Genomic DNA, 42,564 nt, shown 5'->3' with positions numbered 1-42,564 from the left:
ACGCGTTCATTTCATTCAGCCTAGGCCCTGCTTACCTACGTAGGCGGGCCGAATTCTACACGAAGTTTAAAAGCGGCTTTCACAATGGCAAATCCCATCATTCCTTGGATTGGCGGCAAGCGCCGTCTCGCAGACCACATCATCCCGCGTTTCCCGGCGCACGACTGCTACGTGGAGGTGTTCGCGGGTGGCGCAGCGTTGTACTTTCTGCGCCCGCCTGCAAAAGTCGAAGTGGTCAACGACGTCAACGGCGAGCTAATCAACCTGTACCGCGTTGTGCAGCATCACCTGGAGGAGTTCGTGCGTCAGTTTAAATGGGCGCTGACGAGCCGGCAGGTGTTCGAATGGCTGAAGCAGACGGTCCCGGAAACACTCACCGATATCCAGCGTGCTGCGCGGTTCTACTACCTGCAGAAAAGTTGCTTTGGCGGGAAGCTGGAAGGGCAGACATTCGGCACGGCGACGACAACGCCGCCCGGCCTGAATCTTTTGCGTATCGAGGAGGAACTGTCGGCGGCACACCTTCGGCTCGCGAACACGTTCGTCGAGCGACTCGATTGGGCGGCCTGCATTGATCGGTACGATCGACCGCATACGCTGTTTTACTTGGACCCCCCGTATTACGAGACGGAAGGGTACGGCGTCGCGTTTCCTTTTGCGGAGTACGAGAAGATGGCGCAGCGCCTTCGGTCGATTAAGGGGCGTGCGATCGTGAGCCTCAATGACCATCCCGATATTCGACGTGTGTTCGACGGGTTCCACATCGAGACCGTGCCGATTCAGTACACCGTTGGTGGAGGCGGCCGGGCGGCTGAACGGAACGAACTGATCATCTTCAGTTGGGACGACGCGGCGCAGCCCGTGGGGCTGTTCTAATCAGCGTTGCCGGCGCGGGGCATCGTGCCGGCAACGTACTTACAGGTCGGCGAATGCGGGCAGGAGGTCTTGGTCGACGAGTCGAATCTCGATACGGTTCGCTGTCTCGATGTGCTCGGGATTGTCGACCGAGAATGTCGTGTCTGTCACGCTGACGATGATCGTGCCGGTTTGCTTTCCGTCAGCTGGCACGGGGATGAGGGCGTGAGCCTCGGGCACCTGCTGTTGAGTTATTACCCGGGGCAGATACAGCATCCAACCTACCCCCGGTTTGTCATCAAAAACCTGCTTCGAAGCATATTTCCTTGGGGCGACAGTCACGTAGGCTGGCGCATATGCGGCCGCCACTGCAGCGACGATTTGTCCGACCGACTCGAAGTCCCCCAGTCGCGATGACGTTGTGCTTTCTTCGCCAAGCGATAGATCAAAATCGCACGGCATCGAGCCGGTGTCGAACCCAAGGGAGAGAGATGCACCGTCTTTCTTAGCGCTCTGGCCGTTCCATATCCCGATGGTTTTTGCGAGGTTGTCCTCGCCGCGATACTGTTCAGTTAGCACCGCGAGTATGGCAGTCGAGGGCGTTCCAGGAGCCTCATAAACTGAATACAGTCGCGCATCTTCTTCCGAGTTTCCTTGTAGGAACCATTCGGCCAAGCGGGCATCTTTCGCTGCAAGCGATTCGATGACAGGCCAGAGACGAGTCAGTTGGCGAACATAGTCGGAACGCGCGGCGTTCGCTGTTTCTCGATATTGAGCTATGAATTGCATGGCGTTACGGTTGGTAGACGGATTGCACGCGGGCCCGGCGCAGATCCGGTAGTAAATACTCCCGTGCACGCGGGGTCATGAAATACCATATCAACTGAGCCGGTGGGTTGGTGTTGACGGCGACGGACTGCCGAAGAATCTGTCTGCGAGTGTCGGTGAAGCCCGTGAAGAAGAATTTGGGATCGCCGTCCTCGTCTAGGAACTGATCATAATCCCCCTTCGTTTCCTGCAGCAGACACGCTTCGCGTTGGAATCCATCGAAATCGTTGCCTTCCCACGTCCACTCGTCACTCCAGCGACACTCGGCGGTGTCGAATGCGAAGCCAGTAATGCGTGCCTGGTAACGGTACGACGTCCAATTTACGCCGTGATTCATCCGCCGAAGTAGGCCCCCTTCCGGTGGGCACTTCTTGCAGCTTTCCCCGGTTCGCGGAATTGCCCGTACGTCGGGCTTTGCGTCACTTTTGTCCTGCGGCGTGTCACCCGACAGACTCCCCGTTCCCGCCACCGCCGCCCCGCCCAATAAGGCCACGCCAGCGCGCGCCAATAGCGGCCCAAGCTCCACTGCCGCCGCTTCGATTATCGGTACCACCAATCCCGCCATCTCGAGATCCCCCGTTGTATTGCGGATGTTCGATGCGCCATTTGATGACGCGAAGGTAATCGTGAAAACGTTCGTCAGCCGAGCGGCCGGGCCGAGTCAGCCACGCACGCGTGGCCGGCTTTTCGTAAAACTTCGGAGCGTATGCCTCGATCCGAAGAAACGCGGCGACGTTCTCATCGGACTGGATGCCGAGCAGCCGAGCCGCGACGTATGCGTTCCATAGACGTGTCGGCAGTGTGTCGTCGTCGGCGAGCTTCGGATCCGCTTTGACGAGGTCCTGTCCGGTGCGTTCGACATATCCGCGAGCATCGATCTCGGCAAGGCCGGCGATCTGCTCGCTTGTCAGCTCAAGCATGCGGGTGCACTCCCTTCAATTTTCCATTCGCTTCGACGAGCCAGTTGAATGTCGGGACGAAGAACTGCATGCGCTGTGTGAGTTCCATCAACGTCGCCACGTCGGCCATGATGCGGGCGTCGTAGAACCGGAGGAGGGCAGTGCGTCCGTCCGGCAGGCGCACGTCGAGGCGGCGACGCAGCTCGTCCGCGAGCGATTCGAGCGGATAGGCGCTGATGAGCCATGACACACCGGTCGAGCCGCCGGCCATCGCCGAAAGTGTTCGTCGAACGCCTCCGGACGCCCGTTCCCAGTCGAGCAGCCACGGTCCGGCGTCGGCGAGCGATGCGTCCGGTGTGCCATCGAACAGGGCAACCGCGCCTTGCGATCGCTGAGGCGGCGATCCGTCGGCCGCGTCCGCGAACAGCAGACCGTCGACCAAGGCGTGCAGATGCACCTGCATCGTCAACTGCTGTTGACGCTGGAAGAAGAATGATTCGATCGCAACGTCGGGCATGGGCTTATCCGCGCGCAATCATCGTCGCCGCGTTCTCGGCGGCCGACTTCAGGCATTCGAGGCAGAGCGTGGGGGAAGGGGCCAACGCTGCAGCGGCGGCGGTCGCCGCGCCGCCGGTTGTTGCTTCGCCGGCTCCGACGTCGTCGAGCGTCGCAGACGACTGCGATGCAATCAGCGTCGCGCCGCACGCGGTCTTCATGCCCTCGATGGCCGTTTCCCGGCCCGCGATTTGGTGTGGGTAGCGTCGCCCGGTGGCGGGCAGGATCGGGAAGATGCCTTTGCACTGCGGGCAAAGTACCTTGTGCCCGACGCCAGCAATGGGTTTCCCGTCAATGGTCGCGGTCGCGGTGCCCTCCAGCACGCGGCCGCCGTGCGTCGTCGTGTCGCCGACGCAGATCATGGCTCGGGCCATATGTTCTCTCGTAGGTGTGGTTTTCGTATGAATTTACCATTTCCGCGAGAACGGTCGATTGCGGCGGCCCGTGCAATACGTCAAATTGTGTCAACCGGGCTAGAGCATCGTCGCCCGCTGCTTCTCCTCCCTCAGAAGGTGCCGGAGGCGCTGAAGCGGTCCTTGGCCACCAGCAAGATCCCCCTTGTTGTCGATGTTCTTGTCGACATAGTCGAACCAATCCTGCACCCGCTCGATCGACCTTCTCAGCGCCAGAATTTCGAGAATCAGCAATCTGACCTGCGGATCGGTGTAGTCGCGCCAGAGTGCGCGCAACTCCGAATCGGTAGGCGCGTCGAAGTCCGGCATGGTCGGCTTCAGTTTGACCCGGCGGTCTCTTAGCGGGACACGATTCCGGTCGACCTTACCCGCTTCGATGCGGTGCGATTGCGCCGGTAAAATCGGGTTGTAGACGGCCTCGATCCACGACGCCAGCTCGCGTTCGGTCAGCTCGATGGGCGTGCGTTTCCATTCCTCTTCGCCGAGGAATCGATACGCCCAAAAATATGCCCACTGAGGTTTGATCACGGCACGAGTACTGTATAAAAACACAGTGTATCGCGCGATCAGTTGGTACCGTCAACTCCAAGAATTGGGGGGCGGTCTGTGGCACGCGCTGACCGACCATCCTACGTGCATTTCGCGCCTATAGTCTGTGAGGTATCGGTAGCTCAATCGCTGCGCTGGGGTCAATCGAAAGGGGCTTTCTATGTCGCGCCTCGTCAACGAACGCGCTGCGCTACTGGAGGCGGACCGGCATTTGCGTACGGCCGTCTATCTTATTGCGGCGCAGGAAAGGAGAGTTGAGCAGCACAGGGCCGCCGGACTCCAGACCATACAGTCAGAGGAATTGCTCCGCACGATGAACGCGATTCTTCGAACCTTTATTGCACATCGTCAGCAAATTCTCAGTGCGATTGCGTTTGAAGAGGCGCAATGGCCACTTCGTCAACACATGAAAACCAATGGACGGCTATGTGCACCAATTACGTTGCGCCCGGCGAGGATCCCGGCCTGAGTCAGCTTAGGATCGACAGCTTTGTCGATCTTTACCGCTGGCACCCATGGAAGCCCGAGATCTACCAGGACTATGACGCGCCGATCGTCGCGAACGTTGACGGGCAATTCAAGCCGCTGATCGCCGGCTTCGGCTTCTGGCCGCGCGCGCTGCAGAAAGCCAATGTCGAGAAGGCGAAGGAGCAGGGCAATAAGCCGCCGATTATTCGCAGCACGATGAACGTGCGCGACGACAACCTCGGGAAGTCGCCGCTATACGGGCCGACGTGGAAGTCGTGTGGCCGGTGCTTGATTCCGGCGCGGTACGTGGTCGAGCCGTCCTATCCGGATGCACGTCAGGATGCGAGCGGGAAATGGATTCTCGGTCCATGCGTGTGGCAGCGGATCGGTGTCATCGAGCGCCCGACGATGTGCGTTGCCGGCATTTGGCGCACTCTGAAAGATCTGGACGGTAGACCGCGTCACGTGATGTCGATGATTACCGTCAATGCCGATGGCCATTTACTGATGTCGCGCATGCACAGGCCGGACGACGAGAAGCGGTCCGTTGTGATCCTACGCTCGGACGATTGGGAAGAGTGGCTGACGACGCCCAACGTTGAGGCTGCACGCGCGATGCTTCAGCTGTATCCGGCGGACGAGATGCAGGCGGAACCAAAGTAACTTTAAAAGGGTCCTTCCCGTCGAGCAGTGGCATCTATGGTACGGTGGCACGACGGAACTGATGGCGTTCGCGTTGATGAGCTGCCCGGACTCCGAATCACTCGTCAATATCCGAGACGGACACTGATCATTAATATCTCCCACCGCACTCACTTGAACGGTCCAGGCGAGATTTGATCACGCTTGATTCGCAATGACGGTTCACCACTAAATCCGTGTCCTTTGTACCTGGGACTTAAATTCCTGCGTCGCAAAATGCCTCCTTATCTTTTTGCTGTCCGCGAGCCAGCATGAAGCGTGTGAGTCCATCTGCACCAATCGTGATGATCTAGATTTCGAAGCAATTCCGCACGATCGTGCTGGCGGCGACGGTGGTTCATTGCTGCAATCGTCGCGAATGCCAGCACAAAGGTCGCAGCCACAATCCCTACTACCGATCCGTCCATATAAACCTCCATCAGTGAGTGCAATGTGACTGGGCTACCGCCTCCGCTTAAAGCGGAGCTCCAAGCCTCATCGTGCAGTACCGCCCGTACAAATCGTCAAAAAAGCTACGGAACGTTGTCGATGGACTGCCACGGTTCAACGAATTCGCGAAACTGCTTTCAGAATATCGCGCCCCGCAGTCGTAACTTCGATGCGATGACAATCTGACGTGGTGCGTTCGAAGGCGATTAACTGACGCTCCAGTAACGTGAAAATCTCCTCGCGATCAGAACCAATCTGGTCCGGAGCATCCCGCACCATTATCAAAGTGGAAATTTCGTGCGGACTTAGCATGGTGAGCATAGGGTTCTCGCCTCGAAATATAAGGAGCAGGAGATACGTTGCGTTTGGCTGCCAATATGAGCGACGGTCATGGGCAGTTTGATCGCACGATTTCTCATGCAAATGCAATGCCGGTTTGGTGGGAGCATTCTAGCTCCACCGTATTGAATCAGGCATATCGCTTGGTAGGGGAATGCCCTAACTGGAAACGTTAACAACCGCATTTGATTGAATAATCGTGCGAAATGGTATGAAAATCGCATCGCCCTGCATCCCATCATGCGAAATCGTGCAACTATCTTCATAAGAGAAAACCATCCCGCAACTCGCAACACGCGGGATGGTGCGCCGGACGAAATCTCACGTTGCATATGCGTGTCTTTCCCGCAATGAACAGTCTTAGCTTGCCGCCGATAACCACGTCACAATGACCGTTCTACCCCTTTTATGGCACCCGTAGCATTTCTCTTGGGATGCTGGGTCAGGCTTCAAAACTACCCTCCAACGAGCGGTCCTTCGTGCAAGGGGCATGCCAGCATCATGCTTTGGGGCTGGGAGGCTTGGCTGCACGGCGAGCTACTACCTTGAAACGATGAAACTGTTGCAGCCGTGTTACGGACAGACCGATCCCGCCACTGTGTAGGTCGAATCGCCAGCCCCGAAAATGCTGCATGCGCGCGGCCGACCGGAGATGCCAGAGAGGAGCGGATGTGTTTCAGTTTTGATACGAACTGACAGGCACATTTGACGGGTAACCACGAAGTTCGCCGTGCCACCGGTTGCTGCACATTAGCGGTAGCCGCCTCGCGTGCATCTTGGCGCTCGACAACGTTCCGCTCAAATCGTCATAAGGTACCGGGCACCCGACGCTGGGATCATGCGAGGCTTTCGATGTAATCGCCTTCGATCGCTGGCATTCAGTTGATATCGTCGCGCGCGTCAGAAGGCATCCACCGTTGATTCCGCCATGAGAGACGACATGCGTTTAGCCGATTTCATCATTCGGAATATGGAACCGATCCTGGTGCAATGGGAAGCGTTTGCCGCCACGCTGCTGCCCGCGGCGAGAAGCATGGACTCGCGGGGGCTACGCGATCATGCGTGCCAGATCCTGGAGGCCGTGGCCAAGGACATCGCGAGCCCGCAAACGAGGGAAGAGCAACGGGAAAAATCGCTCGGGCATGCGCCTGAACCGGTGAATGCAACGGAGAGTGCCGCGCAGACGCATGCAATCCTGCGCGCCCGCCGAGGCTTCAGCATCAACCAGTTGGCGGCCGAGTATCGAGCGCTGCGTGCTAGCGTGCTGCGCATGTGGATCGACGAGTGCCACCCGGGCGTGCCTGATCTGGACGACATGATGCGCTTCAATGAGGCGATCGATCAGGCGCTCGCGGAATCCGTTGCTGTCTATTCCGAACAGGTCGAACGGGCTCGCAACCTGATGCTGGGGATGCTCGGTCACGACATGCGCACGCCACTGCAGACCATCCAGATGACGGCGAGCTATCTTGTGGCGCTCAATGCGGGGGAGGAAGTATCGGAGGCCGCTGCCCGGCTGATCAGGAGCGGCGGCCGCATACACGCGCTCCTCGCCGATCTCTGTGACCTCAATCGAACCCAGCTCGGGCTCGGCATCAACATTGTTCGCAGCAATGCTGATCTCGCGCACACCGTCGCCAATGTCGTCGACGAATTACGGGCAGTGCATCCGGATCGGGAAATCAACGTCGATCTGAGCGGCGACCTCCGCGGTGACTGGGACGCGCAACGCATACAGCAACTGCTGAGTAACCTTGTGGGCAACGCGCTGAAGTATGGCGCGCACGATGCGCCAGTACGGGTGGCCGCGACATCGGACGGCGCAGAGGTCCTGATCGAGGTATGGAATAGCGGGCCCGCCATGGATCGGCTCACTATCGACCGCATCTTTGATCCGCTTCAGCGCGGGGCCGATCTGCCGGAAGAAACAGGCGACGATGTCGGATTGGGGCTCGGTTTATACATCGCCAACGAGATCGCCAACGCCCATCACGGTCGCATCGACGCACGATCCGACGAGACAGAAACAGTGTTCGCGGTGCGCTTGCCAAGAGGCGTGCGAAGTGAGCTTGCGGGAACTCGTGCCGAGCTGCGGTAAGTCGGCTTAACTGGTGGCGTAGGTTTCCTATTGGCGCCTTGTCAGATAAGGCACCGGTACTGCTGCATCATTCGAGCGACGGTTGCAGGTGCTGCTGCGGGTCGCGTGCTCATGTTACCGGGAAAGTTGCTTTGGTCTTGCTGGCGGCCCAATATCGATCAGCTATATTCAAAGTGCCTCGGGGATAGAAATTAGGTGGGCCTATGAAATATGCAATCAACGAAAGCGCTGGACCAATTTGGGGTGTCGTCGCAGGTTTGATCCTGGCTGCCGTAGGGTTGAGCATCGGTTTCTTTCCCAAGTTCCTCCAGAGCACCGGTACGCTGAGCGATTTCATCGCTTCTGGTGTAGCTATGGTGGGGATTTTCCTCGTTGTCTACGCGATCCACGAGCTACGGCGCCGACCTCACCGCTGAACGTTGACGGTCGCGTCTACGAGAAGGTCGTCGACCATAATTTCGCCAGCAGAACGACCGGCTCTCAATGCATCGAGGCTATCCACAAATGGCTTGCCATGGTCGTCGGCTAAGCGAACTGGCCCGAGGAAGGGTGACGGCTCGTTTGCTGCGCGGATCTGGACGATTGCGACGAAGCCATGTGAGACCTCGTCAGTCGGCACGTCGTATCTGGATGCGTGGAAGTTGTGTTCGCAGCGGACCTCAATCGCATATCCGCGGTAGGTGTACGCGCTATTCATATCCCTCTCGCTGCAGGTTGGGCAACGTTCGACATCATGCACGCGGAAGTATAGCTATGTGCCGTCGAATTGCGACATGAATCTAGGCGACGCGACCAATGTTCAGAACCACGCAAGCTCGCACTGACCGTGCTATTTGCGTGCTACAAATTTGCTACAGCAAGGTTCTGTATCACCCCGGGTCGGCTGTGAAGCGCCGTTCAGGCCCACCCTGTTTAGCCGTACGTTGCAATGCGGTAGCGCCGCCATGCGGCCATGAGCGTTCGGTCGACATCGGTGCATGAATCGTCGACAATCCCCGCTTCGGCATCGTTAGGCCGAGTCGCTTATACAGAACCTCTGTCGATTTCACGGGTCTCCCGAGTTTCCGACCTAGTGAGCCGCGTCGGCAGTCATCACGTGGCCACAAGTTCTACTCGTAGGCAATCTATTAAAGGTGAGTCGTCAAGGGCCCACGCGGGACCTGGAACGCGGGTAAGTTGATGAAACCTCTCGGACACGAACACAAATGAATTTCAAGGCAACGTATACGCTCCAAAAGTTCCGCCTCCGCTCTTCCTCATTGGAGACCTTTGTCATCGACGACGACGTCCCAGTAACGATGATTCTCCGGCGTCCTACCGAAGAAGAGTTGTCTCATGGCTTCGAGCAAGATGTCACCTTCTGCGAGGCGTACGCGCACATTGCTCCTAACGACAAGACGCTAAAAGTCTTCAATGACATTGAGAGCGGCGCCGTGCGAGGAACTCCGGAGGAGTACACCATCGGGTACAAAGACTCCAGTGGTGAAATGGTTTATCTTCCCAAACAGCTTCCCAACTACCTGACTGACTTTATTGCCCGCACGAGTCAGGTTCTGTCGCGCGCCGTCAACCGACTAGTTAATTTGGTTCGCTGGAGAACAGACGCATACGGCTCGCACAGGGTTCTCGCGACGAAAGGGATCGGCGGACTTGAGTGGTCGCGAGACACCAAACATTGGTATCCCGCCCCCACGGGTTTTTCCGTACATTTCGAGCAGGTCCACATAGAGCGCACAGTTGGTGCAGCAGAAAAACAGGAAATCTCCGCTTTACTGCAAGAAAAGGCCGACGCTCCGCTACATCACGAGATGTTCCGAGAAGCTTGGCATCAGCGGCTTGCCAACCCGAGAAGCGCGATCATCATGGGAATGGCGAGCCTTGAGATAGCTGTCAAATATTGCATCGGCAAGCTGGTGCCTAACGCGCAATGGCTTGCTGAGAATGTACCCAGCCCACCGGTAATATTGATTCTAAAAGAGATGTTGCCCACCTTGCCTGCTGTCTGTTCGCTCCCGGTCGGGGCCGTGATGCTGCCAGACCAAATAGAAAGAAAATTAAAGAACGGTGTAAGCATCCGAAACAGTTTGGCGCACGCGGGCAAGTTCACGTTGCAGATCGATTCATTAGAAGAGATCCTGAATAGCGTCAAGGACATTTTGTGGCTTGTCGACTTCCTCTGCGGCCAAGTTTGGGCCTATAACTACATTCGCAAAGGGACGCGTGAGGCAATGGAAGCTAACATCGCTTCTACGGCGTCTCTTCATGCAGACAACACAGGCGGCGAATGAATGCTGGGCTTAGACGCCGAATAAGACTCCGGCTTGTATCCGAATCTGCCGATGCGAACGACCGTTCGCGAGATCGTCGGATGACTGCGTAGGTCGATAACGTCCCGTCCCCAAAGGCATGAGCGTCGGTCTTGGCGTAGGTTTGTACGCCGGGCCTTGTCAGATAAGGTGCAGGTGCTGCTGCATCATTGGAGTGACGGGTGCAGGTGCTGCGGTGGGTTGGGTGCTCATGTGACCGGGAAAAGTTGCTTTGGCTGCCCGAGTTTACCAGCGGTCCGCACGGGACCGCTGAAGTTCGCCGTTCGGCCAGTTGCCCGAGAACACGACCGGCAACTGCTGGCCAGAAGCGGACACTCGACCTCGGTACGTAGATCGCTGACAAGCGTGGCGACTCATTCGCTCAAGTCTCATATCGATGAAAGTGTCCCGAGATTTCGGAATTGTTGTCCGACGGTCCGCGCTTGCGGTCATGATCGAATTCAATATTCAGAGATACTTTGACGAATCTGACGGTCTGGTATTGCTTGGTCTATTTTTGGAGGCGATGTAGCCGACGAATGTATGAGCTCTTTGCAAAAGCGTGGTCTCACGTATATCGAAGATTTTTTTATCTTTGAGGGGGGCGTTCCCGAAAGGTGTTCACTCGAGGTATTCTGAACGCGTCCACAGACGAGACACACCGGGCTTCGGCCAAAAGCGAAAAACCACAAATGCCGGCGACGCTCAATGCGGACAAACGCCCTGACATTGATCGCTTGAGGTTGTTGTGACGGTTGGCGCGCCGCTGCCAGCGCGCTATGATCCATTTATCAAGACGTTTGAGCACTTCTTGCCTGCGTTTTCTCACGGTAGCTTATCCGTCACGTGAAGATGAAGGGATCCCTTTCCCCTTTTCCTCGACTACGGGGCAATAATCCACACAATCTGTTCAACCCACATCGAGAACGGTATGGTTGCGGAACTAATTTCGCTTCGCCCAACGAGCGCGGAAGACGCAGAACTGATTACTGTTTGGCTCCAAGCCCCCGGCACGGCGAGCAAGTTGCTTTGGCCGTTCCGCGTTGACATAGAAGGCACGAAAGATTTCATAAGAGTGTCGCAGAACGATCCCAGCGTTCGATTGTTCGTCATCGAGGCAAGTAAACCCATTGGCTTGACGCTCTTGTATGCGATAGATTTAATAAAATTGGATGCCTTCACTGGAGTGTTAATCGGTTCCCCAGACGACCGCCGTAAGGGTTACGGCAGGGAGTCCCGGCGGATGTTACTGTCATACGGGTTCGAACAACTCGGACTTCACCAAGTATTTGCGAAGATTCGCCCCGAAAATGCAGCGGCGGAAGGACTTCTTCTGTCAATGTCGTATGAGCGAATTGGTCCTCATGAAGATAATGAGGAGTTCATTTTTTTCAGGCTCTCGAGAGAAAAATGGCAAGAGCGCTCACCTCGTGAGCACGCGCACATCGAAACTAACTCTAGATTGTCCTGATGTATTACAAACCGTTCCGTGCCATCGCTTCGCACCGTTAAACAGTAAGCAGGTGCCGCGGGGGACAGAGATGGGGCGAGAAGACCAACCTTCGTTGTGTTGGTGCCCGAGCCACAGACTGTTCGTCCCGAAACTATCGGTGAGTGCAGTCCAGACATTAATTGCATCGCCGGGGAGCCGATGCTGAGAGTCGGTGTGGAATCCCCGGACAGACGGCTGCGTTCGATTCGTATAAAAGCGCTCAAGAAACTGCCGAGGCTGCAATGTTCGAGCTAGGATCTCGTGCCCTGCCGGTGAGACCAGGCGAACCGAGAAATGCGCACGAAATGTGGGAGCGCTTTGCACGTGAGTGATTGTGCCCACATATGGTTGCACTACGTCGTGTAAGTACTCCAAGAGTAGACCATTGATTTCGTGCGCATGACGGTCACACTTCGCTTGGAAACTGGTAACTCTTTCGACATAGTTGCGGAGGTCAACTGTAAGGTGTGAATGTAGATTTTCTAAGTCCGTCGTTTCCCAGAGGTCCTCCATCCAGGCTCGAAAAGGAAACCTAGTCTCTGAAAAAGTAACTGTCAACGCACCTTCCGGGTCAAACACAGTAGCTGCTCCGCGCGTTCCGGGCTCAGTGGCTCTAACTCAACCTCCTCAAGAGCGCTTTCGAGTCCCAAAGATTGAAGTTCCTCAAGATAAACGGGTCCCCTTCTTGCCGGAGGAATGTAAAGCGTATCGATTCCGGAAAGCTTCAAAGTCGCAAGTTCTGCCAGCTTGATCCATTTGATCACTGGCGCGCATATCGAGTATTGCGCTGCCTCATAGACCGCGACCTCGTGCGCACCATCGTAAACACTAAGCAGGTAGTCCACCAACCGCTGTGTGTTACGTCCATCAAACCCGCCGAAGCTATACCCGAGATCGCCGACACAAGCAATTTGCCATACTACGGTGTGCAGCGTCGGATCGAGTGTCCGTCGACGGACAACCAAATCCGTTGCCTCGTAGATCAAACAACCCCTTGACGGATCAAAACCCAAGTCGCAAAACAAGCAATCTAAAGATGAAACGGCTGGCAGCATTTTAGCTTCGTAGCCTTCATGCCGCGCGATTTCGACCGCTCGATGTCCAGGGTTTACGAAAATACCAGGGTGTCCATAGTAGACGGCGCAGACGCTTTCGCCCGCCCGAACACAGTCCATGGTCCTCTCGACCATCTGGCTATACGTCTCCGTTCGTGACTTACCTTCCCCATAAAAAACATATAGCGATTCATGGTTAGGGTTTAGGCTCATGATTAGCCGCTCGGTCGGAGCATCAGCGACGCAATACAGTACTCGAGTCGCGGCGGCGATCCAGCCGGTGCTCTCCCTCGAGATCTGTCCTGCGGTAATACCTGTGCCGACAACTATTAGAGACCCCCTTTTGCTCATTTGTTTTTCCCGCCTTTCAGCATTCCCACGAAGAGCTGACCGTTTTGGGCAACGTATATTTGATTGGGGATTTCAACGGTAGACTGATCCACTGTGATGTGAATCTCAACTACAGGGTCAATTTCAATGAGCGCAGGGTTGAACTGAAGCGTCCTTTCGGGGGTGAACTGGGCTCTGGCCTCAAGCCCATCTTCCAAAGAAACCGCATGCTTCCGCATGTGGGAAGCGATGCCATTTCGAACGTCGGATTTCTCCTCGTCCGACAGCCCATACTCATCCATTACAACTTCTCTGTTTGCGAGAAACCGGATGAGAGTCTCGGGATGAGAGGTGGCCAACAAAAAGTCGGTGAACGCAGTTGACATATGGCGCTCCTAATTGCTGCTAAGAACCCCGGACCCTAGCGGGCGAAAATAACAATTCAAAGCATGCTGCTCCTGAGGCCGCTAGGTGTCAAGTTGCCCTGGTGGGGCACCACTCAATACCGCTAGCTTAGGACTTCCACGACCCTGGCCAAGCGGCTGGCTTTACATCAGAGTCCTTCAGCGGTCCGGAGCAAAGGTCAGACAATGCTTCGTCTTGGCAGGACGTTCGTTAGCCGGGTCAGTGCGCTTCCAAACGTCCGTTTTGGGTTGCGGATTCAACCCGTCGATGCAACACACTTGAGGCTGCATAGCAGCGAGGAGTGTTGCATCGACGGGTTGAATCCGCAGTCGTTAGCGGACGATCCTAAAAAGGGCGAGCATAGGTCTTGGCGTAGGTTTGTGCGTCAGGCCTTGGCAGATCAGACGCAGGTACTGCTGCATCATCGCGATGCGCTTGCAGGCACTGCCGCAGATCGCATATTCATTTTCCGCGGATAAGGTACTTTTGTGCCTGGGCCGGCGATTGTTCCGTCTGGATGAAGAATCTGCTCCTGTAGGACATCTCTGGCCGCCTAGAGGAGGTCCTCGATCTCGATAACCCCGAAGTTTTTGGGGTTCAACAGCTGAGCAGACTTGCTCTTGATGTGAACGTCGCCTTCAACTCGGACCAGCTTAGAGTTGTCGTGTGCTACGACTGCCTGATGATAGTCGTCGCCGGTCAACTCGACCTGCACTTTGCGGTCGACGTTGCCGAGTGTCGAGTCGATGGTGATAGTGCCCGATGTTTCCTCCTTCGGCCGGCTCAGTTTCGTAATGTAACCAGTCAACTGTCGCCCAGGCAGGATGTAATCACCCTTGTAGTATCCGCTCGCCTTTTCCAAGGTGTCAACGTACTTGCCATCGAACATAAATTTTGCTGGCTTGGTCTCGAAGAGCGGAACGGGTGCCATCGTCACGGTAACCTCGAAGGCTCGATTGCGCTTTTCACCGCTGAAGCCGAGCAGAGCATCGCACATATTTGAACTTGCACCTGCGAGGACGGCCTCGTCGAACACGACGAGATCGCCCATTTCTTCATAGGTTGCAGTCGCCTTCTCCAGAGCACTCAAACCGGCTATAAGGTTTGATGTGATTGCTTGTGCAAGGGGATTGGTCGCCATTACATTGTTCCCATCGGCGATCGCCTGCACTGGGGCGATGACATTGACCACATAGCTCCCAATCTCTGTCTGCCCAAGCAAGAGCGTATCAAGGTAATCCTTCGCTTCCTTTGGAGCCCCCCGTGTAAACTGCTTGCGCTTCGCATACAGCGACCGCGCTGCGGCAGACAAGAGATCTTTGGCCTTCGCAATCAGCAGGACGCCGTCGTTGATGGGGATCGTCCCGTCGCTCGTGTCGTCGTGCACCACCCGAATAGTGACTACATTCGCAGATAGCCGCTTGACTTCACTCACGACCTCCGACACTGGGCGATTTTCAAAGGATGCGATCGACGCGAGAGCGTCACGAAACCGTTGTCGATAGTCCTTTACGTAAGACAGCGGAAGGATAACCTCGGCGTCTTCGTTATCTCGCCGATGCCAGATCGTTGCAACGCTTCGAATCTTTCCGTCTTCGAACCATTGGTTGTGTTCAAGATATGCCCTGAGCTGATCGGGGGACACCTCGTGATCCAGGCGGCGAACGGAGCTATTCATAGCCACTCCCCTTCGCTAGCGCGATCCATCATAGCCTTTAGGGTTTCGGTCGTGAGACGTTGAGTCAACGGGATCGAGACCGTCACAGTTTGCGCATTGTCGGTGGGTTCGTAGTCGCGCAGCGAAAGCCAATAGCAGTTTCGGTGAAGCTCAATGTGCTCCTCATTGTGTCCAACCCAGTGCTGCACGTCCTCAGGTACAAGCAGTACCGCAAGGTAGCGCGGGGAGGCAAAGTCAGAGCCGCGCAGGTCGTCGTAATTCTTGCGCGGAAGTGGGAACTTGATCACCTGACCATCGACAACGTCTTGAGAGGTGCACTTGAGCTGGAACTCGATTTGAGGGCTGCGAACGAGGTGTCCGTGGTACCCCTTGCTCTTGAAAGCAACGTCAATGCTGTCGTCGTCAACGGATGAGGAGGTGCGGTTCAGTCCTGCATGTGCGGCGAGTGCGCACACGTAGGCATAGTTGAACTCCTCTTTCTGCTTCTGCGGGTCCATGAGCGCGTGGGTTCATTTTTTCGTTTTCTATAGCCGTAAATTAGCATGGTTTCGTTTTGCGGCCGAAAACGCTGGTGCTCGGGGCTGTCATTTCTTTTGGAGTGCAGCAGCAGAAGAGTCTGATGGCAGATGATGGGCCAGTACCCGAAATCTTGTGAGACGTGGCCTCGGTCGAATCACCGCATCGCTGCCGTGGACGTACTCTTCGGCTCGTCAAGACGAACGGGTACGGACAGCTGTGACCAAGCTGTGTCTGGAAGAAGTGTCGAAAGATCGCAAACTCAATAAAGATCAGCAAAATCCACATAGCCTACAGGCTGACCGGCGCGAGACTAATGATTAAAGATCAATGAGTTACATGTCTTTGTCTGTGATCGATCGTCATCGACATGTCGACGCAATTCCTGTGAACGTAAGACGAAAACAGGCGGTAGTGTAAGGCAGCGCGCGCGACGCGCCGGGCGCGGCATGTCGTCCGGCCGCATGCGACGATGGCGGTGGCGGCCATGTTTTGAACTACGCTGTAGGAACGCGTGGCCCACGCGCCGACGAACACGCGGGACGAATTGCAACATCCGCAACTTCAGCCCGACTCGACCGATTTCGCCTGCTTTTGCTCGATCCGCGTCATCCATCCAACCTCGCACGCCCAGCCGACGGAGCAACCTCGCGATGATCTTCCGGCAACTGTTCGACCCGCAATCGTCGACCTATACGTACCTGCTCGCCGACCCCGCATCGCGCGAAGCGCTGCTGATCGATCCCGTGTTCGAGCAGGTGCGCCGCGACGCGGCGCTGCTCGACGAACTCGGGCTGCGGCTCGTCGCGACCGTCGATACGCACGTGCATGCCGATCACGTGACGGGCGCATGGCTGTTGAAGCAGCGCACCGGCAGCGTAATCGCGATCTCGGCCGCGAGCGGCGCGCAGGGCGCCGACCGCTACCTGAACGACGGCGATCGCTGCGCCTTCGGCTCGCGCTACCTGACCGTGCGCGCGACGCCGGGCCACACGAGCGGCTGCATCAGCCTTGTGCTCGACGACGAATCGATGGCGTTCACCGGCGATTGCCTGCTGATTCGCGGCACCGGCCGCACCGACTTCCAGCAGGGCGACCCGCGCGCGCTGTATCGCGCGGTGCACGGGCGGCTCTTCACGCTGCCGGCGGCCTGCCTGCTGTATCCCGCGCACGACTATCGCGGGCTGACGGTGACGAGCGTCGGCGAGGAACGGCGCTTCAATCCGCGTCTCGGCGGCGATCTCAGCGAAGACGATTTCGCGGGCTACATGTGCAATCTCGGGCTCGCGCATCCGCGCCAGATCGACGTCGCGGTGCCCGCGAACCTGCAGTGCGGCGTCGCCGCGAACGCGCCCGACGCGCAGGCGGTGCCCGACTGGGCGCCGCTCGTCTATACGTTTGCCGGCTTCTGGGAAATCGATCCGCAGTGGCTCGAGGATCATCTGCCGGCGGTGCAGGTCGTCGACGTGCGCGAGCCGGACGAATTTTCGGGCCCGCTCGGCCATCTGCCCGGCGCGACGCCGATTCCGCTCGGCGAACTGGCCGCGCGCACCGGCGAGCTCGCGCGCGACCGGCCGATCGTGACCGTGTGCCGCGCGGGCGGCCGCTCCGCGCAGGCGACCGTGATCCTGCTGAAGGCCGGCTTCGATGCCGTCGCGAACCTCGGCGGCGGGATGCTGCGCTGGCGCGGCGAAGGCCGCGTCGTGAGGGACGGCCGGTCGTAACGGCGCGACACCGCGCCAGCAAAAAAATATGCGGACCGATGTCGAATCGGTCACGTGCCGTACGTCGTCAAGGTATCCGATCACGTCGCGCCGCATGACGCGGCGCCAAAACCCGAGAGACCCCGCGATGAAGCCGACGCTATACGCCCATCCCTTTTCGTCCTACTGCCAGAAGGCGCTGACCGCGCTGTACGAGAACGGCACGCCGTTCGACTATCGCGTGCTCGCGCACGACGATCCGAAGCCGATGCAGGAACTGGCCGCGCTGTGGCCGATGAAGCGGTTCCCGGTGCTGGTCGACGCGGGCCGCACGGTGATCGAGGCGACGATCATCGTCGAGTACCTCGACCTCTACCATCCGGGCCCCGTGCGACTGGTGCCCGACGACCGGCGCGCGGCGCTGGAAGTGCGGATGATGGATCGTTTCTTCGACAACTACGTATCGACGCCGCAGCAGAAGGTGGTGTTCGATGCGTTGCGGCCGGAGCACGAGCGCGATGCGCGGGGCGTCGCCGATGCGCGTGCGATGCTCGAAACGTCGTATGCGTGGCTGGATCGCACGATGGCCGATCGCGAATGGGCGGCCGGCGATCGTTTCGGCCTCGCCGACTGCGGCGCGGCGCCGTTCCTGTTCTACGCGGACTGGACGCACCGGATCGATCCGTCGTTCGCGAACGTGATCGCGTATCGCAAGCGCCTGCTGGCGCGTCCGTCGTTCGCGCGGGCGGTCGACGAAGCGCGGCCGTATCGCGCGTTTTTCCCGCTCGGCGCGCCCGATCGCGATTGACGTGCGCGGCCGCGATCGCTGCCGCGGCGACGACGCAGGCGGCCGCATGCGCGGGGCGCGATGGCGCCGCGCAGGGCCGGCAGCGTGGGCCTGGGCGTCGTGTCGACAGCAGCGGATGCATCGCGGCGGCGCCCGTTACATCGCGGTGCGCTTGACCGACTGCGCGAGCGTCAGCAGTTCGTCGAACTGCGTGATCAACTCGAAGCACAGCAGGAACGCGAGCGTGTAGGCGGGCGAGGGGAAGCGCCGGATCGCGTCCAGCACCTGCGGCGCAAAGCGCGCTCGAATCGAATCGCGCGTCAGCAGCCAGGCGATTGCGATGCCGATCGCGGCACCTGCGATCAGGTCGGTCGGATAGTGATAGCCGAGATACGCGCGCGGCACGCAGATGAACACGGTCGCATACAGCAGCGCGATCACGCCGGCGCGGCGCGCGATGATGAAGATGCCCGTCGCGATCGCCATCCACAGCATCGCGTGATCGCTCGGAAACGAGCTCCACGCCTGCAGCGTGGCAGCACGCAGTTCCTCGGACGGGAAATGCAGGTGCAGGTCGGGGTTGTAGATCGGCCGCACGCGGAACGGCAGGACTTTCGCGAGCAACCGGCCGAACGCGAGCGCGACGATCCCGCTCGCGACCGTCGCGATGACCAGCTCGCGTTGCCGTTCGCGGTGCGGCCCGGGCTGGAACCAGAGCCAGCACAGCACGGGAATGAGCACGAAGCCCTTGAACGTATAGAGGCCGGCAATCACGCGGATCGCATGGTTCATCAGCGGGTCGAGCGTGACGCGGGTGAGGAAGATCTGGATCGTGGTGTCGAAATTATTCATGTTCTGCGACCCCGGCGGACACGCAGCGCAGGACATGCGGCCGGCAGGAATCAGGAAGCGCGCTCCCACCGGAGCGCAATGGTGGGGAAGTATGTCATCGGTAATTTCGAAGAAAATGGGAAAAAATACCGGGAATCCCCTGAGAAAACGCGATTTTGCGGTGGGGCCGGAGTGGAGCGGCCCGCGCGGCCGGGCGCACACGAATCGTCTGACGGTTGCGCGCGATGTCTTCAGCGTCGCCGAAAAATAATCCGTTGAACTACCCAATTCGACGAGTCGTCGCACACCTTGCATCGGATGACCGAATAAGGGCCGTGTCTTGCACGGAGCTGCCGCGCTGCGCCGCGCGGCGCAGCACCGAACGAAAACAAAAAGAAAAGGCGGACAAGCCCTGTGGGCCTGTCCGCCTCGCTTTCGCGATGCCGCGAATCAACGGCGCCACATGCGCACGGCCAGCGCGGCGAGCGACGTCGTCACGGCCAGCACGATCACCGCATTCCAGCCCAGTTGCGCGAGCAGCCAGCTGCCGAGCGCGGCGCCGGCCGCCATCCCGATGAACATGCCGACGAACAGCACGGCGTTGAGGCGGCTGCGCGACGCCGGATCGATCCGGTAGACGATCGACTGGTGCGCGATCAGCGTTGCCTGCACGCCGAGGTCGAAGCCGATCGTCGCGACGGCGAGCAGCGCGAGTTGCGCATGCGGCGTCATCATCGGCGCGGCGGCCATCGCGGCGAACGACACCGTCGCGATCGCGATGCCGATCCGCGTGACGCGTTCGGGACCGTGGTGATCGGCGAGGCGGCCGGCCACCGGGGCGGCCAGTGCGCCGGCGGCGCCTGCGAGACCGAATGCGCCGGCGACCGCGCTGCCGAGGTGGAACGGCGCGCCGTGCAGCATCACCGCGAGCGTCGACCAGAACGCGCTGAACCCGATCGCGAGCAGCCCTTGCGCGAGCGCGGCCCGGCGCAGCGCCGGATGACGGCGCCAAAGTTCGCCGAGCGACCCGATCAGCGCGCGGTACGACAGCTGCGTGGTCGGTTCGAAGCGCGGCAGCCCGCGTGCGGCCACGACGCCGATCGCGGCGACGCTGGCGGCCGCGAGCGCGAACATCGCGCGCCAGCCGGCCGTTTCCGCGACGAAGCCGGCGACGACGCGCGACAGCAGGATGCCGAGCAGCAGCCCCGTCATCACCGTGCCGACGATGCGGCCGCGATGCGCATCGTGCGCCAGCGTCGCGGCGGCCGGCACGACGTCCTGCGCCATCGTCGCGGTCAGGCCGATCGCGAAGCTCGCGGCCAGCATCAGGCCCAGCGACGGCGCGACCGCGGCGAGCAGCAGCGCGACGACCAGCGCGGCGGCTTTCGTCACGATCACGCGGCGCCGGTCGAAGCGGTCGCCGAGCGGCGCGAGCAGCAGGATGCCGAGCGCATAGCCGAGCTGCGTGAGGGTCGGCACGAAGCCGATCGCGCGGGCCGACGCGCCGAGGTCGGAGCCGAGTGCGGCGAGCATCGGCTGCGCATAGTAGAGCGGCGCGACGCCGAGACCGGCCGCCGCGGCGAGCAGCAGCACGAGGCGGCGATCGGGCATCGAGGCGGCGGCCGCATGGGCCGGCGCATGGGCCGCGCGCGGCGCGGCGGTGAGACTGGTCGGGGTGGACATCGCGTGCATCCTTGTGTGGGTAACGGATGGACCGCAGTGTGCCGACCGGCGGCCGGCCACGGTAGTACCGCCTGGCGCAGATTTGTTATACGCTCGGCGAATGACCGAAAAAATCTCCGCTTCGCCCGTTGCTGGCGGGTCTCCGCGTGCCGAGACGGTGCCTGTGGACGGCGCCGGCTATCGTTTCGAGTTGATGGAAACGTTCGTACGCATAGTCGAGTCCGGCAGCCTGTCGGCGGCCGCCGCGCAATTGCAGACGACGCAACCGACCGTCAGTCGCCGGCTGCAGGCGCTCGAGCGCTCGCTCGGCATGCGGCTGCTGCAGCGGACCACGCATGCGATGCGGCTGACCGTCGACGGCGAGCGCTGCTTCATGCGCGCGAAGGAGTTGCTGGCCAACTGGGCGGCGTTCGAGGCCGACTTGCGCGGCGTGCAGGACGAGCCCGACGGGCTGCTGCGGGTCGCGGTGCCGCACGCGTTCGGGCAGGAGCGCTTCGTCGTTGCGGTCGCGCAATTTCTGCGCGATTACCCGCGCGTGTCGGTGGAATGGTTGCTGCAGGACGAGGTGCGCGATTTCGTCGGCAGCGGGATCGACTGCGCGATCCAGGTCGGCGAGCCGACCGATCCGGGCGTCGTCGCGATCCGCCTGACCAAGGTGCCCCGCTTCGTGGTGGCCGCGCCGTCGGTGCTGAACGGCACGGCGGTGCCGGCCGACCCCGACGCGCTCGCCGCGTTGCCATGGCTTGCCTTGCGCACGTACTACCGGACCGAGCTGACGCTGACGCATGCCGCGACCGGCGACACGCGCCGCATCGCGATCCGTTCGCGCTTCACGACCGAGAACCTGTACGCGTTGCGCAGCGCGGCGTTGCTCGGCGTCGGCGCGTGTGTCGGTTCGTCGTGGCTGCTCGCCGACAATCTCGCGCGCGGCGAACTCGTGCATCTCGCGCCGGAGTGGGAGGCCGCGCCGTTACCGGTCTACCTGACGTACCCGCACGCGCAGTTCTATCCGTCGCGGCTCGTGCGTTTCGTCGCGATGATGCGCGAGGCCGTGCCCGCGCTCGTCGAAGGGGCCGATCGGTAGGCGCCGTCAGCCGCGCCGGATGCCTTCGGGCAGCGCACTGATGCGGCGCACTTCGGGCGAGTCGAGCCACGCGCGGGACGTCGCGCAGTCGACGAACATGTCGGTCGCATCGTCGCCCCAGAACAGGTCGCCGTCGAGTTCGAAGGTCGGCACGCCGAATACGCCGTGCGCGATCGCCTGATCGGTGTTCGCGCGCAGCGCGTCCTTCACCGCTTGCGCTTCGACGGCCGTCACGCCTTGTGGAAAGCCGACCGCGTCGCACAGCGCGGCGAAGCCTTCCGGCGTCGACACGTCCTGGCCGTCGCGCCAGATGTACCGGAAGATCCGCCGGATCGTATCGGGCGTGCTGCCCATCGCGATCGCGAGACGCAGCGGCCGGATCGGGTTGAACGGGTGCGCGGGCGGCATCCGGAACGGGATGCCGAGCTTGTCCGCGCGATATTGCGCATGGCGGTAGGTGAACACACGCTTCGCCGCGATCTCGGCCGGCGCCTTCTGGCCCCAGTGCGTGAGCAGCGCGCCGAGCACGATCGGCTTCGGTTCGAACGCGGCGGCGGGCGGCAGTTGGTCGAACCGTTCCTGCTGCAGATACGCGAACGGCGACACGAAATCGAAATACCAGGTGGCGGTGCGCGCGGCGGTCATCGCAGGGGTCTCCTTGTTTGGTCCGGATCATCGCGTGCGGGGTCGGGGGAGGCCGGCGGAGCGGCGACCGATGCACGCGGTGGCGACCCAGTGTCGCATGCGGCCGCCTTTTGCGCTGCCGGCGCCGCGGGCACCGCATGGCGCCTAGGGTTGCGCGGTATTGTCCGCCGACCCCGCTGACCCGTCCGACCCGTCCGCCCCCGCCGCGAATCGCGCGAGGCTGTCGCGCACGGCCGGCGCGTCGTAGCGCGCGCCCGCGCCACCGAGCGCGACGGTCGCCTTCTGCGCGAGCGGCAACAGCAGCATGTTCGAGAGCAATTTCCCGGTCGACAAGGGTTCGTATTCGTACGTGAACGGCTGGAACGCGTTCAAGCGACTGACCGCGCACGCGAGTCCGAACGAGCGCGATGCGCTGTTTCGCGGGACGGTCACGCGCGTCTATCGGCTCGCGTGACTGGCGCTGCGGCGCGCGTGCGGCGGCCGGCTCAGCCCTTCTCGACCAGCGCCGCGAGTTTCGCGAGCGCCATCCGCCAGCCCGTCTCGTTGTCGGCGGCCGGCACGCCGGGCGGCAAGCCGTCGTGCACCGCATCGACGCGCGTGCCGCCTTCCTCGTCGCACAGCGTGATCGTGATCGTCATCGCGCCGCGCAGCATTGGATCGTCGGTTTCGAACACGTCGATCTCGACGATTTGCTCGTCGGGCACGAGCGTCACGAAGCGGCCGTGATAGGTGTCGGTATGCGCGGTGGTCTTGCCGGTACCGTCCGACGCTTCGTCGTAGCTCAGCGACACGCGCAGCGCGCCGCCTTCGCGCGTGTCGTAAGCGTGCACGCGGCACGTCATGCCGTCCGGCACTTTCCATTGTTCGACGGCATGCGGGTCGAGCAGCGCGCGATAGACGCGCCCGCGCGGCGCGTTCAGGTGCCGGCTGACCCGGGTCGAATGCGTGTGCGTGTGCAGCATAGGGCCTCCTGCGCAGCGCGCGACGGTGCCTGCCGGCTGCCGGCGGGTCGTCGCGCTTCCTTCAGGAATCCTAGGCGCGCGCGGGGCCGCATGCAATGGCCGCGGCCGCGCACGCATGCGCGGTCAGCGCAGCGCGGCCGCGAATTCGTCGAGCTGCGTGATGCAGGTGTTCCAGCCCTCGAAGAAGCCGAGCGCCTCGTGGCGCTCGCGCGTCGCCGCGTCCGGATGCATTACGCGCGCCTCGTAGCGGCAGCCGGCGGTGTCGTCGGTCATCGTGATGATGGCCGTGAAGTCCAGCCACGGTACTTGCGGCCGCCAGCCGCCGGTGAGCATCGACGTGAACGCGATCCGCGCTTCCGGCACGATTTCCAGGAAACAGCCCGGGTTGTCGCTCGTGCCGCCGTCAGGGCCGCGCATGAACGTATGGAAGGCGCCGCCCGGGCGCAGGTCGAACGCGCGCACTTCGGTGGTCCACGGTTTCGGGCACCACCATTCCTTCAACAGGTCGGGATCGGTCCACGCGCGCCAGAGCGCGTGGCGCGGCGCGCGCAGCATGCGCGTGATGACGAGATCATGGGCTTCGACGGGGTCGACGTGGCTGGCTGACATGCGCTTGCTCCTCTTGATGATGGCGTTCGACGAATTCCACGAGACGGTCGGAGCGCGCTTCCCACAGCGCGCGCTGCGCGGCGAGCCACTGCTCGGCTTCCGCGAGCCGGCTGCCGACCAACTCACAGGTGCGCGAGCGGCCGGCCTTCCGGGTCAGGATGAGGCCGCTGCGCTCGAGCACCGCGACGTGCTTCATGAACGACGGCAGCGCCATGTCGAACGGCGCGGCCAGTTCCGACACGGTCCGCTCGCCGCCGCCGAGCGCGCTGACGATCGCGCAGCGCGTCGGATCGGCGAGGGCGTGGAATACGTCGTCGATACCGGGTTGAAAGTTAGCCATGCGGCTAAGTATAGGCAATGCAGCGGGAATTTTCATCGCGTAGGATGATGGGGCGGCAACACGTGCCGACAGGGCGGGGGCGCCGCGTTGTCGGAAGTTGGCCTCCGTTGCCACCTGTTGCCCGCCGTTGCGCCGGCATCGACCGCACGCCGGCATTCCATTCCACCTTGGCGCACGCCGACCGAACGCGTGCCCAGCCTGAACTACCGGAGAGGGTATGACAGAACCCGTGAGCGTCCGCCGCGTCGACGCGAGCGAAGCGCGTGCGTGCATCGACGCGCTGGCCGACGTGCTGATCGATTGCGTCGAAGGCGGCGCGTCCGTCAGCTTCATGCTGCCGATCGCGCGCTCGACGGCCGTCGCGTTCTGGACGCGCGTCGCCGACGGTGTCGCGAGCGGCGAGCGCATTTTGCTCGTCGCCGAGGACGCGGCCGGCCGGATCGTCGGCACCGTGCAGATCGTGACCGAACAGCCGGAGAACCAGCCGCATCGCGCCGATATCGCGAAGATGCTCGTGTCCCGCCAGGCACGCCGGCAGGGGATCGCCGCGCGGCTGATGGCGGCGGCCGACGCAGCGGCGCGCGATGCCGGCAAGACCGTGCTCGTGCTCGACACCGTGACGGGAGGCGATGCCGAGCGCCTGTACGAGCGCGCCGGCTGGCAGCGCGTCGGCGTCGTGCCGAACTATGCGCTGATGCCCGACGGCACGTTGTGCGCGACCACGTACTTTCACAAGCAGCTCGTGTAACGGTTCGAGACGAGGCAAGCGCGGCGTGCGATCCGGCGGTGCCGTCCCAGACTGGCGACCAGCTCTGGGGCTCGTGCGCGCGCCGAACAGCGGCAGCAGTTCGGGAGCGTGCAGCAACACGAGCACGGTCTTGCTGTCCTTCGTGACAGCATGAAAGCCGCGCTGCGGGCATCGCCGCTCCGATATAGTTGCGCTGCAAATCGCCCCGGAACGCCAACGGAATCGCCGCCTCGATGAAACGCTCCCATGTCGCCTTCGCCCTCGCGGGCCTGCTCGTCGCGGTGCCGATCGCGGCCTACGCGCTCGTCAAGCCGCTGCGCGTCGTCGCGCCCGCGCTGCTCCCGGGCGTGTCATGCCCGAGCGCGGACATCTGCATCGACGACACCGCGAAGCTCGACGCCGCGCAGCAGCTCTATCGCGACGGCTACGCGCGCGCGGCGGCGGCGGTGGGCCGGTTCGGGGCGGCGCCGCGCGTCGTGTTCTGCTCGACGCGCGCGTGCGCGGACCAGTTCGGTCTCGGCGAACGCGCGGCACTGACGCTCGGGGATTTCGGCGTGGTCATCGCGCCGCGCGGCTGGCAGACCTACTTTCTCGCACACGAACTGATCCATCACCGCCAGGCCGAAGTACTCGGCAACCTCGCGGTCGCGACCAAACCGCGCTGGCTGATCGAAGGGATGGCGTATGCGCTCAGCGACGATCCGCGCCATCCGCTGAAGGAGCCGTTCGAGTCGTGGCGCACGCAGTTCGCGGCGTGGCATGCCGCGTTGGGCCAGCAGCCGCTGTGGGATGCCGCGAAGGGGGTGGAATAACGGTCGTACTCGATCGGTAACTGTCTCCGCCGCTCCGCCGCTACGCTGGCGCGGCCGGATCGTCGGACTGCCCGACGAGCGTGCGCCGCCCTGCATCGAGAATCTCGTCGGCCAGCGCCGGATCGGTGCCGGCCACCGCTCGCGACAACACGAGCGCGCCGATCATCTGGCTGAAGATGGCGATGGCGTCGCCGCGTGCATCCGGTGTTGCCGGGTTTTCCGCGGCTACCGTCCGTTCCAGCCGCTCGAGATACCCGGCCACGCCGTGCGCGTAGCAGGCGCGTGCCGCATCAGTGAGGCGCGGCGCGTCGCCCGCGAAGCCGGACAGCGGGCAGCCGGCTTCGACGTTGTCGCGGTGCTTGCTCGACAGGTAAGCCGTCACCTGCTTCGCGACGCTGCCGGTGTTCGGCGAATCCGCGCGATCCTGCATGGCCTTCTCCACCACCGCGGCCACCAGCGCGTCCTTCGACTTGAAGTGGTTGTAGAAACCGCCCTGCGTGAAGCCGGCTTCCTTCATCAACTCGGTCAACCCCACCGCGTCGACACCGCGCACCCGGAACAGCCGCTCGGCCGCCGCGATGATCGCGTTGCGGTTTTCGGCCGCCTGTTGTCTCGACACGCCCATCAATCCCTCCCTCATTCCGGCAATGTCGCCGATTGAAAAACACAATGGCGATCACCATTGACGCGCCAAAAACGCGCTGACACAATGCGTCGCAAGACGATGGTGATCGACATTGACATCAAGTGTAGCCGACTTCGCGAGCGGAACGAAACGAAGCGACAGGCGCCGCGCGGATGAGCGTCGGCCCACGTCTGGGGTGCGAAGGAGCGCGGGCGGCGGCATGGCCGGCGTTCCGGCACTGGCGGAGCAACGGTTCGGGTACGCGATGGCAGCGTGTTTTTCACCGGATCCCGCGCGCGCGGCGAACCGGCGCGAACGGGATCGACTATCCGGAAGGAACGATCATGAAGATCGAAGGTGCAGTCGTTTTCATCACGGGCGCGAACCGCGGGCTTGGCCTCGAATTCGCGAAACAGGCGCTCCAGCGCGGGGCGCGGAAGGTCTATGCGGGTGCGCGCGATCCGGCCAGCGTGACGCTGCCGGGTGTGGTGCCCGTGAAGCTCGACGTGACCGATCCGGCGGCGGTGGCCGCGGCTGCCGACGCGGCGCGCGACGTCACGCTGCTGATCAACAATGCGGGCATCGCGCGGCTCGGCAGCCTGACCGACGACGGCGCGGTCGACGCGCTGCGCGATCACTTGGAAACCAACGTGTTCGGCGTGCTGTCTATGGCGCGGGCATTCGCCGGCACGCTCGCCGGCCACGGCGGCGGCGCGATCCTGAACGTGCTGTCCGTCGCGAGCTGGGTGAACCGGCCGATCCTGTCGGGCTACGGCGTGTCGAAGTCGGCCGCATGGGCGCTGACCAACGGGCTGCGGCATTCGCTGCGCGAGCAGCACACGCAGGTGGTCGGGCTGCATGCCGGCTTCATCGATACGGATCTGACGCGCGGCCTCGACGTGCCCAAGGCGACGCCGGCCGACGTCGTGCGCCAGGCGTACGACGCGATCGAAGCGGGTGCGGAGGAGGTGTCGACCGACGACTTCACGCGGCAGGTGAAGGCCACGTTGTCGGCCGGTGTGTATCTGGAGGAGGCGGCGCCGGTCTGACGCCGCCTTTGGAAGCCGGGGCCGCCGCCCGCGCATGCGCGCGGCGGGCCCGATAACGTCAGACCGTCGTATCGATGATGCCCGGGATCTTCACGTCCGGGTTCACGTCCGCGTCGTAGTCGACGCCGGCGATCTCGAAGCCGAACAGGCGCAGGAACTCGGTCTTGTAGCCTGTGAAATCGGTCATTTCGTACAGGTTCTCGTTCGTGACCTTGTCCCACATCGCGACGACCTTGTCCTGCACTTGCGGATCGAGCTCCTTGTAGTCCGCGCGCAGACGGCCTTCTTCGTCGATGTGCGGCGTCGTGCCGTACAGGCTGTCCTTCAGGAGCCCGTACACCTGCTCGATGCAGCCTTCGTGCGTGCCCTGTTCCTTCATCACCTTGAACAGCAGCGACAGGTAGAGCGGCATCATCGGGATCGCCGAGCTGGCCTGCGTGACGACGGCCTTCAGCACCGACACGCGCGCGTCGCCGCCGTGCGCGGCCAATTTGTCGCGGATCGACAGCACCTTCTTGTCGAGATCCTTCTTCGCTTCGCCGATCGAGCCGTTCCAGTAGATGTCGTGCGTGATCTGCTCGCCGAGATACGTGAACGCGGTGGTTTTCGCGCCGTCGGCCAGCACGCCGGCTTCATCGAGCGCGTCGATCCACATCTGCCAGTCCTCGCCGCCCATCACCGCGACGGTGCCGTCGATCTCTTCCTGCGTCGCCGGCTCGAGCGATACCTCGCGGATCACTTCCTTGTCGGTGTCGAGGCCGCGGAACGTGACCGACTTGCCGACCGGCTTCAGCGTCGAGCTGATCGTTTCGCCCGTCTTCGGATGCGTGCGGCGCGGCGCCGCGAGGCTGTAGACGACCAGGTCGACCTTGCCGAGATCCTGCTTGATGGTGTCGATCGTGACCTGCTTGACCTTGTCGGAGAATGCGTCGCCGTTGATGCTGCGCGCATAGCGCCCCTTTTCGGCGGCGAATTTCTCGAACGCGGCGGTGTTGTACCAGCCGGCGGTGCCCGGCTTCGTCTCGCTGCCGGCGCGCTCGAAGAACACGCCGAGCGTGTCCGCGTCCGAGCCGAATGCGGCCGAGATCCGGGCCGCGAGGCCGTAGCCGGTCGACGCGCCGATCACGAGCACCTTCTTCGGGCCGTTGGCGATCGGGCCGTGCGAAGTCACGTAGTCGATCTGTTCCTTGACGTTGGCTTCGCAGCCGACCGGATGAGTCGTCACGCAGATGAAGCCACGCACGCGCGGTTTGATGATCATGAAAACCTCTGTCTAATCGGAAAGGCGGGGACGGCCTGAAATCGGAAAATCCCGCGCATTGTAATGGAAGCGGGCGAGCGCGGCGGCAAAGGCGCGCCGCGACGGCGGGTGTAGCCACTGAGGGCCCGGCCGGGGCACGTGCAGTTCGCGTCGCTGCCAGTTATTTCTCTCTTGACAGAAATAACTGAAAAAACTAAATTCCCGGACATGGAACTCACACCGATTGCCGAACGATTCATCCTCCACTGGGGCGAAATGGGCTCGCGGTGGGGCGTCAACCGCACCGTATCGCAGATTCACGCGCTGCTGTACCTGGCCGGGCGGCCGGTCGCGGCCGACGAGATCGCCGAGACGCTCAATGTCGCGCGCTCCAACGTCAGCACGAGCCTGAAGGAACTTCAGGCGTGGCGGCTCGCGAAGGTCGTGCACGTGCTGGGCGATCGGCGCGACCACTTCGAGACGTCGACCGACATCTGGGAACTGTTCAAGCTAATCGTGGAAGGGCGGCGGCAGCGCGAGATCGAACCGACGCTCACGGTGCTGCGCGACTGCCTGACGAGCCCCGAGATCGCCGACGAGAGCCGCGAGACCGAACAACGCATCCGCGACACGCTGCAGTTCGTCGAGACGCTCACGACCTGGTCCGACGAAATGCTGCGGCTCAAGCCCGACACGCTGATGAAGGCGCTCGGCATCGGCGCGAAGATCAGCCAGACGGTCAGGCGCAAGTCGTCGAAGTAAGCGGCATCGGACGTGCGGGCACGCAGCCCGCTTTTTTTGGCAACGTTATTTCTGTCTATACAGAAATAACTGTAAGGAGAGGATGAAAATGAAGCAGGCATCGCGGTCGATCCACCGGCATGCCGCACCGCGGAGGGCGACATGAACATCCTCGTGTGCGGCGCGAACGGCTTCATCGGGCGCACGCTGAGCGCGCGGCTCGAAGCCGGCGGCCATCGCGTGCTGCGCGGCGTGCGTCATGCGCTGGGTCCGCACGATGTGGCGATCGACTTCGCGAAGGATGTCGATCCCGATGCGTGGCTCGCGCGGCTGGACGGCGTCGACGTGGTGATCAACGCCGTCGGGATCCTCACCGACCGGCGCGGTGCGACGCTCGATTCCGTGCATCGTGCGGCGCCATGCGCGCTGTTCACCGCATGCTGCCGCGCCGGTGTGCGACGTGTGATCCAGATCTCGGCGCTGGGCGTCGAGCGCGGCGACACGCCGTATTTCTCGAGCAAGCTGGCGGCAGACGCCTTCCTGCAGACGCTGCCGCTCGATTACCGGATCGTGCGTCCGGCGCTCGTCTACGGCACGGCCGGCACGTCGGCGCGGTTCTTCCGAATGCTCGCGAGCCTGCCCGTGCACGCATTGCCGGCGGGCGGCCGTCAGCGGCTGCGCCCGGTGCACATCGACGATCTTGCCGAACTCGTCGCGCGGCTCGGCGACTCACCGTCGGCGGCAGGCAACGCGGTCGTCGACGCGGTCGGCGGCGATGAAGTCGAGTATCGCGAGATGCTGAGCGTCTATCGCGCCGCGCTGGGTTTCCCGCCGGCGCTGCGCGTCGTCCTGCCGGGCCCGATGGTCGGCGCGGCGGCCGCGCTGCTCGGCACGCTGCCGGGCGCGATGCTGACCCGCGACACATGGACGATGCTGCGCGGCGGCAACACCGGCGACCCCTCAGCGCTCGCGGCCGTACTCGGCCGGCCGCCGCGCGGGCTGCGGCATTTCATCGGCGCGGCCGGCGACGCGAACGCGAACGCAGACGCAGACGCAGTCGCACTGCGCCGCGACGCGCTCGCGATGTGGCGGCGGCCGCTGCTGCTCGGTGCGCTCGCGATCGTGTGGCTCTGGACGGCCATCGTCAGCGCGTTCATCCATCCGCGGGCTGACAGCCTCGCGATGCTCGCCCGCGCGCACCTGACCGGGCTGCCCGCGCTGATCGCGCTTTACGGGGCCTGCGCGCTGGATTTCGCGTTCGGCGTGGCGACCGTCGTGGCGCCGTCGCGCCGTCTGTGGGCCGCTCAAGCCGCACTGATCGTCGCGTATTCGGCCGTCATCGCGGTCACGATGCCCGGCCTGCTCGCCGAGCCGTTCGGCCCGGTGCTGAAGAACGTGCCGATTCTCGCGATCCTGTTGATCCTGTTTTCAGAAGAAGAACACGCATGAATACCTATCTCGTGATCAAGACGCTGCATATCCTGTCCTCCGTGCTGATGGTCGGCACGGGCTTCGGCACCGCGTTCTACCTGTTCTTCGCGAACCGCACGCGTTCGGTGCCGGCGATCGCCGCCGTCTCGCGCCTCGTGGTGCGCGCGGACTGGTGGTTCACGACGCCGGCCGTGCTGTTCCAGCCGGCGTCGGGGCTGTGGCTCGCGCATACGGCCGGCTGGCCGTGGACGACGCCGTGGCTCGTCGCGTCGATCGTGCTGTATGCGATCGCGGGCGCGTGCTGGCTGCCGGTCGTGTGGCTGCAGCTCGAGCTGGCCGCGATCGCGAAGCTCGCGCATGCGAACGGCGACGCCGCGCTCCCCGAGCGCTACTGGCGCTATGCGAAGCGCTGGGAACTGCTCGGTTATCCGGCGTTCTTCGCGATGCTGACCGTCTATTTCCTGATGGTGCTCAAGCCGATGTGAGCGGGGCCGGCGGCGCGGCAAGCAGCGATTTCGGCCGCCGCTCTGGCGATTCCCGTGCGCTCGTGTATAAATTCGACGGAAGCGCGTTCCGGCCGCTTCGAGTACCCGAGCGCACCGAACGCTTCGCCTTCGACCTGACAAGGAGCCCGCATGCTGCACATCCTCGGCAAGATCCCGTCCATCAACGTCCGCAAGGTGCTGTGGGTGTGCACCGAACTCAACATCCCGTTCGAACAGGAAGACTGGGGTGCGGGCTTTCGTACGACCAACGACCCGACCTATCTCGCGCTGAATCCGAACGGCCTCGTGCCGGTGATCAAGGACGACGACTTCGTGCTGTGGGAGTCGAACACGATCATCCGGTATCTCGCGAACCGCTATGGCGGCGACGCGCTCTATCCGGCCGAGCCGCAGGCACGTGCGCGGGTCGACCAGTGGATTGACTGGCAGGCGTCCGACCTGAACCGTTCATGGGTCGGCGCGTTCCTCGGCCTCGTGCGCAAGTCGCCCGATCACCAGGACCCGGCGGCGATCGCACAGTCGATCGCGGGCTGGACCAACCACATGAAGGTGCTGGAAACGCAGCTCGCAGCGACCGGCGCGTTCGTGGCCGGCGATCACTTCACGCTCGCAGACATTCCGATCGGCCTGTCGGTGAACCGCTGGTTCGGCACGCCGTTCGAGCGTCCGGACTTCCCGGCGGTGAAGCGCTACATCGAGCGTCTCGCGCCGCGCGAAGGGTTCAGGCAGTATGCGGGCAGCGCGAACCCGTAACGCAGCGCAAGCCGCGCGGTGCGGCAGCGTGGCGGCATGACCGGCGCCGCCGCACCGCTGATACATCACGTTGCATCACGTCACATCATGTCGCGTCATCGCGTCACGAGCCGGAGGCCGGCACGGCCTCGAGCACGCGCGACAGAAACGCCTCGTGATTCCACGCGGATTCCGGCCGCGACAACCCGAGCCGCACGACCACCAGCTCGCGGCTCGGCACCACGCTCACGAACTGGCCTTCATGGCCGACCGCATGAAACGCGTCGGCGGGCAGCGGGTGCGCGTGCGAATCTCGATCGTTGAACGGCTCCGGTACCTTCACCCACAGGTGCGCGCCGAATTCCTCGCGCGTCGACAGCGTCGTCACGCGCGTCAGATAGCGCACCCAGCCTTCCGGCAGCAGCCGCTGCCCGTTCCACGCGCCGTCCTGCAGCAGAAGCTGCCCGAACCGCGCCCAGTCGCGCGCACTCGCATACATGAACGACGCGCTGCCGAGCGTGCCGGCCGCGTCGGGCTCGAACACCGCGCTGCGCATGCCGAGCGGCGCGAACAGCGCACGCCGCGGAAACGCGAGGTAGTCGTCCTCGGTGCCGCCCATCGCCACGCGCATCACGCGCGCGACGATCGCGCTCGTGCCGCTCGAGTACGCCCACTGCGTGCCGGGCGCCGCGGCGAGCGGCTTGGCCGATGCGAAGCGTGCGGTATCGGGCCGGGTGAACAGCATCACGGCGACGTCGGACAGCGGGTCGTCGTAGTCCTCGTTGAATTGCAGGCCGCTCGTCATCCGCAGCAGCTCGTCGAGTGTGATCGCCGTGCGCGGGTCGGCGTGGCCGCGCCATTCGGGCAGCAGCGCCGACGCATCCGGCGACAGCTTGTGCTGCGCGACGAGCATGCCGACCAGCGCGGCCGTCACGGTCTTCGTCATCGACCAGCCGGGCAGTGGCGTGTCGGCGGTGAAGCCGGGCGCATAGCGTTCGGCGATCACGTGGCCGCGCCACATCACGACGACCGCGCGCGTGCGCCGCGGCCGCGCCGGATCGGGTTCGTCGAACGCGCGGTCGAGCGCGGTCTGCAGCTTGTGCGTATCGATGTCGGCGGACGGAGCGGTCAGCGCGACCGGCATCGTCTGCACGGGCGACGCATCCGCGGCGGGCGGCAGCACGGCCGGCAGCACGCCGGGCGACGGCCCGAGCGCGAGCGTGCAGCCGAGCCCTGGCCGGAAATCCGCTTCGCGTTGCGCGAAGCCGGCGAACGTCGCGACCGCGCGACGATGCTCGGGATCGATCGACGGGCGTACCAGTTTCAGCAGCGGATGCACACCGGCCATGATGTCGACGTCGATCACCGATGCGGCCGGACGGCCGGACACGAACACGCCGGAACACAGCGCCTTCGCGGCATAGCCCGTCGCGATCGGCGCGAGCCGCGACAGCATGTAGCCCGTGTAGCCGAGCGCAGCAACGAGCGCGACTGCGGTACCGCGCAGGATCAGCGATTTGAAGGGGATCGTCATGCGCGAGCGTCCTCGGTGGCGTGCCGGCCGGCAACGATCCGGCAGTGTCGCAGGTTCGGGCGACGCGGTGCAATCGCGGTTGCATGACGAGCGACCGTGGCCGTGTGCGTTCTCCATTGCCGCGGATCGATCGTCGGGCGGGCAAGGTCGACAACGACGGACAACGATGGACAACCGGTTGAACTCCGGCAGGCCGTCGGCCGATAATCGTCCGGCAGCGCTCCCAGACAAACCGCTATCGGAAACATCGGAAAACGCCATGTCCTACGACAACAACAACCCGTTCGCGCGGATCCTGCGCGGCGAACTGCCGTGCGTGAAGGTCGCCGAAGACGACGCGACCCTCGCGATCATGGATCTCATGCCGCAGGCCGACGGTCACGTGCTCGTGATCCCGAAGGAGCCGGCCGCGCAGATCTTCGAGCTGTCCGGCGACGCGGCCGCGGCCGGGATCCGCATGACGCAGCGCGTCGCGGCGGCCGTGCGCGCGGCGCTCGGGCCGGACGGCGTGTTCATCGGCCAGTTCAACGGCGCGGCGGCGGGGCAGACGGTCCCGCACGTGCATTTCCACGTGATCCCGCGCTGGGAAGGCGTCGAGCTGCGGCTGCACGCGCGCGACATCGCCGATTCGGCCGCGCTCGAATCGATCGCGCAGCGCATCCGCGCACGTTTCGTGTAACGCGCGTGCGGTTCGTGGTTCGGCCGGAGCCAACGAGCGTGTGCTGCGACGTCGTCCGGACCTGTTTCGGCGGTCACGCGGCGTAACACCTGTAACCGCTCGCGAAACTCCTCCCGGCGGCCCCGGCGCTAGACTCCGCGCATTGCTACATCGAGCGACAGGAAGCGGCGCAGCGCCGCTTCGTGCCGGCCGTCGCAGGCTGCGACGCCCCGGCTCTCGCGCGATGCAACGTGTCCTCTTCGCCGGGAATCGAGCCATGTACAAAGTTCTCATCACGATCGCGCTGATCGGCGGCCTGTCGGGCTGCTATGTCGCACCGCCTTACGGCTATGCCCCCGCGCCGGTCTACTACGGCTATGCACCGGCGTACTACGCACCGCCCGTCAGTGTCGGGATCGGTGGCCACTTCCGCATTCGTTGACCTCGCGGCGGGCGCGGGCCCGTCCCGCCCGTCGATCGCCGCGTCGATCGATGCTCCGCCGCCGCTTTTTCGCCAGTTCCAGCAGCAACGACTCGCGCGCCGCCCGACGGCGCGCGTGCGCATTGAACGCCCGGGTCCCTATACTTCACAGGAAAGTCCACCCCGGCGAGGCAGCCATGGCCGTGACGCGCAAGGTCGCAATCGTGTCGAGCGTGTCCACGCTCGTCTATCTCGGGCTCGCCGTACTCGGCATCGGCGGGTTCGCCGCCTTCTTCTCGCATCCGCAACTGACCGTCATCGCCGTCGCGACGCTCGCGCTGGGCGCCGCCGCGTTGTTCACCGAAGGCAACCTGAGCGCCGGCGAGCGCGAGGACCGCGACAACCGCTGGGTGCTCGCGGCCTTCGCGGCCAGCGGCTTCCTGCTTGCCTATCTGCCCGCGCTGACAGACCGGCTCGACGTGTGGACCCTCGGCGGCGACACGGTGCGCTGGAGCGGCGTCGTGCTGTACGTCGCGGGCGGGGTGCTGCGCATCTGGCCCGTGTTCGTGCTCGGCAAGCGCTTCAGCGGGCTCGTCGCGATCCAGCCGGGCCATACGCTGGTCACCGAAGGCATCTATCGCCGCATCCGCAACCCGAGCTATCTCGGGCTGCTCGTCAATGCGCTCGGCTGGGCGTTGGCGTTCCGCTCGGGCGTCGGGCTGCTGCTCGTCGCGCTGACGATGGTGCCGCTCGTGGCCCGCATCCGGTCGGAGGAAGCGCTGCTGCGCGCGCAGTTCGGCGCCGAATACGACGCGTACTGCGCGCATACCTGGCGGTTGATACCCGGCGTGTACTGACCTTCGGTCGTTCGTGAATGACTGGGTCGACCGCCGCCGGCTTCCGGCGCATCGCCGATGTGTTGCCACGTGTGTCCGAACCGGCCCGACGGACGCTTCGCGCTCCATCGTTAAACAGGGGCGGACCGAAACGGAGCCCCGGCGGGCGGGCGTCTCCGGCGGTTTCGGCAAGCTTTTCCGGTCCTGTTCCGGTAAACAACTTGTTACCAGAATGTCGACAGCACGGACGGTCGACCGATGCTATTCTTCGCCGCAAGCTCATTGAAATGAATTGGTCCGGGATTCGGCACAATGCCGACATCGACGTCGATCGATTCAGATCGGCCTCACGAGCGGACCTTCAATAACCAGATTGCGAACAAGGAAGAATACGGGAATGTGGAAGAAAATCGCCCCCGCTCTCGTCGTCGCCGCGTTGACCGGCGCGACCGCACTGCCGGCAATGGCCGGTGACTTGAACAACGCGCTTGGCGGCGCGCTCGGCGGGGTTGCCGGCGCAGCGGTCGGTGGCGCGGTCGGCGGCAGCACCGGCTCCGTCATCGGCGGCGCGATCGGCGGGGGCGCAGGCGGCGCAGTGACGTCGAACCGTCGCGAGCGTACCGGCGCAATCATCGGCGGCGCCCTCGGCGGCGGCGCGGGTACCGCAGCCGGCAACGCGATGGGCGGCCGCACGGGCGGCCTGCTGGGCGCGGCCGTCGGCGGCGGCGCAGGTGCGGCGCTGGGCGGCAACATGTCGCGCAGCTCGTACGAACGCGATCACGGCGATCGCGGCTATCGTCACCGCAAGCATCGCCATCACCGCGACTGGGACTGATCGCCGCGGGCGCGGCACGGTGCGTCGGTAGCCCATCCGACAGTCGGCCCGGCGGCCTCAGCCGGGCCGTCATCGCCGCCAACACCGGCGAAATTCATCTCCTTCAGCAGTTCACGGCGGACCCCATTCGACGGGTTCGCGCCTTTCCTCCCGCTGTACCTCTCCCGCTTTGTAGACGACATCGCCAGTTGCATCGACATGCAGCCGGGCGCGCTCGCATAGCCGCGCAATCTCGCTGTTCGAAGCGTCGATTGATCGCGGCCTGAATGGGGCGCAGGGTTCGCGCGCACCGATGCGTCGGCGCGCACGGGCTGGCCGTCGGCGCACCCCCTATCTGCATCGCTGCGTATCGCGCGAGCCGCTTGCCGACCTACGAGCGACACACGTAGAACGGGCCATCGCCATCGCCACCGCCATCGCTAGCGTTCACGCGCGCTCCACCGAACGCCGTCCGACCTCAGGATTTCCCTGATGAACAAACCGTCCGCGCCACGCGTTCACCGGCCGCTCGCGGGTGCCGACGGGTAGTGGGAAATCGAATGGATGTCATCGCAACATTTAATTGGTCGATCCGGATCGACTTCGCTATCGTCGGCGCTGCCCGCGTACGGAATCGAACCGTGCCGTCCCACGTGCCCCGCCGCATCACCCGGAATGTCCGCGGCCCGGCCGCCGGACCCGCACCCATCGGCCGCCCCGCCCGCTGAACCGGACGGACCCGTCGCGAAGCCTGGCCGACCGAACGAAGGCGCCCGCGCTTTCAAGCCACCCCGGCAACGATGTCCCGCCGCCGCATGCGTGCCCCACGCGCGTGCCGCGCCTGCCGTTGCGACCGGGGCCGGACCAACCCATTGCCTGGATGCTTTATGTCTAAGACAACGTATTACGCGCCGCATGGCGGCCACCCGCCGCAGACCGATCTGCTGACCGATCGCGCGATGTTCACCGAGGCGTACGCAGTCATTCCGAAGGGCGTGATGCGCGACATCGTCACGAGCTGGCTGCCGTTCTGGACCAGCACGCGCCTGTGGGTGATCGCGCGTCCGCTGTCGGGTTTCGCCGAAACCTTCTCGCAGTACATCGTCGAAGTGAACCCGGGCGGCGGCAGCGACAAGCCCGAGCAGGACAAGAACGCCGAAGCCGTGCTGTTCGTCGTCGAAGGCGAGGCCGAGCTGACGCTGCAGGGCAAGAAGCACACGCTGAAGCCGGGCGGCTACGCATTCATTCCGCCGGGCGCCGACTGGACGCTGCACAACGTCAGCGATGCGGCCGTGCGTTTCCACTGGATCCGCAAGCACTACCAGGTCGTCGACGGCATTCCGCTGCCGGAAGCGTTCGTGACCAACGAGCAGGACGTCGAGCCGATCCCGATGCCGGGCACCAACGGCGCATGGGTGACGACGCGCTTCGTCGACATGAGCGACATGCGTCACGACATGCACGTGAACATCGTGACGTTCGAGCCGGGCGGCGTGATTCCGTTCGCCGAGACGCACGTGATGGAGCACGGCCTGTACGTGCTCGAAGGCAAGGCCGTCTATCGCCTGAACCAGGACTGGGTCGAGGTGGAAGCCGGCGACTTCATGTGGCTGCGCGCGTTCTGCCCGCAGGCATGCTATTCGGGTGGCCCTGGCCGCTTCCGTTACCTGCTGTACAAGGATGTGAACCGTCACATGAACTTGTTGCTGAATCCGGCGCGTTGAGCGTCGCGCAAGTCGGACACGAAACCCGCCGGTGCATGCCGGCGGGTTTTTTTGTGAGCGGTGCGGTTCGATGTGGTTCGACCGGGCAGGCGGTGCGGCGCGGTGGCGCGGCGGCGCGCGCTATTCGCCGAGCGCGGCGGAGGCCAGCGCCGCGACCTGCAGCCGCGTATCGGCCGGCAGGTCGTCTTCCATCAGCCACACCGCGGACAAGCCGGCCCACGCGAGGATCCATCGCAGCAGCCGGCGCCGGTCGAGCTGGGCGGCGTCGGTGACGAGTGCCACGCGATGCGCGAAGCGCACGGGATCGACCGCGATGTCGTGCGCGGGATTGCAGAACAGGTTCGCGTAGTCGAACGCGCGGTCGCCGCGCAACCCTTTCGGGTCGATCGCGAGCCAGCCGCGATCGGCGAAGTTCAGCACGTTGCCATGATGGATGTCGCCGTGCAGCACGACTTCATCGACGAGCGGCCCGGCCAGCAGCCGATGCGCAGTCGCGGCCGAACGCCGCAATACCGGGTCGTCCGTGGCGTGCGACAGCAGCGCGTGAAACCAGTCGTGCAGCGGCACGACCGCCGGCGGTGCCGGTGCGCGATGCGCATGCAGCCGTGCGACGGTGTTGCACGCGATCCGGATCGCGTCGTCGTCGTGGCCCGCCGCGGACAAGCCGGCGAGCGTCGGCGCCGGCTGCGCGCGTTCGAGCAGCACGGCGTCGCTGTCGTGCCGCCACACGCGCGCGGCGCCGTCGCCGTTCCACCACGTCATCAGCGCATTGCCGCGACGCTCCTCGTCGCAGGTCGCGACCTTCAGCATCGCGGGCCGCGCGCGCCACACGACCGGCAGCACGCCGCCGCTCGCGGTCAGGATCGGGCCGCCATCGGGAACGAGATCCCACAGGCGCAGGTACGTATCGAACATGCAGACGATGGTACAGGCGAACCGGCTCATGCACAGTGCGGTCCTATCGACCGCTGCGTGCCGCATGCGCATCGTTTCCTAAAGAAAATTTAACCAGCCAAACTTTGGCTAAAGAATGTTCCGGTTTCCGGGCATCCCTTCGACAATGCGCGCCTTCCGTGACCGACGGGTGCCTCTTCAGCGCACGTCTGTCGCTGCATCGAAGAAGGAGCCTGCATGACCGACCACATCGCCAACCCGCTGCCTCCCGCCCCACCGTCGGCCCCGCCGCCTGCATCGCCGCGCCGCCGCGCGTGGCGCATGCTCGCGGGCGCGCTGCTCGGCCTGACGCTCGCGTGCGCAGGCACCGGCGCATGGACGATCCATCGGATCTGGACGCAGTTGCCGTCCGTCGAACATCTGGCCGCCTACCGTCCCGCGCTGCCGCTGCGGATTTTCTCGCGCGACGGCGAACTGCTGGCCGAGTACGGCGTCGAGCGCCGCGAGTTCGTGCCGCTCGAACGCATTCCGCCGCTGATGCGGCACGCGCTGCTCGCGGCCGAGGATGCGAAGTTCTACCGGCACGGCGCAATCGATATCGGCGGCCTCGCACGCGCGACGTTCGCGAATCTCGTGACCGGGCAGCCGGGGCAGGGCGGCAGCACGATCACGATGCAGGTCGCGCGCAACTTCTACCTGACGCGCGACAAGGTGCTGAGCCGCAAGCTGGCCGAGATCCTGATGGCCATCAAGCTCGAACGCGAGTTCAGCAAGGACAAGCTGCTCGAGCTGTACATGAACCAGATCTATCTCGGCGAGCGCGCGTACGGCTTCGCGGCCGCCGCGAACGTGTATTTCGGCAAGCCGCTCGATGCGCTGAGCGCGGGCGAGGCGGCCGTGCTCGCCGGGCTGCCGAAGGCGCCGTCCGCATTCAACCCGGTCGTGAACCCCGCACGCGCGACCGCGCGGCGCAACTACGTGCTCGGCCGCATGCATGCGCTCGGCGAACTCGATGACGCGACCTGGCGCGCGGCGGTCGACGCACCGATCGCATTGGCGACCACGCCGCCGCCCGGTATCGTCGCGGCGCCGTACGTCGCCGAGCGGGCGCGCCGGATGATGGTCGAGCGCTTTCACGACGACGCTTATACCCTCGGCCTCGACGTGACCACGACGATCTCGATGCGTGACCAGCGTGCGGCCGAAGCCGCGCTCGAGCGCACGCTGAGCCGCCAGTCGCGCGCGAAGCGCGACACGCGCAACGGCCTCGAAGGCGCGCTCGTGTCGCTCGATGCGGCTACCGGCGACATGCTCGCGCTCGTCGGCGGCGCGGATTTCAACCGGAACGTGTTCGATCACGCGCTGCAGGCGTATCGCCAGCCGGGTTCGAGTTTCAAGCCGTTCGTCTATTCGGCGGCGCTGGAGAAGGGTTACTTCCCGGGTGTGCTCGTCGACGACACGCAGCGCACGCTCACGCCTGCGGAAACCGGCGCGCGGCCGTGGCGTCCGCGCAATTTCGGCAACCGCTACGAAGGCTTCATCCCGGTACGGCGCGGGCTCGTGCGCTCGAAGAACCTCGTCGCGGTCAGCCTGATGCAGGCCGCCGACGCGCGCTACGTGCAGCAGCACGCAGTGGGCTTCGGGTTCGACGCGCAGCGCAACCCGGCAGCGCTGCCGCTCGCGCTCGGCGCGGGCGCGGTGACGCCGCTCGAACTCGCGAGCGCGTACAGCGTGTTCGCGAACGGCGGGATGCGGATGGTGCCGCGGCTGATCCTGTCGGTGAAGCAGCGTCATGGCGGCCCGTTGTATGACGCGTCGCCGTCCGACGGCACGCGCGTCGTGTCGGCGCGCAATGCGTTCGTGATGGACAGCATGCTGCGCGATGTCGTGCGCGGCGGCACCGCGCGCGGCGCGCTCGCGCTGCGCCGCGACGATGCGGCCGGCAAGACGGGCACGTCGAACGGCTCGAAGGACGTATGGTTCGCCGGCTATTCGTCGGGGATCGTCGCGGTTGCGTGGCTCGGCTACGACACGCCGCGCCCGATGGGACGCGCGACCGGCGCGACGCTCGCGCTGCCGGTCTGGCTGGACTACATGAAGACGGCCGTCGACGGACGCACGCCGGTCGAGGCGACGCCGCCGCGGGACGTCGCGCTCGTCGACCGCGATTTCGTGTACGCCGAATACGCGCGCGGCGCGTGCACCGCCGACGTGCCGCCGTTCGTCCGCAGCCGCTTCGCGTGCGGCAGCCCGCAGGTGTCCGATGCGCCGGACGAGCACGGCAAGCGTGACGCGCCGATGCCCGCGGCCGTCGATGCGGCCGAGCGCGAACGCGTGCTCGACCTGTTCCGTACCGACGACTGAGGTGCGCGATGCATACGCTTTATCTGCTTGCGATCGTCGCGGAAGCGATGTCGGGCGCGCTGATGGGGATGCGGCGCGGGATGGACCGCTTCGGGCTCGCGCTCGTCGGCGCGGTGACCGCGCTCGGCGGCGGCACCGTGCGCGACGTGCTGCTCGGCCACTATCCGCTCGGCTGGATCGCGCATCCGGAGTATCTGGTGATCACGCTTGCCGCCGCGACCGTCGCATCATGGGCCGCGCGGCACGTCGCACGGATGAAGATGCTGTTCGTCACCGTCGATGCAATCGGCCTCGCGGCGTTCACGATCATCGGCTGCGACATCGGCGCGTCGACGGGCACCGCGCCGATCATCGTCGTGCTGGCCGGTGCGATCACCGGCGTGTGCGGCGGGATGCTGCGCGACCTGCTGTGCAACGAAATGCCGCTGATCCTGCGCGAGGAACTCTACGCGAGCGTCGCGTTCGTCACGGGCACGCTGTATGTCGGCATCCAGCATCTCGGTATCGACGCCTCGTTCGCGACGGTGGTCGCGCTGGTCGCCGGCTTCACGATGCGGATGCTGGCCGTGCGGCTCGGATGGAAGATGCGGACGTTCGGTGTCGCGGACGTCGAGCATTGAGCGAGGGGGCGGCTTAGCGCGACGCGACGTGCGGATGAGCATCATGCGTCGCGCTTGAGTTCAATCCGGCTGCATCACCTGAAAGACGTTCCCTTCCTACGCGGGCACCATCACCGGCGGCGTCCGGTCGCCGGTTTCCACCATCTTCACCGCAAATCCGTAGCACTGCGCAATATGGGCCGGCGTCATCACGTCGCGCGGCGCACCGTGCGCGACGATCGTGCCGTCCGCGAGCAGCGCGATCGTATCCGCGT

The 42,564-nt window shown here is 63.8% G+C and carries 48 protein-coding genes and 1 pseudogene (1 of these 49 running past the window's edge); 25 read left to right on the top strand and 24 right to left on the bottom strand.

All coding sequences use genetic code 11. The features are described from left to right. Positions 1–84: 84 nt before the first annotated feature. Positions 85–876 (top strand): DNA adenine methylase, encoded by a 792-nt coding sequence (locus C7H84_RS26170; protein WP_121861488.1) that lies wholly within the window; start codon positions 85–87, stop codon positions 874–876. 39 nt (positions 877–915) lie between these two features. Here C7H84_RS26170 and C7H84_RS26165 read toward each other — a convergent pair whose 3' ends face one another. The 6 genes from C7H84_RS26165 to C7H84_RS26140 all read right to left on the bottom strand — a co-directional run bounded on the left by C7H84_RS26165 (position 916) and on the right by C7H84_RS26140 (position 4,078). After that, complete coding sequence (locus C7H84_RS26165) at positions 916–1,644, bottom strand: immunity 52 family protein (RefSeq protein ID WP_121861487.1); 729 nt, start codon at positions 1,642–1,644, stop codon at positions 916–918. A 4-nt stretch (positions 1,645–1,648) separates the two neighbouring features. Further along, positions 1,649–2,239: a restriction endonuclease fold toxin 5 domain-containing protein gene (locus C7H84_RS26160; protein WP_240462100.1), complete on the bottom strand. Its 591-nt coding sequence runs from the start codon at positions 2,237–2,239 to the stop codon at positions 1,649–1,651. Next, entirely contained in the window at positions 2,124–2,603 is a 480-nt protein-coding gene (locus tag C7H84_RS26155; protein ID WP_240462098.1) for a hypothetical protein, read from the bottom strand. Before C7H84_RS26155 ends, C7H84_RS26160 begins: the two co-directional genes overlap by 116 nt. Then, positions 2,596–3,099 carry a DUF4123 domain-containing protein gene (locus C7H84_RS26150; protein WP_121861485.1) on the bottom strand — a complete coding sequence of 168 codons (504 nt, stop codon included), beginning with the start codon at positions 3,097–3,099 and terminating at the stop codon, positions 2,596–2,598. The genes C7H84_RS26155 and C7H84_RS26150 overlap by 8 nt, the downstream gene beginning before the upstream one ends. Before the next feature lie 4 nt (positions 3,100–3,103). Beyond that, positions 3,104–3,511 (bottom strand): PAAR domain-containing protein, encoded by a 408-nt coding sequence (locus tag C7H84_RS26145; RefSeq protein ID WP_121861484.1) that lies wholly within the window; start codon positions 3,509–3,511, stop codon positions 3,104–3,106. A 99-nt stretch (positions 3,512–3,610) separates the two neighbouring features. Next, the gene (locus C7H84_RS26140) at positions 3,611–4,078 is read right to left on the bottom strand and encodes a hypothetical protein (RefSeq protein WP_346428396.1); all 468 of its coding nucleotides are present in this window, start codon (positions 4,076–4,078) and stop codon (positions 3,611–3,613) included. A 447-nt stretch (positions 4,079–4,525) separates the two neighbouring features. Between C7H84_RS26140 and C7H84_RS26130 the strand changes: the two genes are divergently transcribed. After that, a complete protein-coding gene (locus tag C7H84_RS26130; RefSeq protein ID WP_121861482.1) occupies positions 4,526–5,230 on the top strand; it encodes an SOS response-associated peptidase family protein in 705 nt (234 codons plus the stop codon). Between the two features lie 582 nt (positions 5,231–5,812). Here the strand turns inward: C7H84_RS26130 and C7H84_RS26120 are convergent. Further along, positions 5,813–6,019, bottom strand: a complete 207-nt coding sequence (locus C7H84_RS26120; RefSeq protein ID WP_346428395.1) for a hypothetical protein — start codon at positions 6,017–6,019, stop codon at positions 5,813–5,815. Positions 6,020–6,977: 958 nt separating this feature from the next. On the opposite strand from C7H84_RS26120, the gene C7H84_RS26115 reads away from it, so the two are divergent. Further along, positions 6,978–8,135 (top strand): sensor histidine kinase, encoded by a 1,158-nt coding sequence (locus tag C7H84_RS26115; RefSeq protein ID WP_121861499.1) that lies wholly within the window; start codon positions 6,978–6,980, stop codon positions 8,133–8,135. A 203-nt stretch (positions 8,136–8,338) separates the two neighbouring features. Beyond that, entirely contained in the window at positions 8,339–8,551 is a 213-nt protein-coding gene (locus C7H84_RS26110; RefSeq protein ID WP_121861481.1) for a hypothetical protein, read from the top strand. On the opposite strand, the gene C7H84_RS26105 is transcribed toward C7H84_RS26110, so the two are convergent. Continuing rightward, on the bottom strand, positions 8,542–8,832 hold the full coding sequence (locus tag C7H84_RS26105; protein WP_121861480.1) for a hydrogenase maturation factor: 291 nt from the start codon (positions 8,830–8,832) through the stop codon (positions 8,542–8,544). The two genes, C7H84_RS26110 and C7H84_RS26105, sit on opposite strands and share 10 nt — an antisense overlap. 508 nt (positions 8,833–9,340) lie before the next feature. On the opposite strand from C7H84_RS26105, the gene C7H84_RS26100 reads away from it, so the two are divergent. Both C7H84_RS26100 and C7H84_RS26095 read left to right on the top strand, forming a co-directional pair. Then, positions 9,341–10,423, top strand: coding sequence for a hypothetical protein (locus C7H84_RS26100; RefSeq protein ID WP_121861479.1), 1,083 nt, complete (start codon positions 9,341–9,343; stop codon positions 10,421–10,423). A gap of 949 nt (positions 10,424–11,372) precedes the next feature. Continuing rightward, on the top strand, positions 11,373–11,912 hold the full coding sequence (locus C7H84_RS26095) for a GNAT family N-acetyltransferase (RefSeq protein WP_121861478.1): 540 nt from the start codon (positions 11,373–11,375) through the stop codon (positions 11,910–11,912). A 575-nt stretch (positions 11,913–12,487) separates the two neighbouring features. Here C7H84_RS26095 and C7H84_RS26090 read toward each other — a convergent pair. From C7H84_RS26090 to C7H84_RS26075, 4 genes are all read right to left on the bottom strand, one after another. Then, complete coding sequence (locus C7H84_RS26090; protein WP_121861477.1) at positions 12,488–13,339, bottom strand: SAM-dependent methyltransferase; 852 nt, start codon at positions 13,337–13,339, stop codon at positions 12,488–12,490. Continuing rightward, the gene (locus tag C7H84_RS26085; protein WP_121861476.1) at positions 13,336–13,704 is read right to left on the bottom strand and encodes a hypothetical protein; all 369 of its coding nucleotides are present in this window, start codon (positions 13,702–13,704) and stop codon (positions 13,336–13,338) included. The genes C7H84_RS26090 and C7H84_RS26085 overlap by 4 nt, the downstream gene beginning before the upstream one ends. A gap of 572 nt (positions 13,705–14,276) precedes the next feature. Next, complete coding sequence (locus tag C7H84_RS26080; RefSeq protein ID WP_121861475.1) at positions 14,277–15,401, bottom strand: hypothetical protein; 1,125 nt, start codon at positions 15,399–15,401, stop codon at positions 14,277–14,279. Then, positions 15,398–15,898: a DUF4365 domain-containing protein gene (locus tag C7H84_RS26075; protein WP_121861474.1), complete on the bottom strand. Its 501-nt coding sequence runs from the start codon at positions 15,896–15,898 to the stop codon at positions 15,398–15,400. The genes C7H84_RS26080 and C7H84_RS26075 overlap by 4 nt, the downstream gene beginning before the upstream one ends. Before the next feature lie 672 nt (positions 15,899–16,570). Between C7H84_RS26075 and C7H84_RS26070 the strand changes: the two genes are divergently transcribed. After that, on the top strand, positions 16,571–17,641 hold the full coding sequence (locus tag C7H84_RS26070; RefSeq protein WP_121861473.1) for an MBL fold metallo-hydrolase: 1,071 nt from the start codon (positions 16,571–16,573) through the stop codon (positions 17,639–17,641). A 127-nt stretch (positions 17,642–17,768) separates the two neighbouring features. Next, the gene (locus tag C7H84_RS26065; RefSeq protein WP_121861472.1) at positions 17,769–18,428 is read left to right on the top strand and encodes a glutathione S-transferase family protein; all 660 of its coding nucleotides are present in this window, start codon (positions 17,769–17,771) and stop codon (positions 18,426–18,428) included. 135 nt (positions 18,429–18,563) lie between these two features. Here the strand turns inward: C7H84_RS26065 and C7H84_RS26060 are convergent, their stop codons facing one another. Then, positions 18,564–19,259, bottom strand: coding sequence for a phosphatase PAP2 family protein (locus C7H84_RS26060; protein WP_121861471.1), 696 nt, complete (start codon positions 19,257–19,259; stop codon positions 18,564–18,566). Between C7H84_RS26060 and C7H84_RS36550 the strand changes: the two genes are divergently transcribed. Then, a complete protein-coding gene (locus C7H84_RS36550) occupies positions 19,258–19,509 on the top strand; it encodes a hypothetical protein (protein WP_162999366.1) in 252 nt (83 codons plus the stop codon). The genes C7H84_RS26060 and C7H84_RS36550 overlap by 2 nt on opposite strands. Positions 19,510–19,688: 179 nt before the next feature. Here C7H84_RS36550 and C7H84_RS26055 read toward each other — a convergent pair whose 3' ends face one another. Continuing rightward, positions 19,689–20,921: an MFS transporter gene (locus tag C7H84_RS26055; protein WP_121861470.1), complete on the bottom strand. Its 1,233-nt coding sequence runs from the start codon at positions 20,919–20,921 to the stop codon at positions 19,689–19,691. Positions 20,922–21,021: 100 nt separating this feature from the next. Between C7H84_RS26055 and C7H84_RS26050 the strand changes: the two genes are divergently transcribed. Continuing rightward, positions 21,022–22,005 carry a LysR family transcriptional regulator gene (locus C7H84_RS26050; RefSeq protein ID WP_121861469.1) on the top strand — a complete coding sequence of 328 codons (984 nt, stop codon included), beginning with the start codon at positions 21,022–21,024 and terminating at the stop codon, positions 22,003–22,005. Positions 22,006–22,011: 6 nt separating this feature from the next. Here C7H84_RS26050 and C7H84_RS26045 read toward each other — a convergent pair whose 3' ends face one another. Together C7H84_RS26045 and C7H84_RS36545 are read right to left on the bottom strand one after the other, a co-directional pair. Further along, positions 22,012–22,650 carry a 2-hydroxychromene-2-carboxylate isomerase gene (locus C7H84_RS26045; RefSeq protein ID WP_121861468.1) on the bottom strand — a complete coding sequence of 213 codons (639 nt, stop codon included), beginning with the start codon at positions 22,648–22,650 and terminating at the stop codon, positions 22,012–22,014. A 144-nt stretch (positions 22,651–22,794) separates the two neighbouring features. Continuing rightward, the gene (locus C7H84_RS36545; protein ID WP_162999361.1) at positions 22,795–22,956 is read right to left on the bottom strand and encodes a hypothetical protein; all 162 of its coding nucleotides are present in this window, start codon (positions 22,954–22,956) and stop codon (positions 22,795–22,797) included. Here C7H84_RS36545 and C7H84_RS26040 point away from each other — a divergent pair. After that, a pseudogene (locus tag C7H84_RS26040) lies at positions 22,955–23,104 on the top strand (amidohydrolase); the annotation flags it as partial. The gene C7H84_RS36545 and the pseudogene C7H84_RS26040 overlap by 2 nt on opposite strands. Positions 23,105–23,135: 31 nt before the next feature. Here C7H84_RS26040 and C7H84_RS26035 read toward each other — a convergent pair. The 3 genes from C7H84_RS26035 to C7H84_RS26025 form a co-directional block, all read right to left on the bottom strand. After that, positions 23,136–23,612, bottom strand: a complete 477-nt coding sequence (locus C7H84_RS26035; protein ID WP_121861467.1) for an SRPBCC family protein — start codon at positions 23,610–23,612, stop codon at positions 23,136–23,138. 123 nt (positions 23,613–23,735) lie between these two features. Further along, positions 23,736–24,221 (bottom strand): SRPBCC family protein, encoded by a 486-nt coding sequence (locus C7H84_RS26030; RefSeq protein ID WP_121861466.1) that lies wholly within the window; start codon positions 24,219–24,221, stop codon positions 23,736–23,738. Further along, entirely contained in the window at positions 24,184–24,561 is a 378-nt protein-coding gene (locus C7H84_RS26025; protein ID WP_121861465.1) for a metalloregulator ArsR/SmtB family transcription factor, read from the bottom strand. Before C7H84_RS26025 ends, C7H84_RS26030 begins: the two co-directional genes overlap by 38 nt. Before the next feature lie 217 nt (positions 24,562–24,778). Between C7H84_RS26025 and C7H84_RS26020 the strand changes: the two genes are divergently transcribed. Then, on the top strand, positions 24,779–25,309 hold the full coding sequence (locus tag C7H84_RS26020; RefSeq protein WP_121861464.1) for a GNAT family N-acetyltransferase: 531 nt from the start codon (positions 24,779–24,781) through the stop codon (positions 25,307–25,309). 233 nt (positions 25,310–25,542) lie between these two features. Further along, the gene (locus C7H84_RS26015) at positions 25,543–26,121 is read left to right on the top strand and encodes a hypothetical protein (RefSeq protein ID WP_121861463.1); all 579 of its coding nucleotides are present in this window, start codon (positions 25,543–25,545) and stop codon (positions 26,119–26,121) included. Positions 26,122–26,161: 40 nt separating this feature from the next. On the opposite strand, the gene C7H84_RS26010 is transcribed toward C7H84_RS26015, so the two are convergent. Further along, positions 26,162–26,746: a TetR/AcrR family transcriptional regulator gene (locus C7H84_RS26010; RefSeq protein WP_121861462.1), complete on the bottom strand. Its 585-nt coding sequence runs from the start codon at positions 26,744–26,746 to the stop codon at positions 26,162–26,164. Positions 26,747–27,090: 344 nt separating this feature from the next. Between C7H84_RS26010 and C7H84_RS26005 the strand changes: the two genes are divergently transcribed. Next, positions 27,091–27,795, top strand: a complete 705-nt coding sequence (locus C7H84_RS26005) for an SDR family oxidoreductase (RefSeq protein ID WP_121861498.1) — start codon at positions 27,091–27,093, stop codon at positions 27,793–27,795. A 58-nt stretch (positions 27,796–27,853) separates the two neighbouring features. Here the strand turns inward: C7H84_RS26005 and fabV are convergent, their stop codons facing one another. Then, a complete protein-coding gene (gene fabV / locus C7H84_RS26000) occupies positions 27,854–29,056 on the bottom strand; it encodes an enoyl-ACP reductase FabV (protein ID WP_121861461.1) in 1,203 nt (400 codons plus the stop codon). Between the two features lie 207 nt (positions 29,057–29,263). Here fabV and C7H84_RS25995 point away from each other — a divergent pair, with 207 nt between their 5' ends. The 4 genes from C7H84_RS25995 (at position 29,264) to C7H84_RS25980 (ending at position 32,466) form a co-directional block, all read left to right on the top strand. After that, positions 29,264–29,797 (top strand): MarR family transcriptional regulator, encoded by a 534-nt coding sequence (locus C7H84_RS25995; RefSeq protein WP_006760784.1) that lies wholly within the window; start codon positions 29,264–29,266, stop codon positions 29,795–29,797. Between the two features lie 141 nt (positions 29,798–29,938). After that, a complete protein-coding gene (locus C7H84_RS25990; protein WP_121861460.1) occupies positions 29,939–31,225 on the top strand; it encodes an SDR family oxidoreductase in 1,287 nt (428 codons plus the stop codon). Continuing rightward, positions 31,222–31,692: a DUF2269 domain-containing protein gene (locus tag C7H84_RS25985; protein WP_121861459.1), complete on the top strand. Its 471-nt coding sequence runs from the start codon at positions 31,222–31,224 to the stop codon at positions 31,690–31,692. The genes C7H84_RS25990 and C7H84_RS25985 overlap by 4 nt, the downstream gene beginning before the upstream one ends. A gap of 150 nt (positions 31,693–31,842) precedes the next feature. Next, on the top strand, positions 31,843–32,466 hold the full coding sequence (locus C7H84_RS25980; protein ID WP_121861458.1) for a glutathione S-transferase: 624 nt from the start codon (positions 31,843–31,845) through the stop codon (positions 32,464–32,466). A gap of 103 nt (positions 32,467–32,569) precedes the next feature. Here the strand turns inward: C7H84_RS25980 and C7H84_RS25975 are convergent, their stop codons facing one another. Beyond that, positions 32,570–33,979 carry a serine hydrolase gene (locus tag C7H84_RS25975; protein ID WP_121861457.1) on the bottom strand — a complete coding sequence of 470 codons (1,410 nt, stop codon included), beginning with the start codon at positions 33,977–33,979 and terminating at the stop codon, positions 32,570–32,572. Positions 33,980–34,238: 259 nt separating this feature from the next. On the opposite strand from C7H84_RS25975, the gene C7H84_RS25970 reads away from it, so the two are divergent. From C7H84_RS25970 to C7H84_RS25955, 5 genes are all read left to right on the top strand, one after another. Further along, positions 34,239–34,658, top strand: a complete 420-nt coding sequence (locus C7H84_RS25970; RefSeq protein ID WP_121861456.1) for an HIT domain-containing protein — start codon at positions 34,239–34,241, stop codon at positions 34,656–34,658. Positions 34,659–34,914: 256 nt separating this feature from the next. Further along, entirely contained in the window at positions 34,915–35,079 is a 165-nt protein-coding gene (locus C7H84_RS36540; RefSeq protein ID WP_162999365.1) for a hypothetical protein, read from the top strand. A 176-nt stretch (positions 35,080–35,255) separates the two neighbouring features. Continuing rightward, the gene (locus C7H84_RS25965) at positions 35,256–35,915 is read left to right on the top strand and encodes an isoprenylcysteine carboxylmethyltransferase family protein (RefSeq protein WP_121861455.1); all 660 of its coding nucleotides are present in this window, start codon (positions 35,256–35,258) and stop codon (positions 35,913–35,915) included. Positions 35,916–36,291: 376 nt separating this feature from the next. After that, a complete protein-coding gene (locus C7H84_RS25960; protein ID WP_059608095.1) occupies positions 36,292–36,729 on the top strand; it encodes a hypothetical protein in 438 nt (145 codons plus the stop codon). 866 nt (positions 36,730–37,595) lie between these two features. Next, the gene (locus C7H84_RS25955; protein WP_121861454.1) at positions 37,596–38,432 is read left to right on the top strand and encodes a bifunctional allantoicase/(S)-ureidoglycine aminohydrolase; all 837 of its coding nucleotides are present in this window, start codon (positions 37,596–37,598) and stop codon (positions 38,430–38,432) included. Positions 38,433–38,552: 120 nt separating this feature from the next. Here C7H84_RS25955 and C7H84_RS25950 read toward each other — a convergent pair whose 3' ends face one another. Next, positions 38,553–39,347 carry an aminoglycoside phosphotransferase family protein gene (locus C7H84_RS25950; RefSeq protein WP_121861453.1) on the bottom strand — a complete coding sequence of 265 codons (795 nt, stop codon included), beginning with the start codon at positions 39,345–39,347 and terminating at the stop codon, positions 38,553–38,555. 216 nt (positions 39,348–39,563) lie between these two features. On the opposite strand from C7H84_RS25950, the gene C7H84_RS25945 reads away from it, so the two are divergent. Together C7H84_RS25945 and C7H84_RS25940 are read left to right on the top strand one after the other, a co-directional pair. Further along, positions 39,564–41,690, top strand: coding sequence for a PBP1A family penicillin-binding protein (locus tag C7H84_RS25945; protein ID WP_121861452.1), 2,127 nt, complete (start codon positions 39,564–39,566; stop codon positions 41,688–41,690). An 8-nt stretch (positions 41,691–41,698) separates the two neighbouring features. Further along, the gene (locus C7H84_RS25940) at positions 41,699–42,310 is read left to right on the top strand and encodes a trimeric intracellular cation channel family protein (protein ID WP_121861451.1); all 612 of its coding nucleotides are present in this window, start codon (positions 41,699–41,701) and stop codon (positions 42,308–42,310) included. Positions 42,311–42,406: 96 nt separating this feature from the next. Here the strand turns inward: C7H84_RS25940 and C7H84_RS25935 are convergent, their stop codons facing one another. Next, a protein-coding gene (locus C7H84_RS25935) for a heme ABC transporter ATP-binding protein (protein ID WP_121861450.1) crosses the window boundary here: on the bottom strand, positions 42,407–42,564 show its final stretch. The gene runs 673 nt beyond the window's last position; the window shows 158 of its 831 coding nt (coding positions 674–831); the start codon falls outside the window, past its right edge — the gene reads right to left on this strand; it ends in the stop codon at positions 42,407–42,409.

Origin of the sequence: Burkholderia sp. Nafp2/4-1b, assembly GCF_003635165.1 — a bacterium.
Classification (GTDB): domain Bacteria; phylum Pseudomonadota; class Gammaproteobacteria; order Burkholderiales; family Burkholderiaceae; genus Burkholderia.
The sequence above is the reverse complement of the archived record's forward strand: the minus strand, read 5'-3'. Positions and strand labels throughout refer to the sequence as shown.

What these genes read in the sequence shown, in the direction of transcription:
- C7H84_RS26170 (WP_121861488.1), top strand. Translation starts at nt 85, where the DNA reads ATGGCAAATCCCATCATTCCTTGGATTGGCGGCAAGCGCCGTCTCGCA.
- C7H84_RS26165 (WP_121861487.1), bottom strand. Translation starts at nt 1,644, where the DNA reads ATGCAATTCATAGCTCAATATCGAGAAACAGCGAACGCCGCGCGTTCC.
- C7H84_RS26155 (WP_240462098.1), bottom strand. Translation starts at nt 2,603, where the DNA reads ATGCTTGAGCTGACAAGCGAGCAGATCGCCGGCCTTGCCGAGATCGAT.
- C7H84_RS26150 (WP_121861485.1), bottom strand. Translation starts at nt 3,099, where the DNA reads ATGCCCGACGTTGCGATCGAATCATTCTTCTTCCAGCGTCAACAGCAG.
- C7H84_RS26145 (WP_121861484.1), bottom strand. Translation starts at nt 3,511, where the DNA reads ATGGCCCGAGCCATGATCTGCGTCGGCGACACGACGACGCACGGCGGC.
- C7H84_RS26130 (WP_121861482.1), top strand. Translation starts at nt 4,526, where the DNA reads ATGTGCACCAATTACGTTGCGCCCGGCGAGGATCCCGGCCTGAGTCAG.
- C7H84_RS26120 (WP_346428395.1), bottom strand. Translation starts at nt 6,019, where the DNA reads ATGCTCACCATGCTAAGTCCGCACGAAATTTCCACTTTGATAATGGTG.
- C7H84_RS26115 (WP_121861499.1), top strand. Translation starts at nt 6,978, where the DNA reads ATGCGTTTAGCCGATTTCATCATTCGGAATATGGAACCGATCCTGGTG.
- C7H84_RS26110 (WP_121861481.1), top strand. Translation starts at nt 8,339, where the DNA reads ATGAAATATGCAATCAACGAAAGCGCTGGACCAATTTGGGGTGTCGTC.
- C7H84_RS26105 (WP_121861480.1), bottom strand. Translation starts at nt 8,832, where the DNA reads ATGAATAGCGCGTACACCTACCGCGGATATGCGATTGAGGTCCGCTGC.
- C7H84_RS26100 (WP_121861479.1), top strand. Translation starts at nt 9,341, where the DNA reads ATGAATTTCAAGGCAACGTATACGCTCCAAAAGTTCCGCCTCCGCTCT.
- C7H84_RS26095 (WP_121861478.1), top strand. Translation starts at nt 11,373, where the DNA reads ATGGTTGCGGAACTAATTTCGCTTCGCCCAACGAGCGCGGAAGACGCA.
- C7H84_RS26090 (WP_121861477.1), bottom strand. Translation starts at nt 13,339, where the DNA reads ATGAGCAAAAGGGGGTCTCTAATAGTTGTCGGCACAGGTATTACCGCA.
- C7H84_RS26085 (WP_121861476.1), bottom strand. Translation starts at nt 13,704, where the DNA reads ATGTCAACTGCGTTCACCGACTTTTTGTTGGCCACCTCTCATCCCGAG.
- C7H84_RS26080 (WP_121861475.1), bottom strand. Translation starts at nt 15,401, where the DNA reads ATGAATAGCTCCGTTCGCCGCCTGGATCACGAGGTGTCCCCCGATCAG.
- C7H84_RS26075 (WP_121861474.1), bottom strand. Translation starts at nt 15,898, where the DNA reads ATGGACCCGCAGAAGCAGAAAGAGGAGTTCAACTATGCCTACGTGTGC.
- C7H84_RS26070 (WP_121861473.1), top strand. Translation starts at nt 16,571, where the DNA reads ATGATCTTCCGGCAACTGTTCGACCCGCAATCGTCGACCTATACGTAC.
- C7H84_RS26065 (WP_121861472.1), top strand. Translation starts at nt 17,769, where the DNA reads ATGAAGCCGACGCTATACGCCCATCCCTTTTCGTCCTACTGCCAGAAG.
- C7H84_RS36550 (WP_162999366.1), top strand. Translation starts at nt 19,258, where the DNA reads ATGTTCTGCGACCCCGGCGGACACGCAGCGCAGGACATGCGGCCGGCA.
- C7H84_RS26060 (WP_121861471.1), bottom strand. Translation starts at nt 19,259, where the DNA reads ATGAATAATTTCGACACCACGATCCAGATCTTCCTCACCCGCGTCACG.
- C7H84_RS26055 (WP_121861470.1), bottom strand. Translation starts at nt 20,921, where the DNA reads ATGTCCACCCCGACCAGTCTCACCGCCGCGCCGCGCGCGGCCCATGCG.
- C7H84_RS26050 (WP_121861469.1), top strand. Translation starts at nt 21,022, where the DNA reads ATGACCGAAAAAATCTCCGCTTCGCCCGTTGCTGGCGGGTCTCCGCGT.
- C7H84_RS26045 (WP_121861468.1), bottom strand. Translation starts at nt 22,650, where the DNA reads ATGACCGCCGCGCGCACCGCCACCTGGTATTTCGATTTCGTGTCGCCG.
- C7H84_RS36545 (WP_162999361.1), bottom strand. Translation starts at nt 22,956, where the DNA reads ATGCTGCTGTTGCCGCTCGCGCAGAAGGCGACCGTCGCGCTCGGTGGC.
- C7H84_RS26035 (WP_121861467.1), bottom strand. Translation starts at nt 23,612, where the DNA reads ATGCTGCACACGCACACGCATTCGACCCGGGTCAGCCGGCACCTGAAC.
- C7H84_RS26030 (WP_121861466.1), bottom strand. Translation starts at nt 24,221, where the DNA reads ATGTCAGCCAGCCACGTCGACCCCGTCGAAGCCCATGATCTCGTCATC.
- C7H84_RS26025 (WP_121861465.1), bottom strand. Translation starts at nt 24,561, where the DNA reads ATGGCTAACTTTCAACCCGGTATCGACGACGTATTCCACGCCCTCGCC.
- C7H84_RS26020 (WP_121861464.1), top strand. Translation starts at nt 24,779, where the DNA reads ATGACAGAACCCGTGAGCGTCCGCCGCGTCGACGCGAGCGAAGCGCGT.
- C7H84_RS26015 (WP_121861463.1), top strand. Translation starts at nt 25,543, where the DNA reads ATGAAACGCTCCCATGTCGCCTTCGCCCTCGCGGGCCTGCTCGTCGCG.
- C7H84_RS26010 (WP_121861462.1), bottom strand. Translation starts at nt 26,746, where the DNA reads ATGGGCGTGTCGAGACAACAGGCGGCCGAAAACCGCAACGCGATCATC.
- C7H84_RS26005 (WP_121861498.1), top strand. Translation starts at nt 27,091, where the DNA reads ATGAAGATCGAAGGTGCAGTCGTTTTCATCACGGGCGCGAACCGCGGG.
- fabV (WP_121861461.1), bottom strand. Translation starts at nt 29,056, where the DNA reads ATGATCATCAAACCGCGCGTGCGTGGCTTCATCTGCGTGACGACTCAT.
- C7H84_RS25995 (WP_006760784.1), top strand. Translation starts at nt 29,264, where the DNA reads ATGGAACTCACACCGATTGCCGAACGATTCATCCTCCACTGGGGCGAA.
- C7H84_RS25990 (WP_121861460.1), top strand. Translation starts at nt 29,939, where the DNA reads ATGAACATCCTCGTGTGCGGCGCGAACGGCTTCATCGGGCGCACGCTG.
- C7H84_RS25985 (WP_121861459.1), top strand. Translation starts at nt 31,222, where the DNA reads ATGAATACCTATCTCGTGATCAAGACGCTGCATATCCTGTCCTCCGTG.
- C7H84_RS25980 (WP_121861458.1), top strand. Translation starts at nt 31,843, where the DNA reads ATGCTGCACATCCTCGGCAAGATCCCGTCCATCAACGTCCGCAAGGTG.
- C7H84_RS25975 (WP_121861457.1), bottom strand. Translation starts at nt 33,979, where the DNA reads ATGACGATCCCCTTCAAATCGCTGATCCTGCGCGGTACCGCAGTCGCG.
- C7H84_RS25970 (WP_121861456.1), top strand. Translation starts at nt 34,239, where the DNA reads ATGTCCTACGACAACAACAACCCGTTCGCGCGGATCCTGCGCGGCGAA.
- C7H84_RS36540 (WP_162999365.1), top strand. Translation starts at nt 34,915, where the DNA reads ATGTACAAAGTTCTCATCACGATCGCGCTGATCGGCGGCCTGTCGGGC.
- C7H84_RS25965 (WP_121861455.1), top strand. Translation starts at nt 35,256, where the DNA reads ATGGCCGTGACGCGCAAGGTCGCAATCGTGTCGAGCGTGTCCACGCTC.
- C7H84_RS25960 (WP_059608095.1), top strand. Translation starts at nt 36,292, where the DNA reads ATGTGGAAGAAAATCGCCCCCGCTCTCGTCGTCGCCGCGTTGACCGGC.
- C7H84_RS25955 (WP_121861454.1), top strand. Translation starts at nt 37,596, where the DNA reads ATGTCTAAGACAACGTATTACGCGCCGCATGGCGGCCACCCGCCGCAG.
- C7H84_RS25950 (WP_121861453.1), bottom strand. Translation starts at nt 39,347, where the DNA reads ATGTTCGATACGTACCTGCGCCTGTGGGATCTCGTTCCCGATGGCGGC.
- C7H84_RS25945 (WP_121861452.1), top strand. Translation starts at nt 39,564, where the DNA reads ATGACCGACCACATCGCCAACCCGCTGCCTCCCGCCCCACCGTCGGCC.
- C7H84_RS25940 (WP_121861451.1), top strand. Translation starts at nt 41,699, where the DNA reads ATGCATACGCTTTATCTGCTTGCGATCGTCGCGGAAGCGATGTCGGGC.